The sequence below is a fragment of the Roseivirga seohaensis genome (genome assembly GCF_001592945.1).
Classification (GTDB): Bacteria; Bacteroidota; Bacteroidia; order Cytophagales; family Cyclobacteriaceae; genus Roseivirga; species Roseivirga seohaensis.
Window position 1 is genome coordinate 173,015 of sequence record NZ_LRPB01000001.1, and the last position, 57,671, is coordinate 230,685.

A 57,671-nucleotide genomic window follows, 5' to 3' on the forward strand; every position below is an offset into this window, starting at 1 on the left:
CGTGGCTCAAAATAGATATGGTGACTGTAAGGCATTAACCAATTACATGCAGGCACTTTTAGCAGAAGCGGGTATTGAAGCCTTTTGTACTGATGTATATGCAGATAAAGTACCTATTGATATCGACACTAATTTCCCAAGTCAGCAGTTTAATCATGTCATTTTGGCCATTCCAACCAAAACAGATACACTTTGGTTAGAGACCACAAGTAACATCAACCCTTTTGGTTATCTAGGAACCTTTACACAAAACCGTAAAGCGCTTTTAGTCAATTCTTCTCAAAGCAAAATCATCCAGATTCCTGCAATGACCAATGTAGAAACGCGAAGAGACACACGAATAGATATTTCCATCCAAGCTAAAAATAAAATACAGGCACAAGTAAATAGCAAGTTCAGGGGCGATGACTTTGAAACCTTACTATACTACATGAAAAGTGAATCTAAGAGTGAAATAGATCGTTTTGCAAAATCAAAGCTACCCTATCAACAGTCTCCATCAACCATCACTAAAATCAACCAAGAAACGCGTGATTCTCAAGAAATAATAGTGGAAGCTGAAATGAATCTATCCGACTATGGTCAGCAGTTTGGAGAAGCCAAAGTCTTGAATTTACCCAGACTAGATTTTCCAAAAATTGAAAGACCAACTGAAAGGAAATCTCCTCTCTTCTTTCCTTACCCTATCCATTACAAAGATGAATTTGAGATAACAATTGATGAGAGCATTAAGGTTACTCTTTCAAATGGAAATGATAATATTGACTCAATTTTCGGAAGCTTTTCCGTTACATCCGAAAAAATAAATAATAAGATTATTCTGACTCGAGAATTTATAATTAAATCTGGCCGATACAAACCTGAAGATTATACTGATTTTTTTGAATTTATATCTTCTATTAATGAATCAAGAGCCAAGACATTAATCACGCTAAAATAATTATGACAGCTTATTTCAAACCTCTTTTCGCCACTCTCCTTTTTTGTTTTTGCTTGAGTTTGAAGGCTCAAAGAGAGAAAATCAAATTTGGAGCAGTTAGTTTATCAGATCTTCAAAGTGATGATTTCGAAAAATACGAGGATGCTGAGGCAGTTGTTCTTTTTGATGGAGGAGTGGCTAACTTTATTGAGGAAGAAGGCAGGTTCATTATAGTGTTTGAAAGAACCAGACGAATTAAGATTTTAACAAAATCTGGTTTAGATTTCTCAAATATCAATATTCCATACTATCAGCAGGATATGCGAAATACGGAATTGATTTATGACATTAAAGCAATGAGCCACACACTGGTAAATGGAGTTGATCAGAAAAATGAATTGAACAAAAGTGATATTTATGACGAAAAGATCAACAGCAATTGGCATCAAAAGAAATTTGCTATTCCAGGAGTTAAGGAGGGGTCGGTAATCGAATATTCTTACATATTGAAATCACCTTTCATGTTTAACCTTCCTGACTGGGAGTTTCAAAGTAAAATACCTACACAATACAGTGAGTACGAAGTGCATGTGGTGCCATTTTATGAATACACCTACCTAGCACAAGGGATTAAGAAGTTTGATTATTCAAACTCACAAGTGGGAATTGGTAGCCGAAGGTTTGCCACGATAGACTTTAAAGAAATGGTGTACGAGTTTGCCATGAAAGACACTCCTGCATTTACTGATGTTCAATACATAACCTCTATAAATGATTATATAATCAAAATGGATTGGCAGCTGGCAAAAATTATTCGTCCGAATGGTTCAAAAGAAGAAATAATAACTACTTGGGCTCAGATGGTTGAGAGCATGCTCAAGTCTGATAATTTCGGAAAGTTCATCAAATCGAGTTCAAAAAGTGTAGAGAAAATGATCAAAGATGATCAGCGCCTACAAGAAATTTCAAAATTGGAAAACTTTGAAAAAGCCAAAGAACTCACTCGATATGTAAAAGAAAACTACAGATGGAATCGAATGAGAGGAAAATATGCCTCTAAAAATGTAAAGGAGTTTCTAAATGAAACTACAGGATCTACTGCGGAACTCAACCTTTTCTTAATAGGAATGTTAAGGGCTTTTGATATTGAAGCTTATCCCGTTATACTGAGTACTCGAGATCATGGAAAGATAAAGATCGATTACCCTTTCGAGAGTTTTTTTAATACTTTGGCCATTTTAGTTGAGGTAGATCAGCAGCTTTATCTCACAGAAGCCACAGAAAAAGAGTTAGAATTTGGTAAACTACCCGCTGAATACCTCAATGAGAAAGGGCTAATCATAGATAATGAAAAACAAGGTTGGGTCGATCTAAATATAACCTTGCCTTCTTTAGAAAGTGAGGATATGAAACTTACATTGAATCCATCAACACTTAAACTTGAGGGTGAATTTGTAAAAACATTAACCGATTACGATGCCCTCCGGTACAAAAGAAACAAGAATTTAATTCAAACAGAGCTTAACAATAGTTATAACCTTATTGGAGATATCCAATACCCTGAAACAAACTCTCCTTCAACACCTTATACACTTAAGTATGAAGCTTCATACCCAGTGTCAACTTTTGAAGGAAAAATTTATTTTCACCCATTCTTGAACAAGGCTCCTACAATAAACCCACTAAAAGCCGAGGACAGAACTTACCCCGTAGATTTTACTTACAGTCAGAAGAAGCAGTTTAATACAATTATTGAGATTCCAGATGGCTATTCTTTTTCAGTAATACCTGAGAGTGTTCAATTTTCAAACTCATTAATTGATTTCTCATTTGAAACTCTTTTAGACCCTTCTAAGCAGAAAATGATAGCAATTTCAACTTACGTATTAAAAAAAGCCGTCTATGACCCTAAAGAATACAAACAGCTTAAAAGTTACTTAGCACAAATTACTGAGGCTTACAATAAGCAAATCACAGTGGAAAAACAGTGATTTTTATTTAAATTCCGTTTTTAGCATTCAACACCTAAATTCAATATGAAAAGAATAATCTTTTCCATAACCATATTATTCACGTGCTTCTCGCTTCTTGCCCAAAAACACCAAGAAAGGCTCAGTGCAATTGATGTTCAGCATTACCGGTTTGAAATTCAATTGACGGATGATTCTGACAAAATCAATGGAGTTGCTTTGGTTACAGTGAAGTTCAAGAAGGATCTTCAACAGTTCGATTTAGACCTTGTTAGAACAAAACCAAGTGGCAAGGGCATGACTGTAATTGCCTTAATGGCCGATGATAAAAAAATACCTTTTGAGCATTCTGGAGATAAATTAAACATCAACTATGCAGGCAAGGCAGGCCAAAGCCAAACTTTCACTATTGCCTATGAAGGAATTCCAGAAACTGGCCTTATCATTTCCAAAAACAAATTTGGCGACCGCACCTTCTTCGGAGATAATTACCCCGATCGTGGTCAACACTGGCTGCCCATTGTAGATCACCCTTCTGACAAAGCCACTGTAGAATGGGTGGTTACTGCACCGAGTCACTATCAGGTAGTGGGCAATGGGCTTTTGGTAGAGCGCACCAATATTAATGATAAAACCATGCTCACACATTGGAAAACAGAAGTTGAACTCCCTACCAAAGTAATGGTGATTGGCGTAGCGCGTTTTGCAATTCAGAATGTAGCCAATGTTTATGGCGCAACAGTTTCAAGTTGGATTTATCCGCAAGACAGAGAAAAAGGCTTTTATGATTATGCTCCTGCAGCTCCAATTTTAGATTGGTTTATTAACCATGTGGGTGATTACCCTTTTGCCAAATTGGCCAATGTTCAATCTAAAACACAGTTTGGAGGAATGGAAAACGCAGGTAATATTTTCTATTCTGAAAACTCTGTAACAGGAAAACGAAGTGTAGAAGGACTACTCGCACACGAAATTGCCCACCAGTGGTTTGGTAATTCGGCATCGGAAGGCAACTGGCATCACGCTTGGTTGAGCGAAGGTTTTGCCACCTATTTCACCATTCTTTATATGGAACAAAAATATGGCAGAACGAAGGCTTGGGAAACTGTTTTAGGAAATAGAAATCAGGTAATTGCTTTTAGTAAAAAGAACCGAGTGCCTATTGTAGACACTTCTGTAGAAAACTATATGGAAATTCTGAATGCCAACACTTATCAAAAAGGGGGCTGGGTGCTGCATATGCTTAGAAAAGAGGTGGGTGACGAAATGTTTTGGGAAGCAATTCGCAAGTACTATAACAAATACAAGTTCTCTAATGCGCTATCTGACGATTTGAAAGAGGTTTTTGAGTCCGTTTCAGGCAAAGACTTCGATGCTTTTTTCAAACAATGGGTGTATCAAGCAGGTCAACCAGAAATAGAAGCCACATGGAGTTACTCTAAAGGCCAATTGAACTTAGAGCTGAACCAAACCCAGAAAGAAGATTTCACTTTCAATTTAGAAATTGAATTGGTGTATTCGGATGGTTCAACAGAACGTAAAACCATTTTGGTAAATTCAAAAAATCAAAAATGGACTCCAAAATTAGGCAATAAACCCGTTAAAGTAATTCTTGATCCAGATGCTTGGTTACTTTTTGAAGCTACCTTAAAAGAAAAGTAGGTTTTTTGAACCGAAAACCCTTTTCAACAAAACCTTTATCTTTGCGGCTTATTCAATAACAAATGGAAACGAAAGACAGTAACGGTAACATTCTAGAAGACGGTGATTCAGTTCACGTAACCAAAGATTTGAAAGTAAAAGGAATGAACACTACCCTAAAAAGAGGCAACTTAATTAAGGGCATTCGACTAACGGGTAGTCCGGAAGAAGTAGAATGTAGGGTAGGAAAAAGCCAAATTGTATTGAAAACAATGTTTTTGAAGAAGGCTTAAGTCTAATTTTTAGAGAACTTCAAGGAGGTTGATTTGTTTTCCACCGAACTCAAATGAATCTCCTTTCTTTTTGCCCAACATGGCCCTACCTATTGGCGAAGCTGGTGAGACTGCAAAATACACTCCCCCTTCCTCCTTAATTTGCCCTAAAGACACCGAAACGAAATATTTAGCGCTTGCGGTAATGGCCAAGGCGCCAAGTTCAACTTGTTCGTTCCTCTTGTCAGTATTAATTTGAGATAAGCCCATTTTCATTTTGGAAACCTCTGAAAGCTGGGTAGCTAATTTCTCCTTTTCGAGGTGCATCATAGCGCGACCAGTTTCATACTTATCGCCAGCGCTACTCTTTGTTTCCTCATTGGCCGAAGCTTGTGCATTACGCATGGCTTCTTCAATATGAGCCACTCGCTCGTCAACGAGTTTGAGGCATAAATCATAAATTTTGGCTTTGATTTCGAACATTTACGCAAGGTGGTTCAAGATATTCTCACGTACAAATCGCAAAAGAGAATTTCTTTAAAAACGACCTTTTACGACTATAATTTAGAAACTTAAAAAGTATTGTTAACTTTCTATCCTAACCGAGACTCACATGCTTTACGAATTAATTTATTACAGCAAAGCTGTGCTCAATAGTGAAGATTACGATATAGAAAGTATTCTTGAAACCGCACGTGAGTTTAATGCCAAACATCACATTACTGGCTGTCTTCTTTTTCACAACAATCAGTTTTTACAAATTCTAGAAGGAGATTTTGATCGGATTAATGCACTCTATAAAAGCATTCGTAGAGATGAGCGACATCATAGCGTCATTACTCTCTGTATGCAAGAAATTAACACCTTATCTTTCAGAAATTGGAGCATGGCCTATCAGAAATTCACAAATGACTCAATAAAAAGCACCCTTGGTATTGATGATTTTCATAAAATCATAGAGAGTGAAAACTTTGGAAAAACCTCCAAAGACATTTTCAAAAAAATAAGCAACACAATTCTTGAGACGAGTTAAAAGCGGGCGGCCAGCAAAAGGCCTAAGTCTTTAAAAGGAAGGTTAAACCTTCTAGCGATTGCTAAGTTTGTGGTACTTCCTTTATAGGCATAAACCCCCTTATTAAACCAACCATACTGATACATCATATCATCTACTCCACCTACTTCCGCAATTTTTAAAAGAACGGGTGTCAGAATATTGCTCAAAGCCGTGGTAGCGGAACGAGCAGCCCTGGAAGCGATATTCGGAACGCAGTAATGAATCACATCATATTTTGTGAAAGTTGGTTTAGCATGGCTCGTGCATTCAGAAGTTTCTATGCAGCCACCTTGGTCAATAGAAACATCAATGATTACAGCACCAGATTTCATTTGAGACACCATTTCCTCTGTCACCACGCAACGAGCCCTTCCCTTTTCTGCACGTAGGGCTCCGATTACCACATCGGCAGATTTTAAAGATTGCGCGAGTGTTACCGAGTCGATGGTGGAGGTAAAAACCTGGCTTCCAAGCTTATGTTTTATTCTTCGAAGTTTATAGAGTTCATTATCGAAAATCCGAACTTCGGCACCTAAACCCAAAGCCGCTCTGGCTGAATATTCGCCTACGGTACCTGCTCCCAGAATTATAACTCTGCTAGGCGGAACCCCTGTAATTCCACCTAAAACTACCCCCTTGCCCCCGCTCACGGTACTCATTAATTCAGATGCGATAGGAATAGCCATACTTCCTGCCAATTCGCTCATGGCATTCACAATCGGAAGCCCACCTACTTTGTCTTCCAACATTTCATAGCCAATGGCGGTAATTTTTTTTCTGTTTAAGGCATTAAAATATTCAGCTGATGAGCTACCCAATTGTAAAGCGGAGAAAAGGGTTGAACCAGGTTTCATCAAAGCAATTTCCTTTAAGGTAGGTGGCTCAACTTTTACTATAATATTAGCCTCAAATGCTTCCTTATTCGAATAGACTATTTTTGAACCTTGCTCGCTAAAGTCGTTGTCTAAGAAAAATGTCTTTTTACCTGCACTTTGCTCTACCAATACCTCTTGTCCATTATTTACCAGAATACCAGTAGCAGCAGGGGTAAGCGCAATGCGACTTTCCTGATAAGATATTTCGCTAGGAATGGAAATATTGAGCGACTTACTGCCCGACTTAACCTTCATTAACTTTTCTTGGGGGTAAAGGCTACTCTCCTTGGCCAATTCAGCAAACCCCGATTTCTTACCCTCAGTCATGTTTAGTTAGTTTAATTACTCTGGAACTATCGTCTAATACCTCAATGAATATCTTCATATACTCATCAGGAATCAATTCACTAATTTTTTCAGGCCATTCGATCAAACACAAATTACCAGAATCGAAATATTCTTCCACTCCAATATTGGCCAGTTCTTCAATGTCTTCAATTCTATAAAAATCGAAATGGTAAATGGTTCGCCCGCTATTAGTCAGGTATTCATTTACCAACGAAAAAGTTGGACTCTGCACTAAATCCATCACTCCTAAATTATTGCAAATTGCTTTTGAGAGCGTGGTTTTACCAGCTCCCATTTGCCCCATTAGCAGCCAAATATTATGCTCCTTACCAAAAGCTGTTATTTTTTGGGCTACGTTTTTTAAATCGTTTAGCCCTTTTGATTCCAAGCGCAATTCAGTAGTCATTATGCCCTTTTCGAATTTAGCGAAATAAAAGGAATAATCATTTCGTCCATAGAGATACCTCCATGTTGAAATGTGTCCTTATAGTATTTCACGTAATGATTAAAGTTATTTGGGTAAGCGAAGAACAAGTCTTCCGTGGCAAATGCATAAGATGTAGAAACATTTGGTCTTGGCAGGTGAATTTTCTCTGGGTCGCGCACCGTATAAATGGCCTGACTTTCTTTATAGCCTAAATTCTTCCCATGCTTATACCTTAAGTTGGTGTTCACTGTTTTATCGCCAGCAATTTTAAAGGCCTTTTTAACCCTATAAGTACCATGATCGGTGGTAATCATTACCCGTAAGCCTTTGTCGCTAATCATTTTCAGAAGCTCGAACAAAGGCGAATGTAAAAACCACGATTTGGTTAATGAACGATAAGCTGATTCATCCGCTGCCAGTTCGCGAATCATTCGCATATCTGTTCGGGCATGAGAGAGCATATCTACAAAATTGTAAACCACCACGTTCAAATCATTCTGAAGCAGATTATTAAACTGGTCGTTCAACTGCTTTCCTTGTGAAGAATGAATGATTTTATTGTAGCTCGTTTTTATGTTCAACCTTAACCTTTGAATCTGCCGCTTTAAGAACTCCTCTTCATTGTTGTTCTTTCCTTCATCATCTTCATCATTATCGCTCACCCATAAATCCCTTTCCCTTTTCGACATTTCTAAAGGCATTTGACCTGAAAAAATAGAATTTCTGGCATAAGCTGTAGTGGTAGGCAAAATGGAATAATAAGCTGATTCTTCAAGTATGTTAAAATAATCTGTCAACTCACCTTCAATGGTTTTCCATTGGTCGTAACGCAGATTATCAATCACAATCAGAAATAAGGGTTTATCCTTAACTTGCGGAAAGACCTTTGTTTTCAGTAAGTTATTCGAAAGCAACGGACGGTCGATATTTGGATCATTCAACCAATCTTCATAATTATCGATTACAAACTGAGCAAAATTACTATTGGCTTCAATTTTCTGCATGTCCAAAATTTCGGCCATGCTTTTATTTTCTGTTTTATCAATTTCAAGTTCCCAATACACCAGTTTTTTATGAATTTCAACCCACTCTTTATGATCCATATATTCATTATAGGCCATACTGATGTTTCTAAACTCTTGCTGGTATTCAATATTAGTACGCTCGGTTACTAACCTTTTATTATCAAGAATTTTCTTTACGGAAAGTAAAATCTGACTTGGATTCAAAGGTTTGATCAAATAATCGGCAATATGAGAGCCAATGGCTTCTTCCATAATGCTCTCTTCTTCGCTTTTAGTAATCATTACCACAGGCAAAGAAGGTCGCTTACTTTTAATGTATTTGAGGGTTTCAAGGCCCGTCATACCAGGCATATTCTCATCTAAAAAAACCACATCAAACTGCTGGTCTTCAACCGCCTCAATAGCATCTGCCCCACTCGCAACGGGAGTAATGTCATAACCTCTATCAGTAAGAAACAAGATGTGTGGTTTAAGCAGGTCTATCTCATCATCTGCCCATAAAATATTATATCTTTGCATAGCTTCGCTTTAGCAACAAGCCCGAATTTAAAGGAATTAACGCACAAACTTTGAACAAAAAAAAGATAATCAACGATCCGGTTTACGGATTTATCACAATTAGAAGCGAACTGATTTTCGATATCATCGATCACCCCTATTTTCAGCGGCTTAGAAGAATCAAGCAACTTGGCCTAACAGACCTGATTTACCCAGGTGCACACCATACCCGATTCCACCATGCATTGGGTGCTAAACACCTGATGGGAGCCACTTTAGAGAACCTCAGAAACAAGGGCGTTGAAATTTCTGATGCTGAATTTGAAGGTGCAATGATTGCCATTCTCTTACACGACATTGGTCATGGCCCTTTTTCTCATGCCCTAGAATTTAGTTTGTTAGAAGGCGTGCCTCATGAGCAAATTTCTAGGATGATTATTTCTAAACTGAATAAAGAATTCAATGGTCAGCTAGATCTCGCACTTGAAATCTTCAATGGCAGCTACCCTAAGAAATTCCTTTCCGAACTTGTTTCCAGTCAGCTCGACATCGACAGACTAGATTACCTCAAAAGAGACAGTTTCTTTACTGGCGTTTCAGAAGGCACAATTGGAGCTGACAGAATCATCAAAATGCTCGATGTACATGAAGGCAGATTGGTAGTTGAAGAAAAAGGAATTTACAGTATTGAAAATTTCTTGAGTGCCAGAAGGTTAATGTACTGGCAAGTGTACTTGCACAAAACTAGCGTAAGTGCAGAAAAAATGCTCATTGCTATTATTAAGCGAGCAAGAAAATTAGCTAAAAAGGAGAAACCACTCTTCTACACACCAGCCTTAGGTATTTTTCTAAAAGAACAAGTTGGGATTGATCGTTTTGCTACTGAACCCGCCATTTTAGATGCCTTTTTACAACTAGACGATTATGATGTTTGGGCAGCGATTAAGGTATGGGTAAATCATGAAGATCCTATTTTATCAAAACTATGTAGAATGCTCTTAGATCGAGAGCTCTTTAGAATTACGATTTCAAACGAGCCACCTTCCAAAGAAGAAATTAAAGCAGATGAAGCGAAAATTGCGGAAGCCTACCAATTGGAAGCTAAAGATGTGAAATATTACTTCTCACACGGCAAATTGACGAACAGTGCTTATATGGCCTCAGATAAGGAGATACTAATTCTTTCTAAATCGGGCGAAGTAAGAGGTGTAACAGAAGCAGCTGACTTACCGAACATCAAAGCCATGAGCAAAATCGTCCGTAAATATTATCGATGCTGGCCAAAAGACATATCTTTGTGACACTCAAAATTTTATGAATGGAAATATCAGTACAACAAGTTGCGCAACTTCTTGAAGGAAAGGTAGATGGAGATGGAAGCCAGATGGTCAGTCGGCTAGAAAAAATTGAAGAAGCCACCGCTGGAAGTATTGCCTTTTTAGCCAACCCAAAATACACCGAATACATCTATACAACTAGCGCTACGGCCATAATTGTAAAAGAAGATTTAGAGTTAAAAAAAGAAATAAACGCAGCACTAATAAGAGTTACCGACCCTTACTCAAGTTTTTCTAAACTTTTGGAAGAATACCAAAAGCTCACTCAAATTCAAAAATCGGGCATTGAACAACCTTCTTTTCAAAGCATCACAAGCCAAATTGAAGAAGACGTTTACTTAGGTGCTTTTTCTTATTTAGGTGAAAATGTGAAAATCGGAAAGGGCACAAAAATATACCCCAATTGCGTGATTGGCGACAATGTAACCATTGGAGAAAACACCATATTATTTGCTGGAGTGAAAGTGTATGCCGACTGCAAAATTGGCAACCATTGTAAAATTCATTCGGGGGTAGTGATTGGCAGCGAGGGTTTTGGTTATGCACCTCAACCCGATGGCACATTCAAAGCTATTCCACAAACCGGCAATGTAGTCATTCACAACCATGTAGATATTGGCGCAAATACTGTTGTGGACTGTGCAACCATGGGCTCTACCATTATCAAAGATGGAGCTAAAATAGACAACTTAGTACAGATAGCCCACAACGTTGAAATTGGAGAAAACACAGCCATTGCCTCGCAAGCTGGAATTTCGGGCAGCGCAAAAATTGGTAAAAATGTAATGATTGGTGGGCAAGCAGGAATTACTGGCCATTTGACAATTGCCGATAAAGTAGTTATTGGCCCTCAGTCTGGTGTTCCAAAAACCATTGAAGACCAAGGCATTTACACAGGAACCCCAATTATGGATCACAGGGAATTTCTTAAGGCAAGTATCGCGATAAGAAAACTTCCAGAGTTATTAAGAAGAGTCAGCCAACTCGAAAAAAAGGGTTAAATTTGTCGAATTTTTGAGGAGAAAATGAAGAACAAACAACATACGATCAAAAAACCGGTAACGGTATCAGGCGTAGGTTTACATACAGGGGTAATTTCAAACATGACGTTTAACCCCGCCCCTGCAAATCACGGAATTAAGTTTCAAAGAATAGACCTTGAAACCCAGCCTATAGTAGATGCAGACGTAGATTATGTCGTTGACCTTTCAAGAGGAACTACCATTGAGCACAACGGTGCGAGAATCAACACGGTTGAACACACATTAGCTGCCTTGGTAGGCTTAGAAATAGACAATGTACTTATTCAATTAGACGGACCAGAGCCCCCAATCATGGACGGTAGCTCTCGAATGTTTATTGACGCTCTTGAAACCGTAGGCTTTGAAGAACAAAATGCACTCAGAAATTTCTATGAAATTACAGAGAGTATTCGCTACAAAGATCCAGAAAGAGATGTAGAAATTGCAGCCTTGCCCTTAGACGATTTTCGTGTAACGGTAATGGTAGACTATAATTCTCCGGTATTGGGTAGTCAACATGCATCACTGAACCATATCAGTGATTTCAAAAAAGAAATCTCATCAAGCAGAACATTCTGCTTCCTACATGAGTTAGAAATGCTGCACAAAAATAACCTTATCAAAGGTGGAGATTTAAACAACGCTATTGTGGTTGTAGATCGTGTAGTGAAAGAAAATGAGCTCGATTATTTAGCTGAACTTTTCAACAAACCAAAAGTTGAAGTTAGACATGAGGGTATTCTCAATAATGTGGAACTGAGACATAAAAACGAACCTGCAAGACATAAACTATTAGACGTTGTGGGTGATTTAGCCTTAATTGGAAGACCTTTGAAAGCTCAAATTTTAGCAGCAAGGCCAGGCCACGCAGCCAATGTAGCTTTTGCTAAAAAAGTAAAAAAGGAGATGCAGTTGGCAAAAAATTCGGCTCCACAATATGACCCAAAAATAGATCCGGTGATGGACATCAACCAGATCATGCAGATTCTTCCGCACCGCTACCCCTTCCTTTTGATTGATAAAATCATTCATTTGGATGAAACAATGGTGGCAGGGATTAAAAATGTTACAATGAACGAGCATTTCTTCTTAGGACACTTTCCAGGTAACCCTGTGATGCCGGGTGTTTTACAAATTGAAGCAATGGCGCAAATCGGTGGGATTTTGGTACTCAATACTGTGCCTGATCCAGAAAATTACACTCCGTACTTCCTTGGAATCGACAAATGTAAATTCAGAAAGATGGTGATTCCAGGAGATACCCTTAAATTTAAATGTGAGCTAACTGCCCCTATCAAAAGAGGTATTGCTCAAATGAATGGTACCGCTTACGTTGGGAACACCCTTGTTTGCGAAGCCGCAATGACCGCTAGAATTGTTAAAAATCAATGAATCAGCCTTTAGCATACATTCATCCAGAAGCAAAAATTGCCCCTAATGTGGTGGTAGAGCCTTTTGTGACCATAAGTAAAAATGTCACAATTGATGAAGGCAGTTGGATAGGCCCCAATGTTACCATCATGGAAGGTGCACGAATTGGCAAAAATGTGAAAATTTTTCCTGGAGCGGTTATTTCAGCAGTTCCCCAAGACCTAAAGTTTGGCGGAGAAGAAACCACGCTTGAAATTGGTGACAACACCGTAATTCGAGAATGTGTAACACTGAATAGAGGCACACACGCCACAAAAAAAACAACCATAGGCAAAGATTGCTTGGTGATGGCCTACACACACGTAGCACACGATTGCCATATTGGAGACAATTGTATTTTAGTTAATGCAGTTCAATTGGCAGGCCATGTTACTATTGAAGATTGGGCCATTATTGGAGGCGCGGCAGCTGTTCATCAATTTGTGAAAATTGGAGCACACACCATGGTTTCTGGTGGTTCGTTGGTAAGAAAAGATGTTCCTCCATATACAAAAGCAGGACGTGAGCCATTGAGTTATGCTGGCATCAACTCCGTAGGCTTAAGAAGAAGAGGTTTTGCGAACGAGAAAATAGCCGAAATTCAAGAAGTGTACCGATACATCTTTCTTAAAGGCTTAAATAACTCAAAAGCACTTGACCTTTTAGAAGTAGAAATGCCGCCATCAAGAGAAAGAGATGAAATTATCAATTTCTTTAGAAGCTCTGACCGAGGTGTAATGAAAGGCTATACGGCCAGATGAAATGAGAATTGAGGTTGAAAACCTAGGGAAAAAATATGCGAAGGAATGGATATTCAGAAAACTGGATATGCAATTCGATTCTCAATTTTCTTATGCCATTACCGGCCCAAACGGTAGTGGAAAATCAACCTTACTTCAAACTCTTACGGGTGTTTTTCTTCCAACTGAAGGAACTGTCTCTTACTTTAAAGAAGATGAAAACATACTAGAGGAAGACTTCTATAAGCATTTAGACATAGTCACTCCTTATTTAGAACTGATTGAAGAATTTACTTTAGATGAATTTTTAAAATTTCATTTCAAGTTTAAGCGCTTATCGGAGGGGGTTTCTATTGACGACTTTGTTCAGCATGTCTATTTAGAAAAAGATAGAGACAAGCAACTTCAGAACTTTTCGTCAGGTATGAAACAAAGGTTAAAGCTCGGCTTGGCCTTTTACTCTCAAAGCCCTATTTGTTTTTTAGATGAACCCACTTCTAATTTAGATGAACAAGGTACTGATTGGTATTTGGCCCACGTAAAAAGGGCACTGGATAAGAAATTAGTCATTATAAGCTCAAACCAGAAACATGAATATGATTTCTGTGATAAGGTTATAAACATTCCCGACTTTAAATAAAATAGAGAAAGGGTTGAAATCCCCTATTTTATAATTATTATTGGTTTTATAACTAAAGAATTATGTTCAGAATCAAGCATCTCTCATTCTTATTGATCGCGCTATTCGCACTTACCTTATCATCATGTGGTGGTGGGGGTGGTGGAGGCGGAGACGACACTCCAACCCTTACGGCTGAAGAGCAAAGGCTTTTAGATTTAGTAGGCACTACTGGTGTTACTTATGAAGCTACTTCAATTACCTTTAACGGTGTTGCCGCTACTGGCTTTGACGACTTCACTCTTACCTTAAGAGGAACGGCTTCGAGCAAAACGTATTCGACTACAGACGGTGATCCTGTTTTTAAAGCTACAGGATCATGGGCATTCAATGGCACCAACATCAATCAAATTTTTATTGATGGAAACTCTAGTAACACTTTTGTAGTATCGGCTTTTAACGCAAGTGCTGGCACATTTACCTTAACTGTTGATTTTGTAGCCAGCGGAGGAGTAGCTGCAGGAATGAATGGTACAAATGGAACTTATGTTTTCAACTTGGTGAAACAATAAAAAATTCAGACAACCTTAACTATGAAAAGAGCCGTTTCAGAAATTCTAAAACGGCTCTTTACTTTTACTGGTAATGTGGTTAACTAACTATCCTAAAGCCACAACGCCTGGAAGCTCTTTTCCTTCCATATACTCAAGCAAGGCTCCTCCACCAGTAGAAACATAAGACACATCATCACCGTAGCCCAAAAGGTTTACTGCTGCCGCAGAGTCACCTCCACCAATCAATGAAAAAGCTCCATTCTTAGTTGCTTCAACGATGGCTTCGGCTACAGCTTTTGTGCCGTTGGCAAAATTTTCCATTTCAAAAACGCCCATTGGGCCGTTCCATAAAATGGTTTTAGAATCTCTTACTGTACGTGAGAAAACTTCAGCTGCTTGCGGCCCAATATCTAAGCCCATCCAACCTGAAGGAATCGCATTGTTCATAGCAATATCAGTGTTGGCATCATTGCTGAAAGCATCGGCAATTACCGAATCGATAGGGAGCATAAGGTCAACTCCTAGAGATTTTGCCTTTTGAATCAATTCTAAAGCAAGAGGCAATTTATCTTCTTCCACTAGTGAGTTACCAATGTTTCCACCCATGGCCTTGAAAAAGGTATAAGACATTCCACCACCAATAATGAGGTGGTCTACTTTCTCCAACAACCTTTCTATAATCATGATTTTATCAGAAATTTTTGCTCCTCCCATAATAGCGGTGTATGGCTTTTCTGATTTATCCAGCACCTTCTGTGCATTCTCAAGCTCTGCCTGCATTACATACCCACAGCCCTTTTCATTAAAAAATTGAGCAATAATAGAAGTTGAAGCATGCGCTCTGTGTGCTGTTCCGAATGCATCGTTAATGTATACATCACCGTGTTCAGCTAATGATTTTGCGAAGTCTACATTGCCTTTGGTTTCTTCGGTATAGAACCTCAAGTTTTCAAGCAAAAGAATCTCACCGCTCTTTAAGTTAGCTGATAAGGATTTTGCTTGTTCACCAACGCAGTCATCTCCAAACAATACCTTTCTATCAAACACTTCGCTTAAATGAGAAACTAAATGCTGTAACGAATATTTATCCTCTGGCCCAGTTTTCGGTCTGCCCAAATGCGACATTAATACTACCGCTCCTCCATTATCCAAAACATATTGAATAGTTGGAATTGCCGCCCTGATTCGGGTATCGTCAGTAATTTCGAATTTATCGTTTAGTGGAACGTTAAAATCCACTCTAATTAGTGCTCGCTTTCCTTTAAAGTCAAAGTCGGTAATGTTCTTCATATTTTCTGTTCTTTTCTATTTTGCTGTTGCCCTTCTTAATCTATCGTTAATGGCTCTGCCTAACCCCATTTCTGGCACAAAACTAACCACAATGGTATGGATATTTGGGTTTTGATCTAATGTTCGTAGGCTTCCAAATAGGTTTTTAGCCGCCTCATTCAAATTTTCACTTTCAGATAATACTATCTGATTTTCAAGCTTAAAACGATGATCTGGTTTACTGAATCCTAAAAATCCGAAAGCAGATAAATCGTTGGCTTCAATATCAAGGTCGTCTATTGCTAGTATTTTCTTTTTAGGTGCGTAATGGCTCTTAAGCATTCCTGGCGCTTGAGGCTGAGAAGAAGAATGCGAATTTACTTCCACCTTACCAATCACTTGTTCAATTTCTTCAATTGATATTCCGCCCAAACGGAGAACTTTTGGCAACTTATCTTCAAAGCTCACAATGGTGGATTCTACTCCAACGCCACACTCTCCTCCATCTAATATATAGTCAATCTTATCTCCTAATTGCTGTTGCACATGCTGGGCAGAAGTTGGACTGATGTAGCCAAAAGGGTTAGCACTAGGAGCGGCCAAAGGGAAATCTAAGCCTTTCAATAATTCTCTAGTGAGCTCGTGGCGTGGCATCCTAACCGCCACGGTGTCTAGCCCAGCGGTTACCAAATCCGAAATTATTGCTTTCTTTTTTAAAAGAATTGTAAGCGGTCCAGGCCAAAACGCATTCGTTAATTGAACTGCCTTTTCTGGCAATTTTTCAGTGAATTCGCTTAACCTTTCAAGGCTGTTTACATGAACTATAAGCGGATCGAATGTAGGCCTGTTCTTGGTTTTAAAAATTTTAGCTACAGCATCAATATTAAAGGCATTCCCTGCCAAACCGTAAACAGTTTCTGTAGGTATGGCCACTAAATCTCCTTGTTCTAGAATAGATTTGGCTGCACTAATATCGACACCAATGATTGCCACTACTGCATACAGTTTTGGCTGATGGCTTCTGATGCTCCTTCAAAATTTAAGGATTCAGCAGTTGATAAATAACTACAGCCATCGGTTCTGTTTTCCAATGCTAATTCGGCAAGCCCCAACCAATAATAAGCTTCGCCATATTGAGGATTCAACTCAATAGCCTTTTTGAAATCATAGATGGCATCATCAGAATTATTAATTCTAAGTTCAGCTTTCCCTTTATTCAAATAAACTAACGGATTATTGGCATCAAATCGTAAAGCAAATTCAAAATCGAAAAGTGCCCGGTCGAATTCACCATACTTAAAAAGAATTGCTCCTCGGTTTATGTATAAATCTGCAACATTGGGTTGAAGTAAAATCGCTCGGTCTAAATCCAGCATTGCTCCTTGGTCATCAGAAAGCAAGCGCCTTGTGTTCGACCTGTTATAATACGCTCTATAATCTGTGCTATCTACTCTTATGGCTTGGCCAAATGTAATTGCTGATTCATCTAACTCATTAATTCTTAGCAAGGCTACTCCTTTGGCATTAAGGGCAGTGTAATTATTACTGTTTTTCTCAAGTGCTTTGTTGAATAATTTTATGGCTTCGGCATAAGATTCTTGCCCCATTAAATTTCTTCCCTCTTCTACTAACTGCTCTTCGCTTTTTCCGCAAGAAGACAGAGCAAGTAAAAAAGACAAACAGATTACTCCCTTAAGTATAGATTTCATGATTGTGATTTAGGCTGCAAAGATACGATCCACAGGTTGTTTCCAAAATGAATTATTCCCTAGAATATATCACCTTCTGAACTTTGATTTCGCCCTGATATTCCATACGAATCAAATAGATGCCAGGAGGAACTGGGCTATTCTTAACGTCTGTTCCATCCCAAAAAATTTCGTTTTCACCTTGAAAGCCAAGCCCTAAAGCAATTGTTTTCACCAGCTTTCCATCAGTGTTGTAAACCCTGGCCCTTACCATATCGGTTTCGGGCAATGTATAGTTTATAGCAATATTGTCTGTGAATGGATTGGGAAAAGCATTTTCGACCACCAAACCATTGCCGCTCTGTATAGCAGGCTCTGGAACAACTCCGTTAATTTGGCTTTGGTACACCCCATTTCCGTGTGTTGCGGCCACAATTCTTCCATCCGACCTACGGTAATCAAGCATATTTACAGGTACATTTCCTATGGACTGTTCACCTTCTTGTAACCAAATAGTGCTTTCACCATTTAAGGCGGTGGTGCTAAAAACCCCCACACTGGTGGCTAAATAATACTCTGTTACCCCATCGTTTTTCGGAACAATTTCTGCCCAGCGTACCGATGGCCCTCCTCCCAATCCAGAGGGAGCTTCTTCTAGGTTTCCAGAAATATCTTCAAAGGTTGCGCCTCCATCTACCGACCTAAAAACACTTTTTACTTGGTAATTTGAAAACACCACCACGATTTCATTGGCGTTGGTTGGGTTTACCGCTATAGAATTAACATAAGCACCTGAAGGGAAAATATTTGAAGTTCTTTCACTTACCGTATAGCCATTAGAGTTTGCAAAATCCATTCTGAATACCTGTCCTACGGATGTTCCATAATAGAGAATATTCTCTTGGTCAGAAGAGGTTTCGATGGCAGAAATGGAACCGGAAGCAATCTTTGTTATTTCCAGCCTTTCCCAGTTAACATCAGTTTTGGTTTGTTCACCTGAAGGAATCTGACTTAGATTTCTGTTTCTCCATAAATAATTACCCCCTGCAAAAAACATCCTGTTTCCATTATTCCGATCGAGCACATAAGGGTTGATAAAAAGAATAGGCTGAGAAGGGTCAGCACCAGCACCTGAAGGGTCTACACGAGCAAAAGAAGAAAGCGAGTAATTACGGTTTAGGGTAAGCCTATACACTTGCCCATTTTGAAAAGAAGTGTAATAGTTAATCCCAAATCTGGTAGAAGCGGTGAAGCCGCCATCTCCCCCAATCAGTCTTACGCCATTATTATTTTCACCAATGGTTGAAAGAATACTGCCATTGTCTTGTAAACCTCCAAACGCAAAGTTATCGGCTGGAGATTGGCTCATGGTTATGGTGTAGTATTGGGTAGTGATATAACCGTTGTTGAGCGATTCATAAACTACAGGACTGGCCAAATTGTTAGTTGTTTTGAAAAGTCCGCCATCGTTGGCTGAAATCATCACATTTGGGTTAGAAGGAAGAAAAACCAAATCATGTTGGTCGGGGTGATGATTCGGATAACTGCTATTTCCTTCCTCATCTGGATTATATCCACCTATCCACGTCACATTTGTTTTGGTAGCAAAACCATCTGTCGATCTATAAATATTCGTTCCCCCTACGAAAACTGTATTTTCATCAGCAGGATGAACCCTCACAAATAAATCGTAGGAACTTTGTGAATCAAATGATTCAATTTCTTCATCGGTGCCATCGGGTAAATTCGCAGACCTATCGTCAATAGCGCCAGTAGCATTGTTGTATTTTAACAGTTTGTGGCCTTGACCTGTATCGGAAAGGAAGTAAACGATGTTCGGATTGCTCAATGAAGCTCCTATTTCTGTACGTCTATATGCTAAGTTTGAGTGAACCACAATCCTCGTCCAATTCACCCCATCATCAGATTTATAAATTCCCGCAAGCGGAGAAAAAGCACTGGCTGTATTTGTAGATCGGCTTAATGAAGCGTAAAAAACTCCATTGGCAGCTCTATACACTTCGGTATAAAAAATGGCTGGAACATCATTCAAATCAACATTATTCCCCACTTCATACAGCGAATTTCCCAACACCGTAGCCCAAGTTTGGCCGCCATTGGCTGAGCGTACAATTCCTCCATAAATGGCAGCAATGATTTCATCATTAGCACTATTTGGGTTTAAGGTGATGTCCCAAACGTACATGAATGGAGAATTGAATTTTTCTGGATTATTCACTTGGGTGGAAGGCAAAGGCTGCCAATTAAGTCCTCCATCGGTAGATTTATAAATTCCATCTCCGCGAAATGGTGCTCCCGGTGAACGCGTTGAATTCCCCACTAATTCGCCCGTACCATAATACCAGACATTCTCCTTTCCTGGCCGGGTATCTTGAACAATGCAGGTTACGCTGTGCAACTGATCAGACTTAGTAGTTTTTGTCCAGCTTTGGCCGCCATTGGTAGATCGCCAAACGCCTCCGGAAACTCCAGCAGCTAAAATTATATTTTCATTAGTAACATCTATAGCCACCGCTCTTGTTCTTCCGCCTATATTATTGGGTCCTAGAGAATTCCATGTAAGCAAGCTAGGAGCGTTTTGAGAATTCGCTCCTGCAGCCCTCATTTTCAATCGGTTGAGATTGGCTTTCAGTTTAAAATCCTGAACAAATTCATTTTCCATTTCACGCATATTGACTGGAATTTCATTTGTTTCTGGGTTAGCCAGCATCTGATGAATATATTCACTTCTTTGCTGTACGTTTTCTCTTGAAAAGAATTCTGCTCTAGCTGTTGGAGGCTCTACGGTTATCTCTTTATCGTTCGACTTCGGAACAAACACGAACACCAAGGCCACAAGAGACCAGAGTACAACAAGACTCAGAATTAAAGTGGATTTTTTGCTAAACTTCATCAAAGATAAATATAGGGCACTCAAGCAATTTTATTGCATAGAAGTATGGTTTTCAACTAAATAAATTGCTTTGTTTTGGCATACATACGCATTAAAGAAGGCTCGTGACTTATTTTTTCCTTCAGGTTACTGAAATGAATCCACTTTAAGTCGTTTGATTCGTGATTTAATTGTGGAACTGCCCTTTCTGGCGCTACAAGCAAAAACCGAACATCATAATGCTCATGTTCAGGCACTTCCTTCCTTTCAGGAATGGTATGAATGTCCAAATCAAATATTTGGTTTGAAGCGAAAACGAAACCTGAAATACCAGTTTCCTCCTCAGCTTCTTTTAAGGCCACTGCCCTCACGTTTTCATCGCCATCGGCATGACCGCCCGGCTGCAACCATTTGTTTAATTTGGCGTGATGTAGCAACAATATAGAATCTCGCTGATGGTTCAGAATCCAAGCAGATGCTGTTATATGCCCCATCAGCAAAGACCTTTCAAAGCAATTTTCATAATTACTAAGCAGGCTTTCAAACCTAGGTTTGAAAGCCTGCTCTTCTTTATATTCAGATTGGTATTCCTTAATTTCTGTAAGGAGTTTTTCTCTTAAATTAAACTCCATCAGAAATCACAATATTGGCTTTGTTCAACTTATTTTTCTCAAGCTTGCTTACAATTTCTCCACCACCAGCATTGTCCATATCGCCTTTTCTAACCAAAACATAGTAAGGAATGGCGTCTAGTTTTTTGAAAGTAACTTGCCCCTTGTTATTGGTCAATTGCGCGGGCTGCACTGCATTTTTCTCAGCATTATAATCTGCTTGAGTTTTATAGATTGTCACTTTAGCTCCCTCTACTATATTACCAAGCTCATCTAAGACTGTAATTTTAAGTTTGGTGTTAAAAATTTGAGTTGGCTGCCCAGAAGGTGTAAATAAGCTTCCAAAAATCAATGTTAGGGTAATCAATACAGATTTCATTCTTTTTAAATTAGAGGTTTCGGTCAAACAATTTTTCAATAAACTCCTCGAAAGGTAAAGCTTCGGAATATAAACGATCTTGATAGATATTGGCCATCAATTTTATATAACTGGGCTTTCGATCGATCATAACGTATTCGATGAGAATATTACCGTAAAGTTGGTTGGTTTTTTTTTCTTCCTGTTCCAAAGCCTGAGGTTTTAAATACCATTTTTCAATCACCTCTTCAAAAGATTCCCTATCAATGATTCTACGGTCGTTTTGTGCCAGTCTGTAATCGAACTCAAGTGTTTTCTCTTTCAAATAATCGAATAAGTTTCTGAAGTCATCACTTGATATTTCATGGTCATAAGTAACCGCAAAACCGTTAGAATACTTGGTTTCTAGCAAGTGAAGATTGAGTTTTGCTACTATACCTTTCTTTTTCAGATGGTAAGCATTATAGATTTCAGTCAGTAATTCAGTCCTTTTATGGCTATCCGCCCAAGCTAGAAAACTTTCAGATTCTCGACTGGTTCTTTCCAATGTTTCATGGATTAACTCAGCCGGACCTTCTGCCTTCCCTTTAAAAATCTTATTATATATGTCGTCAAAAAAACTCATCATCAATATTTAAGTACCCTTCCTGCCCTTTTCTAGCTTCCCAAATTCGTCAAACTTCAAAACTCCATGATCGACCAGTTCAGCTACAAGCGTTGTCAATAAATTTTTGTTTTCAGGCGCTATAGCATTCACCAAACCATTCACATCCAAGTCGGTAGATTGGCCTAGTAAAGAGAATATTTGTGTTTCATATTTTGCTCTCAATTTTAGCTCTTCAGCCTTTCTTTTATTATGAACACAGTTGTCGCAAACCAAGCAAGGATCATAATTCACCTCACCAAAATATTCTAGTAATTGCTGTGTTCGGCAGCGCTCTTCATTGTGTAAATAAGCAATTACTGATTCCATTTTAGCAGTAATCAGCTTACGCCTACTTTCAATTTGATGGTTATCGATTGGCAACTTATCAGCTGGATATTTCGGCATTAAAAAGGACAACTGCGGCTGATCTTTTTGAGGAATATATTCCAGCACCTCACGCTCATGAAGGTGTTTCAGCATTTTTCGGCAAGCATCTACTGTAAGTCCTAAATTGGCCGCTAGATTATTCTCTTGAATAATGATCAGGTTGTTATAAACTTCTCCACCGTAAAGCCGAAGAATGGCTTTGATTAACGGGTCAAACTGGGCGTTTGCAATCTGAAATTCATACATGAGTTTTTGGTTCAACCCAAACATTAATCGTGAAGGCTGATAAAAAGACTCACTCAATAAAATCGCTCCTTGAGACTCTAACACTTTAATACCATTGAAAATCTCCATCGGGTGTCGATCGAAATTTTTGGAAAAGGTTTGGAAATCGAAATCGAAGCTATCTTGTGGATGACTGCCATTGGCCAACTGATAATAGTTGCCCAACATTTGATAAACCTCTCGGATCAATTTCACATCGGGCAGTGAATTCTTTGTTTTCTTTCGTAATTCCTCTATGTCCTTCTGGTGGCATATAATTACCGCATAAGCTTTCTTCTCATCACGACCAGCCCTTCCTGCTTCTTGATAATAAGCTTCTAGATTTCCAGGCAAATCCATGTGAACCACTACCCGAACATCTGGTTTGTCGATTCCCATTCCAAAGGCATTGGTAGAAACAATGACTTTTGTACGATTGTGAATCCAGTTTTCTTGTTTCAAGCTTCGTTCTTCATGCGTTAAGCCAGCATGGTAAAAATCAGCACTGATGTGGCTTCTTTGCAGCATTAGAGCCAGTTCCTTGGCGTGTCTTCGGGTACTCACATACACCACCGCAGATCCACGCACTCGATTCAGTACTTCTAAAAGTTTTCTTTCCTTATGTTCTTCAAACCGAACTGAATAAGAAAGATTGGCCCTGGCAAAACTCTTGGTGAATACTTTCTTGTTCCTGAATTCTAGTTTTTCCTGAATATCAGCTTTTACCTTTTCAGTTGCGGTTGCCGTCAAGGCCATAATTGGCGTTTCGGGCAAAAGCTCACGTATGGCAGCAATTTCTAAGTAAGCCGGGCGGAAATCATAGCCCCATTGCGAAATACAATGTGCTTCGTCTACCGCAATTAAATTGACACCACGAGTATCGCGAACAATCTTGATCCGCTCCTGAAAAAGCTCGGTTTTCAACCTTTCAGGCGAAACATAAAGAAACTTGATATCGGCATTGACACAATTGTCTAGAGCAAAATCAATCTCGCGCTTGGACATTCCCGCATGAAGGGATTCGGCCGAAACACCTCTCCTTTTCAATTGATACACTTGATCTTTCATCAGGGCGATGAGGGGAGAAATAACGACACAAAGTCCATCATTTACCAATGCAGGAATCTGAAAACAAATGGACTTACCACCACCGGTTGGCAGTAAAGCAAGCACATCGTTGCCTTCCAGCGAAGCATTGATAATATCTTCCTGCAAAGGCCTAAAGGCATTATAGCCCCAGTATTTTTTAAGAATGTTTAGCCCTTGGTTCATTAAGAGTGAAGATAAAGATTAATTTGAACGAGACCTGTTTAGTTTCATTCTACCATAAAATCTTTTCCTTATTCAGAAAAGCGGCAATTCCCTTTTGGCAGTCTTCCGAGGCTCGGGCTTTCGCGTTCATTTCGGCAGCGTAGTTTAAGCCTTCTTCCACATCCATACTTTGCACGGCTGCAATCATTTGCTTGGTGAAAGCCATAGACTGACCAGAGTTTTTCTGAACCAACATTTGAGCAAAATTGGCCACTTCCATATCCAAGTCAATGGCCTCCACTACTGTATTCACCAAACCCATGGATTCGGCCAGTTCGGCTGGAATTAACTCACCGGTAAGCAATAGCGATTTCGCCTTTCCTTCTCCTATTTTTCGAAGCAAGAAAACCTTCACAATGGCTGGAATAAAACCAATACGCACTTCGGTATAACCAAATTTGGCTTCGGGTACAGTGAATGAAAAATCGCAAACCGTAGCCAAACCACAACCGCCAGCAATGGCATGCCCTTGAATTTTGGCAATCACCACTTTTGGGTGCTGATAGATTTGTAAGAAAAGCTCTTTCAAATGATTTGAATCGGCCAAATTTTCTTCGAAAGTGTTATTCTGAAGTTGCTGTAAATAGGCCAAGTCGGCACCTGCGCAAAAGGAATCACCAGCGGCATCCAATACAATGACCTTGGCGTTTTCATCCTCTTCTGCTTGAGCAAATGCCTGCTTAAGTTGTGTTACCATTTCGGCATTTAAGGCATTTCTTTTTTCGGGACGGTTAAGGGTAATCGTGGCAACGCGGTTGGCCACTTGGTATTTCACTAAAGTCATTTCTTCCATATTCTTGAATAATAGCCATCGCGATAGATGGAGTGTACTTTCAAATTTAGCGTTTCTGCCTGATTTGTGAGCTTATCGGCCAAGAACTTCCGATTTGATTTGTCGATGATTAATTCTTTAAACTCGAAATTCCCTTCTAATTCAGCTAGATCGTAAACACTTTCATTTGAAAGAATGAGGTAATCCACCTCCACCGGCCTTTCAAATTCAACCTTGATTTTTTGATTAAGTTTAAAAATTCGCTGGCCTTGAAAAACAATCCACTGGTGTCCATTCAAATCTTCAATCGCTAATTCTAATTGATCTTCGGACGGAAGAAGGCTGCTACCCGCTAATTGTCTTTGGGGTTCTAAATGGAACTGAATTCGATCTAAATTTTGTGAGAATGAAGTATCGGCCACCAGCTTACTTTTATTCCCAACCCTAAAATCCAAAACCGATTCTCCGGAAACGTTTAACACACTGAACTCTGCATTTCTATAGTCGCTCCAATGACTGACCTGACTAAACACAAAAGCGAAGCAAAAAAACATTGCCCACATCAAGTATTTGAATTGCCTTTCTGCCAATAAAATGATAAGCATTAGAATGACAGCATAAACCAGCCATGTTTCACCGGTGGTTAAATGAATGCCATCTAAAGTACTACCCGGAAGCCACCTTACCCAATGCACCAGCCAATTTACGATTCGAACGAAGGATTCTGTGAGCCAATTTACGGCTTCACCCAAATATGGAATTCCACCCAAGACCAGTACCGCCAAACCCATAATAAGCATGGCAAAAGCGGCAGGAATTACGAACAAATTGGAGAACAAAAAGTAGCTCGGAAATTGATGAAAATATAGAATACTCAAAGGAGCGGTCGCAATTTGAGCTGCTAAGGAAACACAACTAATTGCCCATATTTTATCTAGCCAATAATTATGAATATCGAATAAATTGTAAAACTTAGGTTGAAGGTATACGATACCAAAAACGGCCAAATACGACAACTGGAAACCTACGCTCATGATCAAATAGGGGTTCCAACAAAGCAGCACAAAAGCAGACGCAGCTAAGGTATTATAAATGCTGCTATTGGTGTTTTTCGCTTTGGCAATGGCCACAAATGAGAACATTGTGACAGCCCGAAGCACAGACGGTGAAAGGCCAGTAATGAATGCGTAGCACCACAAAAGCACAATGCTAATAATGGCCATCCACCAGCGCCTTTTCCAAGTATTCAGTTTAAGTCGCTTAAAAATCAGGAGGATAATTCCGTAGATAATACCCACATGCAAACCCGAAACGGCCAAAACATGCATAGCGCCTGCTGCCGAAAATGAGGTTTGAAGCTCTGTATCCAGTTCATCTTTCACCCCCAAAGTAATGGCCAACAAAACACCTCTGGCATCAGGGTCTGAAATTCTGGCTTTGAGTAATTCGGCACATTGATTTCTGATTTTAATTGATGTCGCAATAGGCCATTTCCACCAAGGAACATCACGCCCAAGTAATTGAAAATTCTCTCCAATAAATTGTTGATGGAAGATATTATTATACACTAGATAGTTTTTGAAGTTGAATTCGCCCGGATTGGCAGGCTCTTCGGTAAGGTTTGGCGAACCTTTCACCAAAAGTATATCGCCATACTGAAGGTTGTTGCCAGCTTCTTTACTGACATAGGCATTTACATAACCCGAAGCTGCTTGCCATTTCTCGGCAAGCGCATCAGTGACCTCAAGCCGAACATTGATCGAGTTGGCCTTTATGGCTGGTTCCTCATATATCACCGCGCGGTAAGCTTCAATATCTTGGTTGATGTGTAGCAAATGGTAGGAAGAATTATCGACTCTGTGTTCTTTCAGCCGAAGAAAACCCGAACAAAAAAGGATGACCAAAACCAAAATAGAGAGCACATACTGAAAGCGTATGGAGTTGCGGAGCGCCAGAAAAACATAGACAATGAAAAGCGTAATAGGTAACCAAACCTTAATATCAATCCATTCATGACCATAATGGTAAACAACCACCCCAAGGATAAAGGCAGCAGTGAATCGAATAAATGGAAACGAATTAAAATTCACACAATCAAAATAAATATTTGGTTTATTATAATGAAGTAATTACTGGAAAATACTGAAACCATTCATCCAAAGTAAAGAAAGCATAACACTATAATTCACTTCTGTTCTTTCTCAATCTCTAAATTTGACCTAACTCAACAGCCTAAACTATGAACTTGATCGAGCTTCTGCGTTCGTCTAATGCTTATCCATTAGAAAGATTGATAAAGGAAGTCTATGTAGCTAAGGATCAACAAATTTACCAACCTGGCCAACACACGAACTCTATTTATGAGATTGTATCTGGAGCCGTAAAATTGGGCAGCTACGGAAGCCAAGGGCAAGATATTACCTATGATATTCTGAGCGCGCCCGACACCTTTGGGAATTTGAAATACTTAAACGGACAGTTTTTTGAATTCGCAAAAACAATAATCCCTTGTCATTTACGTGTTTATCCTCTCGATTTTTTTAAACAAATTATTGTTGAGGACCCAGCTGTTTCCGAGTGGTTCAACAAAAATGCAGTAAGGCGATGGAGTATTGCTGAAGCACGCCTATTCAGTATTCGTTCGGCCAATAGTATTGAACGACTGCAAGTAATTTACAATGATTTTGACAGAGAGGTTTTAGACTCAGAGAATAAAAAACATCACCTTTTTTCATTGCTCACTAAACAGGAAATAGGTGATTTGACAGGCATGACACGCCAAACCGTAAGTCAGATTATTAAAAAGTTAAAACCTATTAGGTTAAAGAAAACTGCATAACACATTATTTGTATTGTAAAAAAGGGGATCGTAGCGCCCCCCTTCTTACTGCAGCATTTCCAATTAGCAAAACAAACAAACCAGAAGTAATACTTATTTCTTTTCGAGAATACCTGGAAACAGAACTCCGTCAGGTGCTGCGAAATCTAGCCCTAATAAAGCTGCGATTACAGGCGCAACATCTTCCAAACCCATTTTGTGTACAAGCTTACCTTTGGTAACACCAGCTCCCCAAGCTACAAAACCAGTTTCAATTTGTTTGAAGTCTGGAAAATATCCGTGCGTTCCGCCTGAACCTCTTTTCAAATCATCGCCAGAAGCTGAACCAGACATCGCTACGCCTGGTATTGGCGCTATGGCCAAAAACGCATTTGGATCGGCACCTACTTGAGCCAATTCTTCTTTCGACACTACTCTAAAAAGCTTTTTAGTTTTCTCAGGTAGGTCATTTAAAATCTGCTTTACCTGATTTAAGGTTTTAGTATCCTTAGGATCTTTCAACATTAAAAAAGCAGCTGCGCCAGAAGTGTGAAAAGCGGCTTTCCAATTTCCGCGATCTTTGGCAGTAGACATTAAGCCTGCATTTGCCAACCAAACATTAGGGCTCAAAAGTGAATGCACATCCACAAAACCATGATCTCCAGAAATGATAAAAGTTGTTTTATCAAGAATTCCAGCTCTTTCTGCGGCTTCCTTGATTTTGCCAATCGCCCTGTCGGCTGCGGCTACAGCAAAAGGCACCATTTCACCGTCTCTTCCGCCTTGGTGCTGAAAATGATCGGTACCAATTAAGTGTAATGCGATGAAATTTGGCTTGTGCTTTTCTAACACATAAGCAGCCATTTCACCTGTTCTATCTTCTCTATTAAAAAACTCACCGTTAAACGTGGTGTTGCTCATTTTCCCTAAAACCTCTCTTTCAAGTTCTTCGAAAAAGCCATTAGGAATATCTTTATCGCGCATAGGTTCAATACGGTCCGTTCCTTCTTTTAAATACCAGTATTCCGGAATATTATAGTCGATAGGCGCATCTACTGAAACAGGCCAGATAAAAGCTGCTGATTTCATTCCTTTCGCTCGAACTGCGTCCCAAAGAGTTGGTACTTTGATTTCGTTTTCATACCAATACCAAGCACCCGTTTGACCCTTTTCTTCAAATGGCGAGTTGTAATAAATGCCATGACGGGCTGGTTTTGCCCCTGTAATTAAAGTTGTATGAGACGGATAGGTTACCGAAGGATAAACACCACGAACGCCTTCTGCTTTTGTTCCGTTTTCGGCCATCCATTTTAAGTTTGGCGCAGGCCATTTGGCCTCCATGTAGAAATCGGGGCGAAACCCATCAATTGAGACCAAAACTACATGTTCTGATTGCTGAGCTTTTAAACATAAACCTAAAAGCATCACTAATACTAATACTGTATATTTTCTCATGTTATATCTATTTAAAAGTAAGGAGCAGAGGCTTTCACCCCTACTCCTAGCACTCTAATCTATCTATTTTGAAAAACCATTATTGGCCGAAAGTATAACGTAAACCTACTTGAACTCTCCATGGTGTTCCGTTGATTGGCTCGTTACCAGCGCCAGTTTGCACTGAATAGTTATAAGACTTGGCTAATTGATCAAAGCCTGTGATTCGCATCAACTCTAAATTTCTGCTATATACGTGGCTGTTACCTTTTGAACTATCTAAGAAGTTTGCAAAGTTGAATAGGTCGGCAGAGAGCTCTAAACCATGACCGTTCGCTAACTTAATTTTCTTCAACAAACGAAGATCAATGTTGGCATAAAACCCATTAACACCTGCATTTCTTTCAGCAAAACGACCGAAGTTATCTTGTAAGTAATCTTTGAAATTCTGCGGTACATCTGGATTGTTTAAAATATCCATATAACCATCTTTAATGGCTTGTGATGTATTTGCATCGTTCGGATCAAAGATGTAAGCCTGATCGTTTGACAGGTTGAAGTCACCATTTGCACTTCTGTTGTTGTTATCCACCACAAAGTTGAAAGGACTTCCGCCAGAGCCTGTAATTGTAGCCCCTAGTACAAAACCGTGGAAAGAAGGTGACGCAGTGTTTACTACAAATTTCGAACGGAAGTTGTTGTCAGAATAACCGTAGTTCAAATCTCTTGGATCGCCAGTTACTGGTAAGAAAGTAGAAGTGTTGGCCACACAGCAGTTATATGAAGAATTGTCCTTAGAGCTATTTCTTGTGTATGAAATATTAAAGTATCCGTCTTTTCCTACCTGAGCAGAACCAGAAATAATAATCGCATGCTGCTTAACTTCTCCGTCAGATTCTAACACTAAAGCTCTACCTACTTGGTTCGAAATTCTACTGTTCGTCCAGTCGGTAATGCCGCTTGCTGTAATGGTGTTTGCAGGCACAAATACTTCTCTACCTTCATTGGTTACAAAGAATGGATCTTTCACCAAGTTAGCTTCCTGATAAACGTAGTTGTTGGTGGTTTTACTTGCCAAATAGTTTACAGAAACTGAATATTTATCACCAAAGTAGTGGGTGTAATCAATGTTGAATTTAGCCGTAGTTGGCACTTCAAAATTATCGCCTACAGCGTTAATCGTACTGAAAGGCACTTGACCAGCTGGTACGCCCGGCACAGTGCTTGGGTCGTTTCTGTAGGCATTGAAATCAGGTGTTGGAACATCGGCACCCGTTACATCAATTGCACCAAGCAAGGTTCCTGAGTTTTGAATATTATTTACCTGGGCATAGTAATGCGGCTGAGAGTTGAAGATACCACCACCTAATTTGATGATGTCTGAATCTTTACCTCCAATGTTCCAAATTCCTTGAAGTCTTGGCTGGATATTGTCTAAATCTTGTGGACGATTGTCTGTTCTAATTCCCAATTCATTAAATACTGTTTGGTTGAATTCGGCAGCTTCAGTAAAGATTGTTCCATCCCATCTTACACCAGCAATCACTTCTAAATCTTTGTGCAAACTAAATTCTGCTTGCGCAAAAAGAGACAAATCCAAAACGGTTTGTTTTACAATTGGCAAACCTTGCAATGGCACCTCTCTAGCATAACGGCTTGGTGTTAAATTCTCAAAATCATCTAGCGAGTCGAAGAAGAAACGACCATTTTGCTCATTCGAAAGTAAGGTTTCCAAATAGGTAATCATGTTGTCTGTTCCGAAAGTGAAATTCACATTTCCTCTTGACAAATAAGCCGTATTGGTAAACTGAATCATGTTCTCCAAGTTAGTTTCAGGAGAATAACGCTGACCTCCCAATTGAACAGTTCTGCTGGCCGAAGATCCATTCGGAAGTGTAGACTGAACGTTTACAATTGCCCTTGGAATGTTTGAAGAAGGCAATTGTGAGCTTGGGTTGTAAGCTCTTTCAGCATGCTGATACTGCAATTTAAACTCATTCGTAAAGTTAGGGTTGAAAGCCGATCGCAATGATACACCCAAAGTGTTCTCTTGAGAGTTAAAATCAGAGTAACTTTCAGCCAATTCAAAACTAGAGTTATCGCTAGTACCGAACGGGTTTGTGTATTTGTTGTAATTATTTCTGATGGTCAATCGGTGAATGTTATTTAACTGCCAGTCAACGCGGGCAAAGAAGGTACTTGCTTCAGAAGAACGCTCAAATTGACCAACCTGCTGGTCATTGCTCAAACCGTATTTGGCTCTCGCTATTTGTAGGTAACGGTCCAAATTGGCTTTAGTCAAACCAGATCTGTTCTCATCGTCAGCAGTTTGAATATCAGCAATAAACAATGGATCGGTTGCTTCTTGCCTTTCGAACACTGCGAAAAAGTGAACTTTATCCTTAATGATTGGCCCACCTAAACTCACACCATATTGTGTATTATTGAAGTCGGCAGTTCTTGGATTTTCTCTAATATCAAGATCGTTTTGAAGCTTATCGTTTCTATGGTAAACAAAAGCACTTCCTTGCAAATCATTGGTACCCGATTTTGTAACTGCCTTAATAGCACCACCGCCTTGTCGGCCTTGCGTTACATCATAATCATTTGTTGAAATTTCAAAAGTTCTAATCGCTTCCTGCGAAATGGTATATGGACCTTGTCCGATTTCACCAGCGGTTAAAGTATTTCTAGCGTTCAAACCATCAATAGTAACTCCAGTTGAAGTTCTTCTCTGTCCTCCCAAATTCAAGCTTCCTCCGCCTTGCAATGGAGATAAACTCACCAAACGAGTAAAGTTTCTTCCTTCAGAAGGTAGGTTTTGAATTTGCTGAGTACTTACAATAGTAGCCTCCCCTTGTCTGTCGATAGAAGAACGGATTTGATCGCCAGTTACCACAATGGTTTCCATTTCTGTAACCGTCTCAGATAATTCGAAGTTGATTTTTAGCTGGTCGCCTTGGTTTACCATAAAACCTTCCTTCTTTTTTGAGCCATAGCCCACAAAAGAAGCGGTGATCTCGTAAGGCCCACCTAATGGCACCTGAATAAAACGATATTCACCATTAGCATTGGTTATTGTTCCTGTTTGAAAACCAGTGGCTGTATTCTTTACAAGAATGGTGGCACTTGGTAAAGTACTACCATCTGTAGCTGTGATAACGCCCTGAATTGTAGCATCAGTTGCTTGCGCTAGGGATTGAAAAACCGTGAAGGTCAACAATAGTAAGGCTATCCCCAGTTGCCTACTATTGGTTTTGATTAGGTAGAATTTAAGTCTCATAGTGTTGTTTTTTGCGCAAAACTATGGCTACCATTCTGGGGCAAATGTTAGATTTTAACATCTGCAAAAAGGTTAACAATACCCTAATCAATCCACAGGGTAGTATTACATTTTCTTAATATTGGGGAAACAAAAAACTAAAGAGTTTTCCGCATTTCGAAGTGTTCTATACCAGCCTCAATAAATTTTTCACCCACTTTAGTGAATCCATATTTACTGTATAATGGCATTGCGGTGAGCTGTGCATGGAGGTAAATTAGAGTACCAGGCTTGGCAACATTATTTTCAACATCGGCCAAAACCATTTGAACCAAACGTTTTCCTACTCCTTTGCCTCGGTATTCTTCATACACCGCAAAACGCTCTAGTTTCACACCTTTTTTAGTGGTTCGGTAACGGGATGTACCTGCTGGTTCACCTTGATAATAAGCAATAAAGTGCGTGGACTCCGCATCAAATTCATCGAATTCCTCCTCGCGATCGCAAAGCTGTTCTTCAATAAACACTTTTTCACGGATGGCAAAAGCTAAGTCAAGCTCTTCCTTATTCTCCACTTTTTTTACTCTTATCATTTTGTTCTTGATGTTTATCGTAAGCCGAAATTATTTCTTTGACCAATTTATGGCGCACCACATCCTTGGCATCTAAATCTACTCTTGCAATTCCTTTAACGCCACTCAAAATTTTAAGTGACTCACCCAAACCTGATTTTTGGTTTCGCGGCAAATCAATCTGAGAGATATCTCCAGTAACAATCACCTTCGAGTTTGGCCCCATACGCGTCAGAAACATTTTCATTTGCATGGCTGTGGTGTTCTGAGCTTCATCTAAAAGAATAAATGCATGATTCAGCGTTCTGCCTCGCATATACGCCAAAGGCGCTATTTCTATCACCCTATTCTCTTGGTAAAATTTCAGCTTTTCTGAAGGAATCATCTCATCCAGTGCATCGTAAATCGGCCTTAAATATGGATCAATCTTTTCCTTAAGATCTCCTGGAAGAAAACCTAAGTTTTCGCCTGCCTCTACAGCCGGGCGCGTAATGATGATTTTCTTAACCTCTTTATTTTTTAAGGCTTGTACTGCCATAGCTACGGAAATATAGGTTTTACCTGTTCCGGCAGGGCCTACAGCAAAAACCAAATCATTTTCTTCAACTGCCTTTACCAATGCTTTTTGATTGGCTGTTTTTGGTTTAATGGTATTTCCTCGGTTACCATACACCAATACCCCATCATCACCTTGGCTACTAATATATTCTGCCTCGCTTTTGATGTACGATTTCACATTATCATGCGTAACCTTTCCAAACTTATGATAATGCTGCACCAAGGAGTTCAGAATATCGTTGATTTGGATAATCTCCGAGGCATTTCCTTGAATGAGAATCTCGTTGCCTCTCGATACAATCTTGCTTTTTGGAAAAGCAGAGGCCACTTCTTTGATGTTCTCATTTGCCACGCCTAAAAAGTCGACCATGGCTATGTTTTCGAGTATAATTAATTTTTCTACCAAACGCTTAACTATGTTTTATTTGATTGATTTAGCCTCAAAATTTTCGATACTTTTGCTATTCACAAACTTAGAAATTTTAACCGAATAGTCTTTTATGGCCATTATCACTTTAACTTCTGATTTTGGACACACCGACCATTACGTGGCCGCGTTAAAGGCCTCTTTGATTTCTAAGGACAGTACCCTAAAACTTATTGACATTAGTCACGATATCGAACCTTTCGATATTGCCCATATGGCTTTTGTAGTTAGTTCTGTTTTCAGAGATTTCCCCAAAGGTACCGTACACTTGCTTAGCACTAACGTAGCACAAGCTAATCAAGATTCTTATTTAGCGGCTAAAATTGAAGATCATTTTTTTGTTGCCCCTGATAACGGAATATTAAGTTTGATCAGTGATAAAACTCCAGAAACCATTGTAAAGTTATCTATTGACGATAATTCTACTTTCCCTCAACGTGGTATGTTGGCCGATTTTATTTTGCGCTTGGCCGCGAATGAAGAAATATCAGCCTTGGGTGAGGCAGTTACAGAATACACGCAATTGATGTTACGAAAACCTCGAGCTACTAGAAAAGAAATTTCTGGCCATGTTATTCGAGTGGATCATTATGGCAACCTTATCACCAATATCAGTAAAGTGGATTTCGATATTCTAAGTAAAAACAGAAATTACAAACTGGTTTTCGGAAGAGAATCCGCTTCTAGTATTCACTCACAATATTACGATGTAGACCCTGGTGAAGTCTTTTTTGTATTCAATAGTTTGAACGTTTTGGAAATTGGAATTAATCAGGGCAATGCTTCTACCCTTTTAGGTTTGAGCTACGACAGCCCTATTCTCATTCAATTTGAAGAATAATGTTAACAAGAATTGTAAGAATGACTTTTAAGGCCGAAGAAGTAGACGCCTTTATCGAATTATTCAACGAAACCAAAGACCGTATTCGTCATTTTGAGGGCTGCCAATACCTTGAGTTGATGCGAGATTATAATGAAGACTGTGTTTTTGCTACTTATAGTCATTGGGAGAATGAAGAAGCACTGAACCGCTATCGCCATTCGGAATTATTTGGCGAAGTATGGAAAGCTACCAAGGCCAAATTTGCCGATAAACCCGTTGCTTTTTCGCTCAAAGGCTTTATTCAAGTAGACTAAAATTTACTGGCAGAAGCTATTGTTTCATAAAAAATCTTTACTCATTTTTGCAACCCCAATACAACACCTCCTCGGTGGATTCTCCAAAATATCGGAAAATCATTACAGAGGCTTTAATTTCAGGTGGCGGCTCCGAAGCTTCGGAGGATAGACGCTTGGAAATAAAGATAATTGCCCAGGTGGCGGAATTGGTAGACGCGTTGGTCTCAAACACCAATGATTTCACGATCGTGCCGGTTCGACCCCGGCCCTGGGTACAAAACCTCTCGAATTTCGGGAGGTTTTTTTTTATTGCTTTCAAATCAATTAGTCGACTTCTAATTTCTCCGTAAATTGCAGTTTATCTTCTAAGCTAAAAGGTTAAAATATGTCGATCTCAAAAGAGTCTGAATTAATTGGAATGAAAAAGATTAGCGAAGTAGTGGGTACTACCTTAAAGCTAATGCGAGAACATGCCCAAGTGGGTATGTCTACCAAAGAATTAGACGATTACGGAGGACAGATTTTAAAAAGCTATGGTGCCAAATCTGCGCCTTTTGAAACTTACGGTTTTCCTGGCTATTCATGCATCAGCGTAAATGAAGAAGGTGCCCACGGAATTCCTTCCAAATCGAAAATACTCAAAGAAGGCGACCTTATAAACATTGATGTTTCTGCCGAGCTCAATGGATTTTGGGCCGACAATGGCGGGTCTTTTGTTTTGGGAAAGGATATTCACAATCATCAGCCCTTGGTAGATGCTTCTAAAAGCATTTTACACAAAGCGATTCACAGCATTAAAGGAGGAGTGAAAATAGCGGACATCGGTCTGATCATTGAAACCGAAGCAAAAAAATCTGGATTTAGAGTAATTAAAAATTTAGCTGGTCATGGAGTAGGCAGAAGCTTGCATGAATCGCCTGATGATATTTTGAATTACAGGGTAAAAAGTAATCATCAAAGGTTTAAGAAAAACACCACCGTGGCCATTGAAACGTTTATTTCAACGAAATCAAACTTAGCCGTAGAGCTTAGAGATGGGTGGACATTAGTAGGCAACAAAGGAGGTTACATTACCCAACACGAACACACTATTTTAATTACAGACGATCAGCCTGTAATTCTTACTGAGTGCAATGGTATTTGGGATTAAATCAGTTTTGCTCTGTTGTATAACCTAAACCCTTTGAAGGTTCTTTCTAGAACCAACTAAAACAAAAAAGGAGCCTTTAGCTCCTTAAAATTATTTAAATCACACTTTTAATTAGAAGGCTTTCGTATAACCTTTAATTGTAAGAGGCTTCACTTTCTTTACAGAGGATACATATTTTTCCATATCGAATTTATCCTCTGCATTCTTAACAGATGAGTTATTCGTTAGCTTAGCGCGTTTCTTTGAATATGTTTCCATAGCTGATAACTATTTCTTTTTCTTCTTTTTTTCTTCCTAAAGGAATGACAAATATAGTGCTCGGGCTCAATTATAACGATACCCCTACTTATTTAAATTCTCAACTACCTTCTTCTTTATGTTAATGAACTCAGTTAATAAAGGGGTAACATTATCAATCCATTCTTTACTCTGTACCTTTCGTAATTTAGTCATAAAGCCATCAGGTAACGGTTCATCCGTTTGTATTCTCTGATCCACCACCTCGTTATGCTTAAAATTTGAATTAAAAATAACGTTCAGGATATCATCGGAAGATTTTTTTAAATCATTAAGTAAATCCCCCTTTTCAAGAACCGCTTGAATAAAAACATCTAATAAGCCACAAAGCTCTACATGCAAATCTTTATACTCTCTTGAAAGCAAATCGAAATCTGAATAATAATGTATGCTAGAATAGAGTAAGTTCTCCATTTTTGTAGTTACGTTCATGAGTAGCTTTAATGCTGATGACCTCTTCTCTTCTAATCTCTGAAACCTATTTTCATTGATTTGGAAATAAAACTGAGCGGAAGTAAATGCCAAGCCAATAATTGCTAATGAAAAAGGATACAACAAATCAGCATCACTAATACACTTAAAATAAAGCATGGCTAATGCCCCAACAGAAGGAATTATAAAAAGTAACCCAGCAATCCAAAACCTATTTTTTACCCAAAAACCCATACCCACTCAGTCAAAGTTTACATCACCCTTATTAAGTTTTAATCGCATTATGCTGACAGGGCTATTTGGCAATCAATGTGCCGATTATGCCCATTGTTAAAAAAATGATTCCAAGCATCAAACTAACTAAACGGAGTTTATACCAAGACTTTCCTGATCCGAAAAAGAAGTTTAAAAATATTATTATCAAAAAGGGTCCAAAGCCAAAAAGAGAAAATGCAAATACCCGACCTAAGATTCCTGTCCAATGGTCGAAATCGCCCCCTACATCGCCTCCCTGTTTAGATAAGTTTATATATGTGATTACTTCCAGAGTAAGAATTAAAATAATCAGTATACCAGTTAGCTTTCGTATCATTCCTTAAACTTATATAAAATACTCCTATTATAAAACATCCTGGATTCGGTCTGTAAAAATTAACTATTCAATTTTCATAGCTCATTCTTTCCAGAAAATATTTTACCTTGATCTATGGAAAAAGAAATCGTAAAGGAATATTCAAACGGTGAGCTCACCGTGGTTTGGAAATCGCAGAAGTGTATACATGCTGGCGAATGCGTTAAAGCATTACCAGAAGTATATAACCCCAAAGAAAAACCGTGGATTAAAGCTAAAAATGCTTCGACCCAAGCGCTAAAAGACCAAATCGCTAAATGTCCTTCTGGTGCTTTGAGTTACTATATGTAGGAAGAACCTTCCAAAAGTTTCCCTATGTGGGCTTTGTATAAAGTGATTTGCCACCTGTGAGGTAATTGGAGGGTTTCGCCAGATTTAAGGTTGATTACTGTACTGTAATTCGGGCTTCAGAGTATAAATCGTAAACAGCCACGGTGGTGCTGTGTCCTGTGGCGTTTCCCCAAAAAGGATGTTTGTTAATCAAGGTTCTGTTTTCCACATATTCGGGATGATAATCGCTTTCTAGATCGTCCCAAACTACAAGCATGTATTCATAACGCATTTTGCTTTCGCGGCCTTCTTCTAGCCAGCGCTCGAAGGTAGTTTCTTCTAAAGACTTGGGGTATTCTCTGCTATCGAACATATGTTATTTCAATTGAGTTAGTGGCTTAAGCAAGCCCTTATCTTCTAAAGAAGCTCGTATTCGCTCGTGATTTTTCCAAAACTTTGATTCAATCTTTTTCATTAACCGTTTGTGCTCCGGCAAATCTCTGATTTTCTCTGTCATCGGGTCATCACTAAACAGCACTAACCAATATTGATAATTATCCTCTTCTGAAAACAGTTCTAAATACTTGATCGATTTTTCAAAATCATTGTGATAAGCATAATAAACCGAAAGCATTATGTTCTTATAAATTGACTCATCCTGCTGAACAAACTCTAGATATTCATCAAAAAAGGCTTTGGCCTCTTCCTTGTAACCCATCTTTTCAAAAACAACCCCAATGGTGGCATTTTGATGCACGTAAATATTAAGATGGGCTGCCTCTCGTTGGTTTATAAACTTTTGATAATAAAAGTACGCGCTATCATAATCTCGCTTATAGTAATAGACCTTCGCAACCTCTTGCAGAATATCCAACCGAGTAGTATCCTTTTTCCACTCCCTTACAAGCAAACTCGATGTTTCATCTAAATCATGATTCTTAGCATAGAGCATATATGCTTTTGCGTAGTTGGTATAGGCGTTACCCGGAAAATACTCTAGCGATTTATCTGCATACATTAGGGCTTCATCTACAAAACCGGTTTGTATTAATGAATTACTTAAGTGTAAATAAATGTAGCTGTTCATTACCGAATCATTGGCTGCTTCATTCAGTTGAATTCCTTTTAGAGCATACTCCAAATATTTTTCGGTATTGGGCCTTACGTTGGCATAAAAATCAGAAAGGGTATTGATAACAAAAGCGGAGTTTGGATTGTATTCTAAGGCCCTTTCTAAATATGGTACAACCAAGTTGTATTCTTGAGTATGCATATAATACATGGCCTTAGCCATTAAGCTTTCAGCCAGTTTTGGGTCATATAACAGCGCCTTATCGGAATGACTATTGATTTGAACTGTATATCGTTTGTCTTCTCTGAAAATATCCAAGTAATAGTAGCTCATGGCCAAGCCCGCATGAGCCAAGGCAAATTGCTCATCTAGCTCAATCGCTTTATTAAAGTATTTTATCGCTTCATTTAAACTTTCGGTATTACCTATAACATACTGATTCTGGCCTTTCAAAAAGTAATCATAAGCTTCCAAGTTATCTGTTGGAATCTTCTCAATTCGATTTTGCTCTTCAGGGGTAATCACCGCCTGAATTTCAGAGGCAATGCTTATTGCTATTTCTTGCTGCAATTCAAAAATACTGGTTACCTCACGGGTATACTGTTTTGCCCAAAGCTGCTTATCTGTTGCTGCATCTACCAACTGGATATTGAGCAAAATTTGATTCCCAATTTTCTGCCCGCTACCCTCCACAAAATAATTCACATTCAATTCCTTCGCTATTTCTGGAATTGACTTGTTGGTGTTTCTATATTTTTCAGAAGACGTCCTACTAATCACCCGTAAGTCATTAATTTTCTGAAGGTTATTTAAAGTAGACTCCAACAGGCCATTGATCAAATAGATGTTAGTCGAATCGCTACTATCGTTTTTGAAGGGCAACACGGCTATTGATTTTTCCAATTGCAATGGAGCCGATTCGCTTGAAGGTTTAAAGACGAAATAAGCAATCACAAGAATAATCGCGGTTAACACAGCTAATCCCCATGCAATTTTACTTTTTTCATGAACAGGCTTACCCTCAACTGGGCTGGTAGGCTCTTCGAGTTGCCATCTTTTACTGGCTTCTCCTGGAGGAAAACCATATTCTTCGCGAAAGCACTTTATAAAATAAGAGGTGCTGCTGAAGCCAACAGCATAAGAAACTTCGGTTACATTTTGAGAAGAATTCACCAACAATTCCATGGCGCGTTTCAACCGTACTTGCCGAATAAATATACTGACGGAAAGACCCGTGGATTTTTTTAGTCTACGCAGAAGGTTTGAACGACTCATGTTGATGGCCTCTGCGAGTTCCGAAACTCCAAAATTTTCATCAGATATATTCTCTTCCACCACTCTAATGAGTTGGCTTAAAAAGTCTTTCTCATGCTGATTGAAATCGGTCATAAATAGAAATAAAAACGCTCACAAAGGAAGTCAATATTCTTTGAAGCGAAAAACAACTTTAACCCTTCAATTTAGGAGGAAAAACCACCAAATGCATCATAATTTATACTCATGCATCATAAAAACTATGATGTCCGCAAACTTGCTATTTTAATCAGCATAGCTTTTAATCCCCATTTCTGGCTTCTAATCACCTTTGCAGAGTACAAAATCAAACGATTAAAGGAAAATTTAAAATCATGAAAACTCAAGTAACAATTATCAGCAAAACTTTACTCCTTAGCGCTATCTGCTTAATGTTTGTAGGCACTTCTTGTGCTCAGAAAAAAGAAAACACCACAGAAAACAGTGCAGTTACAGAAAAAGTAAAAGCACCTAAAATAGACATTCACACAGCGGCAATCTCAGGAGATTTAGAAGCCATTAAGCAACATATTAAAGCAGGTTCAAACCTAAATGAAAAAGAGGCTTTTGGCGGATCTAGCCCGTTGATTACAGCCGCACTATTTAATAAGCCGGAAGTGGTTGAAGCTTTGATTGAAGCAAAAGCCGACATCAATCAAGTAAATAATGATGGTTCCACGGCATTGCATTCAGCAGCCTATTTCTGCAATACGGAGGTGGTTGAAATACTATTGGCTAACAATGCAGACAAAACCATTAAAAATAATTTTAAACAGACTGCATTAGAGTCTATTTCTGTACCATTTAGCGAAGTGAAAGGGATTTATGAGATGTTCGGAAAACAGCTAGCACCAATGGGGTTGAAGGTTGATTTGGAGCACATCGAAAAGACCCGTCCTGTAATTGCTGAAATGCTTAAATAAACTAAAAATACAAAGGTCAAAAACTCAAAAACATGACAGCAATCAACACAAGAAGGTACGATATAGACTGGATCAGGGTAATCGCCATTGGTTTACTCCTGATCTACCATATCGCGATTGGGTTTCAGCCATGGGGGCTTTTCATCGGCTTTATTCAAAGCGAAAATTCGATTAACGCCATTTGGACACCCATGTCGATGTTAAATGTATGGAGAATTCCTCTTCTATTCTTTGTAAGTGGCATGGGGGTATTTTTCGCCATTAAAAGGAGAAGTTGGAAAGCGCTGATTAAGGAAAGAACAGGCCGAATTCTAATTCCATATTTATTCGGAACAGCCTGCATTGCTCCTCTGCATATTATCATTCTTCAGCATTACTATGGTCAAAAAATGACTTATATCTTAAACCCTGGTCACTTATGGTTTTTAGGAAATATTTTCGTGTACGTGTTACTGCTTTCACCCCTTTTCTTCTACCTAAAGAAACACGAAAACGGAAAAATTGGTCTTCTTATCAAAAAGGTATTCCAAAGTCCTTTTGGCTTTATGGTGATTGTATTATCATTGACTGCCGAGGTAATTATTGTTCAACCTAACCCTTATGAACTATATGCTCAGACTTGGCATGGCTTCTTTCTAGGGCTTCTGGCTTTTCTCTTTGGCTTTTGCTGCGTTTATAGTGGTAAAGAATTCTGGGGCTTTATTCTGAAATGGAGATGGTTACTCATTTTGGCTGCTGCGGCACTTTATACAGTTCGTATTTTAGAGCTTCAACCCCAAATACAAAACTATTTAGTAGCAGCAGAAACCTGTTTCTGGGTATTTTCTGTTTTTGCCTTTGGATATAAATACCTGAACAGACCGAGTAAAGCTTTGAGTTACTTAAGTCAGGCGGCTTATCCGATTTACATTATTCATATGGCATTTCTGTACTTAGGGTCATCATTGATTTTCCCACTAGATATACCCGTAATCATACAATTTGTATTGGTCGTGGCCTTTACTTTTTTAGGCTGCTTCGGATTCTATGAATTGATTATTAGAAGAGTTTGGTTTTTAAGGCCACTCTTTGGGCTTAAAATGAAAGCCAAGACTGAATGAATTAAGAAGTTGGTTATCTCAGGATAACCAACTTACCAAATCCCAGCTTATTGAACCCTCTGTCGCCTTTGGTGGCTCGAGCACCCAAATCCTGACCATTGGCTTTTAACTTTACTCTATATAAGTAAGTGCCGTTAGCCAGTTGGTCGCCAAATTCATCTTTTCCATCCCAAGCGTAATCGGTAATATTATTTCCAATACGGATTGGCCCAAGTTCATCTTGCGTAATTTCTCTAACTACTTTACCTGAAACCGTGAAAATTTGGATGGTTACCTGATCTGGCACTTCTGTACCTGTAAGTGTAAACACAAACCTTGTACTGCTCGAAAATGGATTCGGATACGGGTAAAAATTAGTGACTGTAGCCTCATTAACCACTTCAAAAGTGATGGTATAAGGGCCAATTCCAGACTGATTTCCTGAGGCATCAGTAGCTTCTACTTGCAAAGAATAAACACCATCCTCAAGTCCGTCTGGTTGAAACTGTACTCGATAATTAGAGTTCTCCGTAGCTGGTGTAAATGTCACATTCGGGTCTGAGAAATTGATTCGTTGTAATTGACAACCATCACAAGCAGCGCCTAATTTGATTTCAACGCCAAGAGTATCGGTTTTCAAAAGATAAGGGTTATTGTCTCGTAATTCGAGCGCCACCAACGGACGTGGAGAAACAATATCTCCATCTAGAATATTAACCCCATCAAAAGTAACATCAATGGCTGGGTTGGTCTCGTCTCTTAACACATTGTAAAAGCCTTCGAGCCTAATTACATTATTATTGAAGTACTGCTCAAGTTCTCCTCCGTTGTTTACAAAAACCTCCATATCATTCAACCCTACTTTTCCTTTGGTGTCTACTGGTATTGTAAAGTCTACAAATTCACCTGCTGCCACGGCTGGAATCTCAATGGTAGCAGTTACCTCTTCTCTCGTATTTTGATTGTAGAGAATGTAACGTACTTCAAGCGGCCCTTGAAAGCTGTATTCTGAAATATTGGTGAACCTGAATTGAGCATTAAACGGCTCTCCCTCTTCTAATTCAATATTCGTATTCTTGTCATTCTGTAATGAAACCACTCCTTCTGGAACGCCAGCAAACGAAACCGACCAATTTTTAAGTTGTGGTGGCGTGGCCAAAGATTTGTCTTTCATCACCACATAGAAGCGTAAATATGGATATTGCACAGGGTCTACACCGCTCAAATCCGCATCATCGAAAGCAATATTCGGAAACAAAACTGTTTCGGTTCCATTAGGTGCCACACCTACAATATCAAAGGTGATTTCATCGGTAGTTCCCAATTCAATATCTTTTGTGAACCTTCCCCAAGCACTAGCTGGGCCAATGGTTGGCGACTGAACACTGCCACTATCTATACTGGCTACAATGGCGGCATCGAAAGTAATTCTAGCTTTTCGTGCATTATCATCGGCACCTATGGGTTCACCAACCACTTCTTGTGCCTGCCCTGCTACTTGGCCTTTTCGGCCGTACATAATATAAGGTTCTCCTGTTTGAAGCGCATTAATGGTAAAACGGCTGGCTCCAACTCTCTCCATGTCGTCTCTTACATCTGTTCTCCAATCGTCATAATTCAACTGGCCAACAGAAAAGAAAAGCACGAAGTCACCATCATCTACTCCATCTACATACTGGCGCATTAAGCTTTGCGCTGGCGCAATATTTACATCAGATAGTGATTCGTTGGTAAATGAGTTGATATAGCTTGGTGATTTACCACATTTCAATGGATCGTTTTCATCAAAAACGCCATCGGTTTGTAGTACGAAATATGGTTGGCCGCTATCCTTATTGAAGGCAATCGCATTAAAAGTACTCAAGTTGCAGGGGTTTGCTGGAATAATGGCTTGTCCATTTACATTCACCACCACATCAGAAGCGCGCTGGCCGCTTGCATGTTCAGAGCCATAGGTTTCAATTTCTATGTTGGTTGTGGTTCCTGCAAATACCCAGGCTTCATTATCTTCACTTTTAGCTACAGAGCTTAGTCTCAAATTGGTTAGCTGGTCAAATTCGGTTTGCGCCCAACCTCTCACACTATTTTCTATGTAAGTAAAATAAGAGTTTTCCCACGGAATAGGGTCTACAATCAATTCATCTTGAAAAACACTTCTCCAGTAATATTGTATGGTATCATTTACCGTAGCTGGCACTAAATCTAGGTTCCATGTAGCAATTCCTTTCCCCGTTAAAACCTGTTCTTTCTTCCAAGGGCTATCGAAAGTATTTACGGTATCAATCTGCACTACAAAAGAACGATCATTTAGCTTCAGGTCAGCCGACTGCACCACAAGGTCTACCGAAGTAGTATTGATTGTTTGGAAGTTAAATGGAGCTGTATTGAATGTTCCTTTTGCCGGAAAGAAGAAAGAAGCTTCTGCGCTATTGTTCAATTCACTTCCTTCGTTTACACTTCCTTCAGCATCGAGAATTACTTCAAAACGATTTTCACCAAAGAAATCCAATCCTTGATTTGCGATTTCATAAAAAACGGTATCCTGATAACGTACTGGTTTTACTTTTACAGAAGGAAGGTTAACCACGGTTCCATCATCAAGTTTTCTATTTACGGTAACAGAAAGTGAATCGGTGCTGGTTCTTCCACCGTTGTTTACAATTACTCCAAGTTCGAAGAAAGGTGAAGCGGCTGTAATTTCCCTACCGTCTTTCGATCTTAAGAAAATATCTTCTGTCCTTACAGTATAATCTACCTTATCGTGACCGAACAACGGAATTGCAGGATCTCCTTGTAAAAGAATCTGTTCAACCGCTGCAATGTCAGTTTGGTCAATCTGGAAATTATTAGCCAAGTAATTCTTAATGGTTTCTTTCTGAATATTACCAATGGATTGTGTCATCCATAAAGTATCGGCCAGTAATTTGTAAAACTCGGCAGTATAATCGCGTAAAGAGTTTGGAATACCGACATCGGAATGAGCTATAAAATTAACGGCTCCTTTTCCTTCGGCAGAAAGCCAATCTTCTCCGAAAGAGGTACGATCAAAAATTTCACCTCCTCGGCAGCCGTTTACGATAAAAGCAGTATATCTACCTTGATTATTGTAACCATTACTAGGGTTCGACACTGTACCTATGTCAATATCTGTAAAGCTAGAAGATGAATGTCCGAAAAAGGTAATCAGGCCTACTCCTTTATTTACTTCTTCTGAAATATTAAATTTTTGAACTGCGTTATTCGTGTTTTTGGAAACATTATTAACATTTGCTCCTAAGTAATCTGCACTTACCTGATCGCCAAAACCTTCAATAAAGCCTTTAAACCGCACCAATTCGTCACTAGTTAAGCCTCCACTTAAGTGAACAAAGTTCTTTGTCCAAGGAGAGTCTTTTAATGACGCTTCTTTTTCTTTAACCTTATCCAAATAATTGGCCACGCTGGTAGAAACATTTACTGACAGTCGCCCGACAGGGATTGTTGGAATGTTGGCCACTCCGTTTAATGCCTGTGTATAAAGAATATCTGATCCGGGGGCGCCCATAGTTGGTACTAAATCCCTTCTAGAAACTGCTAGAGGGTTGGGCAGCCTTTGTACCTGATTATCAACCCTTCTTCCTCTACCAATAATGAATAGGTATTCTGGATCACTATTATTGTATACATGCCTAACAAACCTACGAATGGCCAATGGCGTGTATTCGCCATAACTGAATTCGTCATAAAGCTTGGTTACATCGGCATAAAGCACATTGAAATTCCCTCCTTCAATTGAGCTTCGGTAGTCGATATAGGCCTGAACGGGGTCATCATAGCGGCCAGCCACTGGTTTTCGAAGCTCGGGGTGCGATATAATGAGGTAGTTATTGTCAGTAACATCTTCATAATTAAACGTTACCTTCTCTATGCTCGGAGTTACAAACGCACTCCTTCTCTTCATAAAAACCTTTCTGATTTCATTATTCGACTTCACTACACCGCTCAAGGTACTCCCAGTTAAAGTAGTAGTCGATTTCCTTATGTTTCTATAATCGGTAATATCATACAGGTCTGATTCACCCACCACATTTTCTATTTCTACAAGGCTATTTCCAGCCTTGGTTGGCAAGTTAAAAATCAGTTTATCTCTGGCTTGAGCATCTACTTCTTGCGGAAAGGAAAGTTTGATGTAGCCAACCGCCACCCTATCATCTGGAATTTCAGGAAAGCCTACGGCTTCAACACGAACAATAAGTCGGCCTGTTGATGAAATATCAGACCACTCAATTTGCTTAGTATCTGTTCCGAAATTGCTATAATTCAGGTGAATGTCTTGAGATATCGTTCTTAAGTTTTCTGTGTCTGGGCCTACATGAATAGAAGTATTGTGCAACCGATTATTGAATCCTACAATTTGAACTGTTAGCCTTGGGGTACCTTCAGTCTGAACACCGAGTGTAGCATTATTGATTACAAAGTCTCGATAGGTTTTACCACTGCGCAAGGTGAATTCATTTCTCATGATGGTATCACTCACAAACATTTGCCCACGATCATAGCGCGATAATTTCACCTCTCCGCTGGGGTTTCCGATTTGATAATATTGACCAAAGGAAAACTGAGAAGTATAAACTTGAAGAATTTCGTTTGTATGAGATTGAACAGGAGTAAGTCCAGCAGTAGATTCGCTCAGCACTTCCATTCTTTTTCCCGCTGCTCCCTCTGAATTAGTTAGGAAAAACGCTGTGGTGTCAGAGAACAAATTATAGAACTTGTGTATTTGGTCGGTTGGAAAATTGAAAAGCTCTGTATCCTGGGTTCCATCATTCTTCTTTCCAAAAAACTCAATATAGTCTCCAGCACCAAAGGCACCATCTCCCCCATCATTCACCAAAATAGCTACTTCTTTTCCTCTGTGAAATAACTTGAAGTTATTGGCCCCCGCTTCAGAAAAATCATAGCCCGATGCCAAAAGTGATTCGTAGGTCAAGCGATGAATATCGTCCGAACCCGTTTTTATTTTGAAATAAGATCGGCTATAATCGATCCACTCATTACCAATAAGTTGAGCGTGAGCCACCTGAGAAATCATCATCAGGCTAGCCATAGCAAGAAACCCGATTCTACTTACTCTTCTCATCTCTCTCCTTTCTTTTATCCTTAGCAAACATTCCCGGAAGGGCTTCTAATGAATATTTCAAACTAAACACATGAGAATAAGGTGATTCGGCCACATTGCCGATATCGGTTAACGCATAATCAATCACCAAATCATCAAGCTTAATCCCTAAGCCCATATTGGGTTGAAAAGTCCAATACATCTGATCCGTACTTCCAGCCGCTCTTGAAAATTCTTTGATCCTCTGAAAATTACCAACCCCCATTCTCACAAAAAACTTATCCTCGTAATCGAATTCAAAACCAAACTGTGGTTCGAAAGAAGCAAAACCTGTTTTAACCAAGGTGTTTCTTCTTCCATCAAAAGTAAATACCAAGTCTGCCGAGGTAAGCAACCCGATTTTATCACTGATAGGGAAAGTTCTTGAAGCGCCTGCAATCAGTTTAGGTAAAGTGATCTCTACGGAATTACCTGGTAGATCATTGTTTGTTTGAGAAAAAACGGCCGCTAGGTTTTCTTGGTTGATTGCCCAAGAATTAAAGGTGGTAGAAACGTCACGAATCATAATACCGAAATCCCAATCATAGTGGCGGTACTTCATGGCCGCGTCCAGCCCAAAACCCCATGCATCAGCAAAGTCGCCTACCTTCCTACGTATTACTTTAAAGTTCATCCCAAAAGTCAACCCTCGACCAAACGGCTTTCCGAATATTAAACCAACGGAACGCGCATAAGAAAAAATAAAGGCGTAATCCTGCGCACTAAAAAAATCAATATTGTCATAATTGAGCCTGCCGTTATCATCAAACAAAAAACGCGTATCGGGAATATCATCAATCCCCAACCGAATAACAGACAATGCAAAATGACTGTCGGTATCAATAGCTCTAGCGTATGAAATGTAATCGTAATTGGCTATTCCCGCAAAGTAAGCGGCATGTTGAGCAGTAAATTGGTGACGGTATTCAATATCAGTCAGCGCTGCGGGATTCCAATAACCCGCGGTGGCATCATCAGCTACGGAGGTCATGGCATTAGACATTGCCAATGCACGGGCACCAACGCCAATCGCCAAAAACTCATTGCTGTATTTGGGCGTGTTTTGACCTTGCAGTCTAGGTGTAAATAAAAATAGAGGAATTAGTAATATCCCCCATTGTAGTTTTTTAAGGTTTTTTCTCACGAGTAAATCGTATCCCTCCAATAATCAAAATTCAACATATTTATTAACAGGAGCTGAGGATATAGCTAGAACTCAACTCCATGATAAATATTTTAATGCCCTTCCACAAAGTAAGCAAAAAACATTCGGACTACCTCAAAACAGCCGTTTTTAACAAAATATTAAGCATAGTAATATTTTTTATACAGTACTATGCAACACATAGTACCTTATTGCGTATGTTTGTGTATGAAAAGGTCGAACATCTTAAAGGTTAAGAGATGAATTTAGAAAACACTCAGGTCCAAATGCGAAAAGGAATTCTCGAATTCTGCATTCTGCATATTATTTCGAGAGGTGAAGTTTACGCTTCAGACATGCTCGAAGAACTCACCTCAGCGAAAATCATAGTCGTTGAAGGCACATTATACCCACTGCTCACCCGCCTCAGAAAAGCGGGATTGCTAGAGTACAAATGGGTAGAATCTAATTCTGGCCCGCCAAGAAAGTATTATACAATTACCGAAGAGGGAAAAGAATTTAAAGAAAGCTTAAGTAACACTTGGCTTCAACTGGTAGAATCAACATCTCAAATCATCACAAAAAACAACTCATAATCCTGCCGTCATGAAAAAGAACATAAGCATAAATATAGGTGGCATCATATTCCATATCGAGGAGGACGGTTACGAAACCCTCAAACACTACCTCGATTCCATCAATAAATACTTCTCTTCTTACGAAGACAGTGAAGAAATTATAGCCGACATAGAAGGTCGAATAGCTGAAATATTTTTAGAAAAACTTAAAGATGGCAATCAGGTTGTTTCTGCCGAAGATGTAAACGCCCTAATTAAAACAATGGGAAACATCTCGGACTTTGAAGCTATTGAAGAAGAAGATGACTTTGAGCCTGCTCCTAAAAAAGAGGAAAAGAAAAAGAAGAATAAAAAAGATCGCCAAAGCGCATCATCTGAGCGTAGCACTTCTGGCTATCAAAAAACAGAAAGGCTTTATCGTGATTTGAACCGCAAAATTTTAGGTGGGGTAGCCTCCGGAATTGCTCATTATTACAATTTCGATCCCTTATGGATAAGGATAGGAATACTTGCCGTAACCTTTGGTTTAGTGTTTGCAGGACCAGCCAGTGCGCTCGTTTTCATTGCCTATTTTATTATGTGGGCAGTTACGCCTGGAAGCTCAAACTTAGCAGAAAACAAAAATCTGAAGAAGCTTTATCGCGACCCAGACCAAAGGGTAATCGGAGGTGTTTCGTCTGGTTTAGCCAATTACCTCAATATCGACACAATGATCGTGCGGATCATTTTCCTGGTATTACTATTTGGTTTTGGTACTGGGGTAGTGCTGTATATCATTTTATGGATCATTACTCCTGAGGCTAATTCGCTTACCGACAAAATGCAAATGAAAGGCGAGGCTGTTACTTTATCGAACATTGACACCAATTACAAGAAAAGTAAAACCACTGATTTTGAACCAAAGGGAGAAGGTACATTTACCAAAATCTTACTTTTCCCCTTCCGATTAATAGGTAAAATATTCGTTGGTCTAGGACGTGCTTTCGCTCCATTAATGCTATTTCTGGTAGCGGTAATTCGTATTGCCACAGGTGCAATAATTGCCACTACGGCATTATCTGTAATGGTTTCTTTACTAATAGCCACGGGTGTATTTATGGGCCTTTACAATTCAGATTGGTTTCTATGGGATAGTGACCTTGCATATTTCCCAATAGAGATGTTCAGAAACACCGTTCCAGAAATTGGCCTCATTTTCTTACTCGCTACAGCCTTTATACCTGTACTCTATTTATTTATTGCTGGTATAACCATTATTGCAAAACGTAGAGTAATGAGCCCAGCTGTTGGTTGGAGTATTTTAGGTATCTGGTTTATTGCCATTATTGGCACTTTCGCTACCCTGCCAAATGTAGTTCGTGATTTCAGAGATGAAGGCATTTATCGAGTTGCCGATGATTTTGAAATAGAAGCCGACACCATAACGCTCAGCATGAACGAAGTTCGAAATGGTCGCTTTACCAGAAGAGGCTACAGATGGGATAGTGATTCTTACTATGCTTACAACGACACTTATACTTCTGACTTTACAGATTTAGATATTCGTATGAGTGATTCTGATCAGTTTAGAGTAGAGAAAAGGTTCAGAGCCAGAGGCAGAGATTTAGATGACGCTGAAAAAAGAGCACAAGAGCTTAGTTATGGATACAAAGTTGACGGTAGCACCATTACTTTTGATTCGGAAATGACATTCCCTGAAAGAGTAGAGTTCAGAGCCCAAGAAGCTGATATTACATTCTTTATTCCAGAAGGCAGACCATTCAAAATAAATGAGGGAATGCGGACCATCTTGCAATACTTCAGATATGGATACAGCTGGAGACAAGCATACAACAACACTTGGGTTTTTCAGGATGGAGATCTTGTATGCCTTACCTGTGAATCAGAAGAGGCGCTGAACAATAGTAGTCAATCGAACACTCAAAAATTCGACCTCGATGAATTTTCAAGTCTAAAACTAAGTAGCAGTTTTAAAGTGAATTTAGTTAAGGGAGATAAATATGAAATGGAAGTGTCGAGCAAGACCTCATTCGACACTCCTGACCTACGTATTTTCAATAGCGAACTGAGCTTATCGCGAGTAGACTTCAAATTTAATGAAGAAGAAACCTCGAATATGGAAATCACCATTACGGTTCCTGAATTGAGTAGAATACGCGTTTCTAATAACGTAGACCTAAACATTGAAAACTTCAATGCTGACCTCATGAACATTAGAATTTTCGACAATGGTATAGTAAACCTAAACAGCCAATTTGATGAACTCGAACTCTTTCTTACTGATGAAGCTAGAGTGAACTTGTCTGGCAATATAAATAAACTAGAAGCGCTTATCTTTAAACAATCAAGGCTCTATGGTTATGATGCCAATGTAGAAATAGCCGAAATAGAAACTGACAATGAAAGTCGAGTTCGGATTAATGTAAACCAAGAGTTGAACGTTAGGGCTGAAGGTTTTTCCTCAGTAAGTTATAAAGGCAAAGGTCAACTAAACGTCCGAGACAAAGGCCGTTCAGCAACAATTACCAAGTTTTAATTACAGCTCAAACCAATTAACATTAACCCAATGCATAATTTATGCATTGGGTTAATTCATTATAAATCAAGAACTTTACACCTCATTAAAAAACAATAAAGCCCTAGCGTAGAAATTTTTATCAGGGCCATGCAACCAAGTTTAACATTCATACATCTACCTTGTGAATCAACCAAAAAATGCTTCAAATCAAAAAGTCAAAATCTGAAGAAAAGCTTATAGAAGCTTGCCGTAAAGGCGACAGAAAGGCGCAATGTGAACTGTACGAAAAGTACGCTCCATTGATGTACTCTGTTTGCAGACGGTATGTGATTGAGCTGCAAGAAGCAGAAGACGTTTTGGTTTGTGGTTTCACAAAAGTTTTTCGAAAAATCGATCAGTTTACTGGTGAAGGAAGTTTCGAAGGCTGGATTCGAAGAATAATGGTCAACGAATCGCTGACCTACATTCGAAGAAACAAAAGCATGTTTTTGGAAGTAGAGATTGAAAAAGCAGAAAGAGAACCCGATTATCAGCAACTCCACAATCAATTAGAGGTTGAAGATTTGCATAAAATGATCGACTTACTGCCAACGGGTTACAAAACCGTTTTCAACCTTTACGCCATCGAAGGCTTTTCTCACAAGGAAATAGCAGAGAAGTTGGGCATTAGCGAGAACACCTCTAAATCCCAATTGAGCAGAGCAAGAGCACATCTTCAAAAGATGTTAGTTCAAGCAGAAGATAGTATGGAAGTTAAATTAATGAGCAATGAAGGGTAACCCAATAGATGATCTCTTTCGAGAAAAACTAGGCAACCATAAAATAACCCCTCCAGCAAATGCTTGGAGTCAAATAGAAGGCAATCTCGCCAAAAAGAAAAAGGGTGCTTTCTTCTGGTTAAGCATAGCAGCAAGTGTTGCAATCATCCTTACTGCCGGTGCATTATACATCAATCAATCTGAAAAATCAGGTGCCGACCTTGAGCAGCTTCAAGCCAATAAAGAAGTGGAGAATGAAGCTGTAAAAACACCTGACCAAAACAACATTGACACTCCTTCAAAAGAGAAAGAAAATACCAAAGATCAATCTCAAGAAAAAGAGGCTGCACCAAGTATTCAATTTGTTCAGCCGCAGCAAATCGCAGCACCAAGTAAACTAACTGCTCAGGTAGACACAAAACCAACCTTAGATATGATCGAAACTGTTGGTCAATCTCGTGTGATCATCAACATAGATAAAATTGACATTGCACAAACACTATCCGTCAATACCTCAGTTGATTTCGATTACTTAAAATTAATGCCTCTAACATTAAAAGATTATACTGATGAATCGTTCGAAATCGACATGCAAAACAAGAAGAAATTCAGCATGATGGATGGATTGATCAGTATTGCCAAGGGGGTGAGTAAAACCAAAGAAACCTTATCTGATTTGAGAACCGCAAAGAACGAATTTGTTACCAATGAACTCAAGTACGGATCGATTGATCAAGAGGAAGAAGAGAACGCTCCTAACTTCAAACAAGAAAAATAACAACTCGAAATATGAAAACAATAACTACAACAAAAGTCATAGGTATGCTCTTATTGGTCGTATTGAGCACTAACCTAGCCAAAGCACAAAACGAAGCTTATCTCAACCAGAACTTAAAAGTTGAGCCCAAAACCTCAACTTTAAATCGGGGAGAAACTGAAAACTCAGCATGGGATTTTTCAAAATCAGTTCCTGTAGCCAAATACAGCCCAAAAGCTTTAGAAAACACCCTAGAAGAAAACCATGGCAGATATGATTTCGACAGGTACTACCCACGAAAAGGAACACAGAGTTTTGTGAACATCTACGTTGGTTTAAACAATTATTTGCAAGACGGTGACTTACCAAGCAGTGACGAACTATTCACTTTAAACCCACTCACCTCTTGGTATGCAGCCCTCAACTTCGATCATGCAACACGTATTTTAGGCCCACTTTATCTAGACTGGGGTATTGGCGCAAGCATTCAAGATTTAAGCTTTGAAAACACTAGGGTCGAAGTAGTAGTAGACCGTGTTAACCAATCTGTCGATTTTGTTGAGCGTATGGATCGTGTAGGCAAGAAAAGCAAAATCAATATGATGCACCTGAATGTGCACATGGTTCCAACCTTCTCGTTTGGTAAATATAACTCGTTCAGAATAGGCGCGGGGGTATATGCTGGCTACAGAATTAGTAGCCATACTAAATACAAATACGATGACCTGAATGGCGATGGTCAGAAAGACAAATTCAAAGACAGTCTATACATTAATCCATTCAAGTACGGTTTGCGTGCCCAAATGGGTTGGAGTTCTTTCGATATCTTCTTTAACTATGACATTTCAGAATTATTTGAAGAAGAAGCAAACGCACCAAGACTTAATCCTGTAACATTCGGGGTGATTTTCTAAAACAACAACTCAAAATAAAATACAACAAAAATGAAAAAGCAATTCAACATATTTTTGATTGCCATGGCTCTCCTTTTGGTAAATCAAAGCCTCAGCGCCCAATGGACATGGGGGAAACAAGACGATCTCGAGCGAATAGATACCGTGGTCAGCATTCCTAAAAGGAACTCAAACAGCATCTTCATTAACGACAATGACTTTTACCTACGCATGGGTTTCTTAGGAATCAACTTAGAAATAGAAGATGATTGGGATTCAGACTGGAGGTCGAGCCGCAACAGACCTAGAAATTTCGAATACATTGAGCAACACGATCACGGCACATTAAAAAGCCTTGATTTCGAAATTGGTTTCAACAATTATTTAAACAAAGGTAACTTTCCTTCATCTAGCGACCTTTATCAAGTAAAACCTTTGGGCTCTGTTTATGTAGGTTTAAACTGGAACCACACCACCTACGTTAGTGGTCCGCTGTACTTAGATTGGGGCGGAGGATTTAGCTGGTATAACTATAAATTCGAAAACGCAGCAACTCGTTTAGACCCGAATGGTGGTCAGCTCAATTTTGTAGAAGAAACCAATGTCGGGAGTGCCTTAAAAAGCAAACTCAAAGTTTCTTACCTCAATGTAAAAGCCGTGCCTATGTTCGATTTTAGCAGAGGAAAGAGAATTGTAAGAAAGTATGAAGAAGACGATGTGCGCGTTGCGTTTAGTCGCAAAACAGGTTTCAGAATTGGAGTTGGCCCTTATGCTGGCCTGCGCTTAGGCAACAAAGCAAAGTACATCGACCGCACCAATGGCGACCGCGATAAAGTAAAAAGCAAAGGTGGTTTCTTTGTGAATGACTTTAGATATGGTGCCAGACTTCAAATAGGCATCAACGGTTTCGATATGTTTATGACTTATGATTTCAACGAACTTTTTGAAAACGGAAAAGGCCCAGAACTTAACCCAATTACTATTGGGGTGACTTTCTAAAAGAAAATATTAATTATTACTAGGCCGAATGAAGAAATTTATTCGGCCTTTTTTTGTGTTCCAAGTTTCCTTTTTACGTAAGCCTTGGCCCATAAAGGAGCAATCAAAAACAAAGAAGACAAAAACAAACCTACAGAAGCAAAAACAACTCTCCACTCCTCGCCTTCCACTCCATAATTATTAAGAATGACACGGATTGCCATAAAGCTAATGCCAGCAAAAAAAATGTAGCTAGGAAAAGTAGTCATTAAAGTACTACTAGGAAATCGAAGCTTTTGAGTGGTATTAGTTTCGCTCATGATTTAAATATAAAGATTCTTGAAGCTTATTCCTCCATCCACTTTTTTTCTTCTCCCTTCAAACCAAAGAACTTGGAAAAATATTTTGGGCTAGGGCGGTTAGCAGTAATTAAAATCAAGAACAAACTAAAAACAAGTGCATACACCATGTCGCCTTTTTCATACAAACCAAAAGCACCAATGGTTGCCCCAAAAGACCACATTATATTTCTGTAAATGATAGACTTCTTTAGTTTGATTAATTTCAAATCTAGCTCAGGCACCTGCTTTAAAACCTTAAGCGCATCTTTTTTCCAAGTAGCCACCGTTCTCAACAATACATACCCAATACCCGCTGCCATTACAGCATGAAACATAATATCAGGATCCTCATAAAATACAGACCGAAGCTCACCACTCGCCTCTCGTTCTAAAAAGGCATAACCAAAAAACGCAAGAGGCAACACAAACATTAAATAGATTATACTTTCAAGCTTTTTGATGAATGCACTTTTATTAAAATTAGGGTCGTTCAATTGCATGGTTTGTGTAAATTGTAGCTAATAACAATCTCTTGCTAACGAACGTTAGTATGTTTATATTCGCAGCAAATGAAAACTGTCGTAAAGAAAAGCAGAAAGCAACAAATAGAAGAAAAAGCAACCACTCTTTTTCAATCTAGGGGCTATGCTGCTACTTCAATGCGCAATTTAGCGCAAGATTTGGGTATTGAGGCTGCAAGTCTCTATTCTCACATCAAATCAAAGGAAGAAATTTTGCAACGCATATGCTTTCGTATGGCCGAAGAATTTTATAGTGCTTGGCAGGAAGTAGACGAAGAAACCAGTGGTAATGCAGCGAAAATGGAAAAAGCCATGATCGCTCATGTAAAAGTAATTACAAAAGATACGAACGCCTCTGCCGTTTTCTTTAATGAATGGAGGCATTTAAGCGAACCTCACCTCAGTGAGTTTTTAGCCATGCGCGATGACTACGAAGGACGGTTCAAAAAAATATTAAGAGATGGTATGGCTTCTGGCGAATTCAAGCTAGTAGATGAAAAATTCATGATGCTTACCATTCTCTCTTCGTTAAACTGGACTCACAATTGGTATAAGCCCGATGGCAGCTTGAGTCCAGAAGAAGTAGGAAAAAGACTATCGGGCCTATTGTTAAACGGACTAAAAAAGAATTGATATGTACGGAGGTGGAAACTCATTCGAAGCCATGAAAGCTACAGCCCTCACTGACGAGGATCCAGTGAAATTGGCAGAATTTGAAGCAAGAATCGACAGAGGCGAAAAAATAGAGCCCTCAGATTGGATGCCTCAATTGTATAGAAAGCAACTGATTAGAATGATTGAGCAGCACGCTCACTCAGAAATTATCGGAGCTTTACCAGAAGGTACTTGGATTACCCGTGCGCCTGGCTTTAAAAGAAAACTTGCCCTTATGGCAAAGGTGCAAGATGAAGTAGGCCATGCTCAATTATTATATTCAGCGGCTGAAACGCTAGGCAAATCAAGAGAGGATATGATTGCCGATTTGATCAATGGCAAATCGAAATACTCGAACATATTTAACTACCCAGCCTTTACATGGGCCGACTCGTGCTTTATTTCTTGGCTGGTAGATGCAGGAGCAATTGTAAATCAAATAGCAAACTCGAAAGGAAGTTACGGTCCATATTGCCGTGCATTAGAAAGAATTTGTGCCGAAGAATCTTTCCATTTAAAGTATGGCCATCATTGCGTAATTCATTTAGCAACAGGCACAAAAGTGCAACGCGAAATGATGCAAGCCGCATTCAACAGATGGTGGGCGCCAATGATGCACTTCTTTGGACCTTCAGATAAAATTTCGGTTCATTCAGAAATTTTGATGCGTTGGAAAGTAAAAATGTCGTCTAACGATGAATGTCGCCAGCAATTCTTAGATATGTATGTACCTAAAATTTGGGAACTTGGCTTAACTGTACCTGATGATAAGTTGAGAAAAGATCCTGAAACAGGTCAGTGGGAGTTTACCGAGCCTGATTGGGAGGAATTCAAAAGAGTAATTAATGGAGATGGCCCATGTAACAAAGAGCGTTTGGCGGTTAGGCGCGTAGCCGAAGAAAGAGGTGCTTGGGTGCGTCAAGCTTTATTGGCTCCAAAAACCAAATACGTAGCCCCTTTAGCATAATACATTCCTATGAATTTGAAATCATTAGACCCACGGGTAACCCGTCTTGGTATTGACGAATCCACCGACACTCAAATTATTGAGAAAGGAAACCTCGACCAGTTTGAGACCTATGAGGCTTTTATAGAAACCAAAGAAGGTAAGCCTTTTGAGCACGCAGGCCCTGTTCATGCACCCA

Annotated in this window: 52 protein-coding genes and 1 tRNA gene (2 of these 53 running past the window's edge); 28 read left to right on the plus strand and 25 right to left on the minus strand. The window is 39.2% G+C overall.

All coding sequences use genetic code 11. The features are described from left to right. The 4 genes from AWW67_RS00770 to AWW67_RS00785 form a co-directional block, all read left to right on the plus strand. Window positions 1–940, plus strand: partial view of a DUF3858 domain-containing protein gene (locus AWW67_RS00770; RefSeq protein ID WP_062299525.1) — the 3' portion only. 935 nt of this gene lie to the left of the window's left edge; 940 of the gene's 1,875 nt are visible here — the last part of the coding sequence; its start codon lies off the left edge, out of view; its stop codon occupies window positions 938–940. A gap of 59 nt (window positions 941–999) precedes the next feature. Next, entirely contained in the window at window positions 1,000–2,910 is a 1,911-nt protein-coding gene (locus AWW67_RS00775; RefSeq protein ID WP_176699974.1) for a DUF3858 domain-containing protein, read from the plus strand. Window positions 2,911–2,955: 45 nt separating this feature from the next. Then, on the plus strand, window positions 2,956–4,551 hold the full coding sequence (locus AWW67_RS00780; protein ID WP_062299529.1) for a M1 family metallopeptidase: 1,596 nt from the start codon (window positions 2,956–2,958) through the stop codon (window positions 4,549–4,551). A gap of 62 nt (window positions 4,552–4,613) precedes the next feature. Further along, window positions 4,614–4,823, plus strand: coding sequence for an alkylphosphonate utilization protein (locus AWW67_RS00785; protein ID WP_053223712.1), 210 nt, complete (start codon window positions 4,614–4,616; stop codon window positions 4,821–4,823). A gap of 9 nt (window positions 4,824–4,832) precedes the next feature. Here AWW67_RS00785 and AWW67_RS00790 read toward each other — a convergent pair whose 3' ends face one another. Then, the gene (locus AWW67_RS00790) at window positions 4,833–5,285 is read right to left on the minus strand and encodes a GreA/GreB family elongation factor (RefSeq protein WP_062299530.1); all 453 of its coding nucleotides are present in this window, start codon (window positions 5,283–5,285) and stop codon (window positions 4,833–4,835) included. A 130-nt stretch (window positions 5,286–5,415) separates the two neighbouring features. On the opposite strand from AWW67_RS00790, the gene AWW67_RS00795 reads away from it, so the two are divergent. Next, complete coding sequence (locus AWW67_RS00795) at window positions 5,416–5,835, plus strand: BLUF domain-containing protein (protein ID WP_062299532.1); 420 nt, start codon at window positions 5,416–5,418, stop codon at window positions 5,833–5,835. Here AWW67_RS00795 and AWW67_RS00800 read toward each other — a convergent pair. The 3 genes from AWW67_RS00800 to porX are packed head-to-tail and all read right to left on the minus strand — an operon-like array spanning window position 5,832 to window position 9,050. Further along, window positions 5,832–7,058 carry an alanine dehydrogenase gene (locus AWW67_RS00800; RefSeq protein WP_062299533.1) on the minus strand — a complete coding sequence of 409 codons (1,227 nt, stop codon included), beginning with the start codon at window positions 7,056–7,058 and terminating at the stop codon, window positions 5,832–5,834. The two genes, AWW67_RS00795 and AWW67_RS00800, sit on opposite strands and share 4 nt — an antisense overlap. After that, entirely contained in the window at window positions 7,051–7,485 is a 435-nt protein-coding gene (gene tsaE, locus AWW67_RS00805; protein ID WP_062299535.1) for a tRNA (adenosine(37)-N6)-threonylcarbamoyltransferase complex ATPase subunit type 1 TsaE, read from the minus strand. Before tsaE ends, AWW67_RS00800 begins: the two co-directional genes overlap by 8 nt. Further along, window positions 7,485–9,050 (minus strand): T9SS response regulator signal transducer PorX, encoded by a 1,566-nt coding sequence (porX, locus tag AWW67_RS00810; protein ID WP_062299536.1) that lies wholly within the window; start codon window positions 9,048–9,050, stop codon window positions 7,485–7,487. The genes tsaE and porX overlap by 1 nt, the downstream gene beginning before the upstream one ends. A 50-nt stretch (window positions 9,051–9,100) precedes the next feature. On the opposite strand from porX, the gene AWW67_RS00815 reads away from it, so the two are divergent. The 6 genes from AWW67_RS00815 (at window position 9,101) to AWW67_RS00840 (ending at window position 14,729) form a co-directional block, all read left to right on the plus strand. Further along, a complete protein-coding gene (locus AWW67_RS00815; protein ID WP_062299538.1) occupies window positions 9,101–10,330 on the plus strand; it encodes an HD domain-containing protein in 1,230 nt (409 codons plus the stop codon). A gap of 17 nt (window positions 10,331–10,347) precedes the next feature. Then, window positions 10,348–11,367: a UDP-3-O-(3-hydroxymyristoyl)glucosamine N-acyltransferase gene (gene lpxD, locus AWW67_RS00820; RefSeq protein WP_062299539.1), complete on the plus strand. Its 1,020-nt coding sequence runs from the start codon at window positions 10,348–10,350 to the stop codon at window positions 11,365–11,367. A 24-nt stretch (window positions 11,368–11,391) separates the two neighbouring features. Then, window positions 11,392–12,780, plus strand: a complete 1,389-nt coding sequence (locus AWW67_RS00825) for a bifunctional UDP-3-O-[3-hydroxymyristoyl] N-acetylglucosamine deacetylase/3-hydroxyacyl-ACP dehydratase (RefSeq protein WP_062299541.1) — start codon at window positions 11,392–11,394, stop codon at window positions 12,778–12,780. Continuing rightward, entirely contained in the window at window positions 12,777–13,559 is a 783-nt protein-coding gene (gene lpxA / locus AWW67_RS00830; protein WP_053223703.1) for an acyl-ACP--UDP-N-acetylglucosamine O-acyltransferase, read from the plus strand. Before AWW67_RS00825 ends, lpxA begins: the two co-directional genes overlap by 4 nt. Window position 13,560: 1 nt before the next feature. Then, complete coding sequence (locus tag AWW67_RS00835) at window positions 13,561–14,178, plus strand: ABC transporter ATP-binding protein (RefSeq protein ID WP_062299542.1); 618 nt, start codon at window positions 13,561–13,563, stop codon at window positions 14,176–14,178. A 62-nt stretch (window positions 14,179–14,240) separates the two neighbouring features. Next, window positions 14,241–14,729: a hypothetical protein gene (locus AWW67_RS00840; protein ID WP_053223701.1), complete on the plus strand. Its 489-nt coding sequence runs from the start codon at window positions 14,241–14,243 to the stop codon at window positions 14,727–14,729. Window positions 14,730–14,816: 87 nt separating this feature from the next. On the opposite strand, the gene AWW67_RS00845 is transcribed toward AWW67_RS00840, so the two are convergent. From AWW67_RS00845 to AWW67_RS00890, 10 genes are read right to left on the minus strand one after another with little or no spacing between them, the layout of a single operon-like run. After that, the gene (locus AWW67_RS00845) at window positions 14,817–16,001 is read right to left on the minus strand and encodes a phosphoglycerate kinase (RefSeq protein WP_053223700.1); all 1,185 of its coding nucleotides are present in this window, start codon (window positions 15,999–16,001) and stop codon (window positions 14,817–14,819) included. Window positions 16,002–16,016: 15 nt separating this feature from the next. Beyond that, window positions 16,017–16,973 (minus strand): L-threonylcarbamoyladenylate synthase, encoded by a 957-nt coding sequence (locus AWW67_RS00850; RefSeq protein WP_062299544.1) that lies wholly within the window; start codon window positions 16,971–16,973, stop codon window positions 16,017–16,019. After that, entirely contained in the window at window positions 16,973–17,689 is a 717-nt protein-coding gene (locus AWW67_RS00855; RefSeq protein ID WP_062299545.1) for a tetratricopeptide repeat protein, read from the minus strand. The genes AWW67_RS00850 and AWW67_RS00855 overlap by 1 nt, the downstream gene beginning before the upstream one ends. A 52-nt stretch (window positions 17,690–17,741) precedes the next feature. Then, window positions 17,742–20,582: a FlgD immunoglobulin-like domain containing protein gene (locus AWW67_RS00860; RefSeq protein ID WP_062299547.1), complete on the minus strand. Its 2,841-nt coding sequence runs from the start codon at window positions 20,580–20,582 to the stop codon at window positions 17,742–17,744. Between the two features lie 56 nt (window positions 20,583–20,638). Then, window positions 20,639–21,193 (minus strand): NUDIX hydrolase, encoded by a 555-nt coding sequence (locus AWW67_RS00865; RefSeq protein ID WP_053223696.1) that lies wholly within the window; start codon window positions 21,191–21,193, stop codon window positions 20,639–20,641. After that, on the minus strand, window positions 21,183–21,551 hold the full coding sequence (locus tag AWW67_RS00870) for a peptidase associated/transthyretin-like domain-containing protein (protein ID WP_260311197.1): 369 nt from the start codon (window positions 21,549–21,551) through the stop codon (window positions 21,183–21,185). Before AWW67_RS00870 ends, AWW67_RS00865 begins: the two co-directional genes overlap by 11 nt. A 10-nt stretch (window positions 21,552–21,561) precedes the next feature. Further along, on the minus strand, window positions 21,562–22,158 hold the full coding sequence (locus AWW67_RS00875; RefSeq protein ID WP_062299548.1) for a hypothetical protein: 597 nt from the start codon (window positions 22,156–22,158) through the stop codon (window positions 21,562–21,564). Between the two features lie 6 nt (window positions 22,159–22,164). Continuing rightward, entirely contained in the window at window positions 22,165–24,099 is a 1,935-nt protein-coding gene (locus AWW67_RS00880) for a RecQ family ATP-dependent DNA helicase (protein WP_062299549.1), read from the minus strand. A 49-nt stretch (window positions 24,100–24,148) separates the two neighbouring features. After that, complete coding sequence (locus tag AWW67_RS00885) at window positions 24,149–24,931, minus strand: enoyl-CoA hydratase/isomerase family protein (RefSeq protein ID WP_062299551.1); 783 nt, start codon at window positions 24,929–24,931, stop codon at window positions 24,149–24,151. Further along, window positions 24,919–27,000: a ComEC/Rec2 family competence protein gene (locus AWW67_RS00890; RefSeq protein WP_062299553.1), complete on the minus strand. Its 2,082-nt coding sequence runs from the start codon at window positions 26,998–27,000 to the stop codon at window positions 24,919–24,921. Before AWW67_RS00890 ends, AWW67_RS00885 begins: the two co-directional genes overlap by 13 nt. 149 nt (window positions 27,001–27,149) lie before the next feature. Between AWW67_RS00890 and AWW67_RS00895 the strand changes: the two genes are divergently transcribed. Continuing rightward, the gene (locus AWW67_RS00895) at window positions 27,150–27,749 is read left to right on the plus strand and encodes a Crp/Fnr family transcriptional regulator (RefSeq protein WP_062299554.1); all 600 of its coding nucleotides are present in this window, start codon (window positions 27,150–27,152) and stop codon (window positions 27,747–27,749) included. A 93-nt stretch (window positions 27,750–27,842) separates the two neighbouring features. Here AWW67_RS00895 and AWW67_RS00900 read toward each other — a convergent pair whose 3' ends face one another. The 4 genes from AWW67_RS00900 to AWW67_RS00915 form a co-directional block, all read right to left on the minus strand. Then, window positions 27,843–29,183, minus strand: coding sequence for an alkaline phosphatase family protein (locus AWW67_RS00900; protein WP_062299556.1), 1,341 nt, complete (start codon window positions 29,181–29,183; stop codon window positions 27,843–27,845). 79 nt (window positions 29,184–29,262) lie between these two features. After that, complete coding sequence (locus AWW67_RS00905; RefSeq protein ID WP_062299557.1) at window positions 29,263–32,445, minus strand: TonB-dependent receptor; 3,183 nt, start codon at window positions 32,443–32,445, stop codon at window positions 29,263–29,265. 137 nt (window positions 32,446–32,582) lie between these two features. Continuing rightward, window positions 32,583–33,017, minus strand: a complete 435-nt coding sequence (locus AWW67_RS00910) for a GNAT family N-acetyltransferase (protein ID WP_062299559.1) — start codon at window positions 33,015–33,017, stop codon at window positions 32,583–32,585. Then, window positions 32,989–33,960 carry a PhoH family protein gene (locus tag AWW67_RS00915; protein WP_053223687.1) on the minus strand — a complete coding sequence of 324 codons (972 nt, stop codon included), beginning with the start codon at window positions 33,958–33,960 and terminating at the stop codon, window positions 32,989–32,991. The genes AWW67_RS00910 and AWW67_RS00915 overlap by 29 nt, the downstream gene beginning before the upstream one ends. A gap of 94 nt (window positions 33,961–34,054) precedes the next feature. Between AWW67_RS00915 and AWW67_RS00920 the strand changes: the two genes are divergently transcribed. The 4 genes from AWW67_RS00920 to map all read left to right on the plus strand — a co-directional run bounded on the left by AWW67_RS00920 (window position 34,055) and on the right by map (window position 36,250). Next, window positions 34,055–34,822 carry an SAM hydrolase/SAM-dependent halogenase family protein gene (locus tag AWW67_RS00920; protein ID WP_062299560.1) on the plus strand — a complete coding sequence of 256 codons (768 nt, stop codon included), beginning with the start codon at window positions 34,055–34,057 and terminating at the stop codon, window positions 34,820–34,822. After that, on the plus strand, window positions 34,822–35,118 hold the full coding sequence (locus AWW67_RS00925) for a putative quinol monooxygenase (protein WP_062299562.1): 297 nt from the start codon (window positions 34,822–34,824) through the stop codon (window positions 35,116–35,118). Before AWW67_RS00920 ends, AWW67_RS00925 begins: the two co-directional genes overlap by 1 nt. Before the next feature lie 173 nt (window positions 35,119–35,291). Then, a tRNA-Leu gene (locus AWW67_RS00930) sits at window positions 35,292–35,375 on the plus strand. 110 nt (window positions 35,376–35,485) lie between these two features. Then, the gene (map, locus tag AWW67_RS00935) at window positions 35,486–36,250 is read left to right on the plus strand and encodes a type I methionyl aminopeptidase (RefSeq protein ID WP_062299563.1); all 765 of its coding nucleotides are present in this window, start codon (window positions 35,486–35,488) and stop codon (window positions 36,248–36,250) included. 342 nt (window positions 36,251–36,592) lie between these two features. Here the strand turns inward: map and AWW67_RS00940 are convergent, their stop codons facing one another. Next, the gene (locus AWW67_RS00940) at window positions 36,593–37,213 is read right to left on the minus strand and encodes a hypothetical protein (RefSeq protein WP_062299565.1); all 621 of its coding nucleotides are present in this window, start codon (window positions 37,211–37,213) and stop codon (window positions 36,593–36,595) included. A gap of 472 nt (window positions 37,214–37,685) precedes the next feature. On the opposite strand from AWW67_RS00940, the gene AWW67_RS00950 reads away from it, so the two are divergent. After that, window positions 37,686–37,901 (plus strand): (4Fe-4S)-binding protein, encoded by a 216-nt coding sequence (locus tag AWW67_RS00950; protein WP_062299568.1) that lies wholly within the window; start codon window positions 37,686–37,688, stop codon window positions 37,899–37,901. A 94-nt stretch (window positions 37,902–37,995) separates the two neighbouring features. Here AWW67_RS00950 and AWW67_RS00955 read toward each other — a convergent pair whose 3' ends face one another. Continuing rightward, window positions 37,996–38,253 carry a hypothetical protein gene (locus AWW67_RS00955; RefSeq protein ID WP_053223682.1) on the minus strand — a complete coding sequence of 86 codons (258 nt, stop codon included), beginning with the start codon at window positions 38,251–38,253 and terminating at the stop codon, window positions 37,996–37,998. Window positions 38,254–38,256: 3 nt separating this feature from the next. Next, complete coding sequence (locus tag AWW67_RS00960) at window positions 38,257–40,341, minus strand: helix-turn-helix domain-containing protein (RefSeq protein WP_062299570.1); 2,085 nt, start codon at window positions 40,339–40,341, stop codon at window positions 38,257–38,259. Between the two features lie 239 nt (window positions 40,342–40,580). Between AWW67_RS00960 and AWW67_RS00965 the strand changes: the two genes are divergently transcribed. Next, window positions 40,581–41,168: an ankyrin repeat domain-containing protein gene (locus AWW67_RS00965; RefSeq protein ID WP_062299572.1), complete on the plus strand. Its 588-nt coding sequence runs from the start codon at window positions 40,581–40,583 to the stop codon at window positions 41,166–41,168. A 32-nt stretch (window positions 41,169–41,200) separates the two neighbouring features. Further along, window positions 41,201–42,268: an acyltransferase family protein gene (locus AWW67_RS00970; RefSeq protein WP_062299573.1), complete on the plus strand. Its 1,068-nt coding sequence runs from the start codon at window positions 41,201–41,203 to the stop codon at window positions 42,266–42,268. 13 nt (window positions 42,269–42,281) lie between these two features. Here AWW67_RS00970 and porU2 read toward each other — a convergent pair whose 3' ends face one another. Both porU2 and AWW67_RS00980 read right to left on the minus strand, forming a co-directional pair. Continuing rightward, window positions 42,282–47,366: a putative type IX secretion system sortase PorU2 gene (porU2, locus tag AWW67_RS00975; RefSeq protein WP_062299575.1), complete on the minus strand. Its 5,085-nt coding sequence runs from the start codon at window positions 47,364–47,366 to the stop codon at window positions 42,282–42,284. After that, window positions 47,350–48,549 carry a putative type IX sorting system protein PorV2 gene (locus AWW67_RS00980; protein WP_260311199.1) on the minus strand — a complete coding sequence of 400 codons (1,200 nt, stop codon included), beginning with the start codon at window positions 48,547–48,549 and terminating at the stop codon, window positions 47,350–47,352. Before AWW67_RS00980 ends, porU2 begins: the two co-directional genes overlap by 17 nt. A 239-nt stretch (window positions 48,550–48,788) precedes the next feature. On the opposite strand from AWW67_RS00980, the gene AWW67_RS00985 reads away from it, so the two are divergent. The 6 genes from AWW67_RS00985 (at window position 48,789) to AWW67_RS01010 (ending at window position 55,031) form a co-directional block, all read left to right on the plus strand. Then, window positions 48,789–49,124, plus strand: a complete 336-nt coding sequence (locus tag AWW67_RS00985) for a PadR family transcriptional regulator (protein ID WP_053223678.1) — start codon at window positions 48,789–48,791, stop codon at window positions 49,122–49,124. Window positions 49,125–49,134: 10 nt separating this feature from the next. Continuing rightward, a complete protein-coding gene (locus AWW67_RS00990; RefSeq protein ID WP_062299576.1) occupies window positions 49,135–51,642 on the plus strand; it encodes a PspC domain-containing protein in 2,508 nt (835 codons plus the stop codon). A gap of 179 nt (window positions 51,643–51,821) precedes the next feature. Further along, the gene (locus AWW67_RS00995; protein WP_053223676.1) at window positions 51,822–52,403 is read left to right on the plus strand and encodes an RNA polymerase sigma factor; all 582 of its coding nucleotides are present in this window, start codon (window positions 51,822–51,824) and stop codon (window positions 52,401–52,403) included. Continuing rightward, window positions 52,393–53,160, plus strand: coding sequence for a hypothetical protein (locus AWW67_RS01000; protein WP_062299578.1), 768 nt, complete (start codon window positions 52,393–52,395; stop codon window positions 53,158–53,160). Before AWW67_RS00995 ends, AWW67_RS01000 begins: the two co-directional genes overlap by 11 nt. 11 nt (window positions 53,161–53,171) lie before the next feature. Then, window positions 53,172–54,053, plus strand: coding sequence for an outer membrane beta-barrel protein (locus tag AWW67_RS01005; protein ID WP_062299579.1), 882 nt, complete (start codon window positions 53,172–53,174; stop codon window positions 54,051–54,053). Between the two features lie 30 nt (window positions 54,054–54,083). Continuing rightward, window positions 54,084–55,031 carry a hypothetical protein gene (locus AWW67_RS01010; RefSeq protein WP_062299581.1) on the plus strand — a complete coding sequence of 316 codons (948 nt, stop codon included), beginning with the start codon at window positions 54,084–54,086 and terminating at the stop codon, window positions 55,029–55,031. 38 nt (window positions 55,032–55,069) lie between these two features. On the opposite strand, the gene AWW67_RS01015 is transcribed toward AWW67_RS01010, so the two are convergent. Then, the gene (locus tag AWW67_RS01015) at window positions 55,070–55,330 is read right to left on the minus strand and encodes a hypothetical protein (RefSeq protein ID WP_062299583.1); all 261 of its coding nucleotides are present in this window, start codon (window positions 55,328–55,330) and stop codon (window positions 55,070–55,072) included. Window positions 55,331–55,356: 26 nt separating this feature from the next. Next, the gene (locus AWW67_RS01020) at window positions 55,357–55,851 is read right to left on the minus strand and encodes a hypothetical protein (protein WP_053223672.1); all 495 of its coding nucleotides are present in this window, start codon (window positions 55,849–55,851) and stop codon (window positions 55,357–55,359) included. A 69-nt stretch (window positions 55,852–55,920) separates the two neighbouring features. Between AWW67_RS01020 and AWW67_RS01025 the strand changes: the two genes are divergently transcribed. The 3 genes in view from AWW67_RS01025 to AWW67_RS01035 are tightly spaced (at most 9 nt apart) and all read left to right on the plus strand, a layout consistent with a single transcriptional unit that may run on beyond the window. Continuing rightward, window positions 55,921–56,505, plus strand: coding sequence for a TetR/AcrR family transcriptional regulator (locus AWW67_RS01025; RefSeq protein ID WP_053223671.1), 585 nt, complete (start codon window positions 55,921–55,923; stop codon window positions 56,503–56,505). 1 nt (window position 56,506) lies between these two features. Continuing rightward, window positions 56,507–57,493: a 1,2-phenylacetyl-CoA epoxidase subunit PaaA gene (gene paaA, locus AWW67_RS01030; protein WP_053223670.1), complete on the plus strand. Its 987-nt coding sequence runs from the start codon at window positions 56,507–56,509 to the stop codon at window positions 57,491–57,493. A gap of 9 nt (window positions 57,494–57,502) precedes the next feature. Continuing rightward, window positions 57,503–57,671, plus strand: partial view of a 1,2-phenylacetyl-CoA epoxidase subunit PaaB gene (locus tag AWW67_RS01035; RefSeq protein ID WP_053223669.1) — the start only. Its footprint extends 449 nt past the window's final position; only the first 169 of its 618 coding nucleotides appear in the window; it begins with the start codon at window positions 57,503–57,505; its stop codon lies beyond the right edge, outside the window.

Bases quoted from the DNA above. Each gene is read 5' to 3' on its own strand.
- AWW67_RS00905 (WP_062299557.1), bottom strand. From the start codon at position 32,445: ATGAGACTTAAATTCTACCTAATCAAAACCAATAGTAGGCAACTGGGG.
- lpxA (WP_053223703.1), top strand. From the start codon at position 12,777: ATGAATCAGCCTTTAGCATACATTCATCCAGAAGCAAAAATTGCCCCT.
- AWW67_RS00920 (WP_062299560.1), top strand. From the start codon at position 34,055: ATGGCCATTATCACTTTAACTTCTGATTTTGGACACACCGACCATTAC.
- AWW67_RS00990 (WP_062299576.1), top strand. From the start codon at position 49,135: ATGAAAAAGAACATAAGCATAAATATAGGTGGCATCATATTCCATATC.
- AWW67_RS00840 (WP_053223701.1), top strand. From the start codon at position 14,241: ATGTTCAGAATCAAGCATCTCTCATTCTTATTGATCGCGCTATTCGCA.
- lpxD (WP_062299539.1), top strand. From the start codon at position 10,348: ATGGAAATATCAGTACAACAAGTTGCGCAACTTCTTGAAGGAAAGGTA.
- AWW67_RS01005 (WP_062299579.1), top strand. From the start codon at position 53,172: ATGAAAACAATAACTACAACAAAAGTCATAGGTATGCTCTTATTGGTC.
- porX (WP_062299536.1), bottom strand. From the start codon at position 9,050: ATGCAAAGATATAATATTTTATGGGCAGATGATGAGATAGACCTGCTT.
- AWW67_RS00825 (WP_062299541.1), top strand. From the start codon at position 11,392: ATGAAGAACAAACAACATACGATCAAAAAACCGGTAACGGTATCAGGC.
- AWW67_RS00780 (WP_062299529.1), top strand. From the start codon at position 2,956: ATGAAAAGAATAATCTTTTCCATAACCATATTATTCACGTGCTTCTCG.
- AWW67_RS00940 (WP_062299565.1), bottom strand. From the start codon at position 37,213: ATGGGTTTTTGGGTAAAAAATAGGTTTTGGATTGCTGGGTTACTTTTT.
- AWW67_RS00835 (WP_062299542.1), top strand. From the start codon at position 13,561: ATGAGAATTGAGGTTGAAAACCTAGGGAAAAAATATGCGAAGGAATGG.
- AWW67_RS00875 (WP_062299548.1), bottom strand. From the start codon at position 22,158: ATGATGAGTTTTTTTGACGACATATATAATAAGATTTTTAAAGGGAAG.
- AWW67_RS01010 (WP_062299581.1), top strand. From the start codon at position 54,084: ATGAAAAAGCAATTCAACATATTTTTGATTGCCATGGCTCTCCTTTTG.
- AWW67_RS00960 (WP_062299570.1), bottom strand. From the start codon at position 40,341: ATGACCGATTTCAATCAGCATGAGAAAGACTTTTTAAGCCAACTCATT.
- AWW67_RS00995 (WP_053223676.1), top strand. From the start codon at position 51,822: ATGCTTCAAATCAAAAAGTCAAAATCTGAAGAAAAGCTTATAGAAGCT.
- AWW67_RS00855 (WP_062299545.1), bottom strand. From the start codon at position 17,689: ATGAAATCTATACTTAAGGGAGTAATCTGTTTGTCTTTTTTACTTGCT.
- AWW67_RS00970 (WP_062299573.1), top strand. From the start codon at position 41,201: ATGACAGCAATCAACACAAGAAGGTACGATATAGACTGGATCAGGGTA.
- AWW67_RS01015 (WP_062299583.1), bottom strand. From the start codon at position 55,330: ATGAGCGAAACTAATACCACTCAAAAGCTTCGATTTCCTAGTAGTACT.
- AWW67_RS01020 (WP_053223672.1), bottom strand. From the start codon at position 55,851: ATGCAATTGAACGACCCTAATTTTAATAAAAGTGCATTCATCAAAAAG.
- AWW67_RS00885 (WP_062299551.1), bottom strand. From the start codon at position 24,931: ATGGAAGAAATGACTTTAGTGAAATACCAAGTGGCCAACCGCGTTGCC.
- AWW67_RS00860 (WP_062299547.1), bottom strand. From the start codon at position 20,582: ATGAAGTTTAGCAAAAAATCCACTTTAATTCTGAGTCTTGTTGTACTC.
- AWW67_RS00800 (WP_062299533.1), bottom strand. From the start codon at position 7,058: ATGACTGAGGGTAAGAAATCGGGGTTTGCTGAATTGGCCAAGGAGAGT.
- AWW67_RS01025 (WP_053223671.1), top strand. From the start codon at position 55,921: ATGAAAACTGTCGTAAAGAAAAGCAGAAAGCAACAAATAGAAGAAAAA.
- AWW67_RS01000 (WP_062299578.1), top strand. From the start codon at position 52,393: ATGAAGGGTAACCCAATAGATGATCTCTTTCGAGAAAAACTAGGCAAC.
- map (WP_062299563.1), top strand. From the start codon at position 35,486: ATGTCGATCTCAAAAGAGTCTGAATTAATTGGAATGAAAAAGATTAGC.
- AWW67_RS00910 (WP_062299559.1), bottom strand. From the start codon at position 33,017: ATGATAAGAGTAAAAAAAGTGGAGAATAAGGAAGAGCTTGACTTAGCT.
- AWW67_RS00985 (WP_053223678.1), top strand. From the start codon at position 48,789: ATGAATTTAGAAAACACTCAGGTCCAAATGCGAAAAGGAATTCTCGAA.
- porU2 (WP_062299575.1), bottom strand. From the start codon at position 47,366: ATGAGAAGAGTAAGTAGAATCGGGTTTCTTGCTATGGCTAGCCTGATG.
- tsaE (WP_062299535.1), bottom strand. From the start codon at position 7,485: ATGACTACTGAATTGCGCTTGGAATCAAAAGGGCTAAACGATTTAAAA.
- AWW67_RS00795 (WP_062299532.1), top strand. From the start codon at position 5,416: ATGCTTTACGAATTAATTTATTACAGCAAAGCTGTGCTCAATAGTGAA.
- AWW67_RS00965 (WP_062299572.1), top strand. From the start codon at position 40,581: ATGAAAACTCAAGTAACAATTATCAGCAAAACTTTACTCCTTAGCGCT.
- AWW67_RS00925 (WP_062299562.1), top strand. From the start codon at position 34,822: ATGTTAACAAGAATTGTAAGAATGACTTTTAAGGCCGAAGAAGTAGAC.
- AWW67_RS00895 (WP_062299554.1), top strand. From the start codon at position 27,150: ATGAACTTGATCGAGCTTCTGCGTTCGTCTAATGCTTATCCATTAGAA.
- paaA (WP_053223670.1), top strand. From the start codon at position 56,507: ATGTACGGAGGTGGAAACTCATTCGAAGCCATGAAAGCTACAGCCCTC.
- AWW67_RS00870 (WP_260311197.1), bottom strand. From the start codon at position 21,551: ATGAAATCTGTATTGATTACCCTAACATTGATTTTTGGAAGCTTATTT.
- AWW67_RS00880 (WP_062299549.1), bottom strand. From the start codon at position 24,099: ATGAACCAAGGGCTAAACATTCTTAAAAAATACTGGGGCTATAATGCC.
- AWW67_RS00790 (WP_062299530.1), bottom strand. From the start codon at position 5,285: ATGTTCGAAATCAAAGCCAAAATTTATGATTTATGCCTCAAACTCGTT.
- AWW67_RS00785 (WP_053223712.1), top strand. From the start codon at position 4,614: ATGGAAACGAAAGACAGTAACGGTAACATTCTAGAAGACGGTGATTCA.
- AWW67_RS00900 (WP_062299556.1), bottom strand. From the start codon at position 29,183: ATGAGAAAATATACAGTATTAGTATTAGTGATGCTTTTAGGTTTATGT.
- AWW67_RS00845 (WP_053223700.1), bottom strand. From the start codon at position 16,001: ATGAAGAACATTACCGACTTTGACTTTAAAGGAAAGCGAGCACTAATT.
- AWW67_RS00955 (WP_053223682.1), bottom strand. From the start codon at position 38,253: ATGTTCGATAGCAGAGAATACCCCAAGTCTTTAGAAGAAACTACCTTC.
- AWW67_RS00950 (WP_062299568.1), top strand. From the start codon at position 37,686: ATGGAAAAAGAAATCGTAAAGGAATATTCAAACGGTGAGCTCACCGTG.
- AWW67_RS00865 (WP_053223696.1), bottom strand. From the start codon at position 21,193: ATGGAGTTTAATTTAAGAGAAAAACTCCTTACAGAAATTAAGGAATAC.